Raw genomic sequence first — 55,179 nt, 5'->3', positions numbered from 1 at the left:
CCCGCGACCTGCAGCATCACGTCGTACTGCTTGCTGTTCATGTTGAAGCGCGTGACCTGGCGCCCGCCGAGCAGCGTCTCCATGGTGCGCCCGATCACATCGACGCCGACGCCGAGATCGGCGGCGCGCTGGCGGTCGATAGAGACCTTGATCTGCGGCTTGTCGAGGATGAGGTTGCTTTCGATATTGGTCAGCGCCGGATTGCCTTGCACCTCGGCGATCAGGCGGTCGACGTTCGCCTTGATCTCGGCATAGCTGTCCGACGAGCGCAGCACGAACTCGACCGGCTTGCTGTTGGCGCCACCCTGCCCGAGCGAGGGCGGATTGGTCGCGAACAGGCGGATGCCGGGAATCTGCGACAGCCCCTTGTTGATCTCGGCGACCAGATTCTGCTGCTTGCGCTGGCGCTCTTCCCAGGGCTTCAGGCGCGCAAAGGCGATCGCCCGCGTCACGTCGGGGAAGCCGACGATGACGAGATAGCTGTCGACCTCCTGGATCTTGCTGAAATAGTCCTCGACCCGCCGGGCATAATCGGCGGTGAAGGCCATGGTGGCGCCTTCGGGCGCGACGCCGATCGCAGTGATGGTGCCGCGATCCTCGACCGGCGCCAGCTCGGAGCGGAGGTTGGTGAAGAAGAAATAGCTGCCGCCGGCGACGCCGAGCGCCAGCAGCACGATCAGCGGCCGGATCCTCAGCGCAAAGCGCAGCGAGCGGCGATAGCCGCTCGACAGCGCCTCGAAGAAGCGTTCCAGGGCGTTGTAGAGGAAGTTGTGCTTGTTCTCGTGGCGGAGCAACTTGGCGCACATCATCGGGGTCAGCGTCAGCGCGACGAAGCCGGAGACGAGCACGGCGCCGGCGAGCGTCAGCGCGAACTCGACGAAAAGCTTGCCGGTGCGCCCGGTCGAGAACGCCATCGGCGCGTAGACCGCGACCAGCGTCAGCGTCATTGCGACGACGGCGAAGGCGATCTCGTTGATGCCCTTGATCGCGGCCTTGGTCGGCTCAACCCCCTCCTCGATATGACGGTGGACGTTCTCGAGCACGACGATGGCGTCGTCGACGACGAGGCCGATGGCGAGCACCATCGACAGCAGGGTCAGCGTGTTGACCGTGAAGCCCATCGCATACATCAGCGCGAAGGCGCCGATCAGCGACACCGGAATGGTGACGAGCGGGATCAGCGTCGCCCTGAGCGAGCGCAGGAACAGGAAGATGATCAGCACGACGAGGACGACCGCCTCGCCGATCGTCGAATAGACCGCCTTGATCGAGCGGTCGATGAAGATCGAGGTGTCGTAGGAGGTCGCGATCGACATGCCGTCGGGCAGGTCCTCGCGAATGCCCGGCAGCGCCGCGACGACGCCGGCGGAGACGTCGAGCGGATTGGCCGTCGCCTGCTTGACGATGCCGATCGTCACCGAAGGCTGGCCGCCGAACCAGGCCGCGTTGCGCTCCTCGCGCGCGCCGAGCTCGACCTTGGCGAGATCACGCAGCTTGACCGGGAAGCCGCTGGCGTCCTTGACCGTGATCTCGCGGAACTGCTCCGGCGTGATCAGGCTGGTCTGCGAGAGCACGGTGAATTCGCGGTCGTTGCTCTCGATCCGGCCGGACGGGATCTCGACGTTCTGGGCACGCAGCGCCGCCTCGATCTCCTGCACGGTGATGGCATAGGCGGCCATGCGGGCGCGATCGAGCCAGATGCGCATGGCGAACTGGCGCTGGCCGAGGATGCGGACTTCGGCGACGCCGGTGATGTTCTGGACCCGGTCGGAGATGAAGCGGTCGGCAAAGTCGGTCAGTTCCAGCGGCGAATGCCGCTTGCTGGTCAGCGACAGATACATCACCGGCTGGGCGTCGGCCTCGACCTTGGCGATGATCGGCTCGTCGATCTCGTCGGGCATGCGGCCCCGCACGCGGCTGACGCGGTCGCGAACGTCGGAGGCCGCGACGTCGGGATCGACGTCCGGGCGGAAGCGCACCGAGATCTGGCTGCGCTCCTGGCGGCTGGTCGAGTTGATGATCTCGATGCCTTCGATGCCGGCGATCGAGTTCTCCAGGATCTGCGTGACCTGCGTCTCGATGATCTCGGCGCTGGCGCCGCGATAGGTCGTCTGCACCGAGACGATCGGCTCGTCGATGTTCGGATACTCGCGCACCGTCAGGCGCGTATAGGAGACGAAGCCGATCAGGACGACGAGCAGGCTGAGGACGGTCGAGAGGACCGGCCGGCGGACGAAGAGCTCGAACAGGCTCATTGCTGCGCGACGCCTGGCGGCACGGCACCCGGCAGCGCGCTGGTCTGGACCGAAGCCTTCTCCTTGATCGCAACGGTCGAGCCATCGCGCAGGCGCATCTGGCCGGCGGTGACGATCTGCTGGCCGGCTTTCAGCCCCTTCACCACCTCGACCTTGCCGAGCAGGCGCTTGCCGAGCTCGACCGGCATGCGCCGCGCCTTGCCGCCCTCGACGACGAAGACCGCCTTGCCGACGCCATCAGGCACCACGGCGGTCTCCGGCACGAGCAGGGCATTGTCGCGCTTGTCGACCACCACTGTGACGCGGGCGAACAGGCCGGGCTTCAGCACGAGGTCGGCATTGGGGATGCTGGCGCGCAGCTTCACGGCGCGGCCATTGACGTCGACCACGGGGTCGATCGCGAAGACCTGGCCGGTGAACGGCCGGTCAGGCACCGCATCCACCTTGAGCTGGATCGGCTGGCCCACCTTGACCTGGGTCAGGAAGATCTCGGGCACGCGGAAATCGACCTTGATCGGGTCGATGTTGGTCAGCGTGATCAACTGCTTGCCGACCGAGACGAAATCGCCGATGCCGACCGAGCGCAGACCGACGACACCGGTGAACGGCGCCTTGATCGTCGCCAGAGCGAGCTTGGCCTGGACGAGCTGGATCTTCGCTTCCTGAGAGGCGAGCTGCGCCGTCGCCTGCTCCAGCGCGACCTGCGTGCCGGAGCCGCGCTGCACCAGCGAGCGATTGCGGTCATAGGTGTCGCGGGCGAGCGAGAGATCGGCCTGGGCCTGCTTCAGCTCGGCGTCGAGCATGGCGGTGTCGAGCATCACCAGCTTCTGGTCCTTGGCGACCTTCTCGCCCTCCTTGAAGCCGAGCGCGACCACGCGGCCAGCCATTTCGGGAGCGATCACCACGGATTCGTCGGCGGCGAGCGTGCCGAGCGCCTCGACCTCCTCATTGACCGAAGAGAGCTCGATCGCGCCGACCTCGACCGGCACGGCCGCAGCCTGCCCGGGGGCCGTCGCTTGCGCCTGCACCTGCTGGCCGCTGCCCTTGAAGTGGTTGCGGTAGCCGTAATATCCGCCGCCCGCCAGCCCGGCGATCAGGATAAGGAGGAGAAAACGCTTCATCAGGCTGGACGCTCCGGGAGTACGGACATATTCTAGACTGGACGGTCTAGTTTGATAAGCACCCTTTAAGGGCGGAAGCGTGACGGAATGATCAATGCACGGACGCGGTAGCGCCACCGCTGCAGAAGCAAGACCGATGCCGGCCGAAAAATCACGGCCGGATAAACATGACGCGATCACTAGGGCCGCGTCGGAGACGTTCCTGGCCGAGGGCTTCGATCGCGCCAGCCTCGATCAGATCGCCCAGCGCGCCGGCGTCTCCAAGCAGACCATCTACAGCCATTTCGCCGACAAGCAGGCGCTGTTCCTGGCGATCTGCACTGAACTCACTGAAAAATTGACGATTCCGCTGCGCAGACCGGCCAGCGAGACCGGCGATCTGCGCTCCACCTTGCTGCGTCTCGGCGAGGATGCGCTGGCGATGATGCTGCATCCGGCCTCGCTCGATTTGCATCGCCTGATCGTCGGAGCCGCCGCCCGCTTTCCCGAACTGGGACAGGCTGCGTACGAGGCTGGGGCAGGCCGCATGATCACGGACCTCTCCGCCTTGCTCGCGCAGTGTTCACGATCGGGTGATGGCCTGCCTCGGCCCTTGGCCGACGAGGAGGCCGACAGGCTCGCCGAGCAGTTCATCGGCATGCTGCGCGGCTTCCATCAGGTCCGCGGCCTGTTCGGCATCGCGCACGCGGCCGACGCCGAGCGCAAGGCTTATGTCGCCGCCTGCGTCGACTTGCTGCTGCGCGCGGGCTGACAGTCCACCTTCTCCCGCGAGTGCGGGCGATATGGTTGACGGTCGATGACCGGCCTTCCACCTCGGCCGTCCCGGAATGCACCTCCTGTCACGGCGCTGTCATCTGCCGCCGATACCGCATCATCCCGCAATCGCGGGAGAGTGTCGATGCTGCGTATCGAGGGTCTGACCAAGCGTTTCGGCGGCAAGGCCGCCGTCGACAACGTCACCCTGTCGATTCCGCGCGGCGAGATGGTCGGCATCATCGGCCGCTCGGGCGCCGGCAAGTCGACGCTGCTGCGCATGCTGAACCGCCTCGCCGACGCCAGCGAGGGCCGCATCCTCAGCGAGGACCGCGACGTCACCGCCCTGCGCGGTGCGGCGCTCCGCGCCTGGCGGCGCGACACGGCGATGATCTTCCAGCAGTTCAACCTGGTCGGTCGCCTCGACGTGCTGACCAATGTCCTGCTCGGCCGCCTGAACCATCGCTCGGCCGCGCTGACACTGGTCAAGAGCTTCTCGCAGGACGACAAGGTCCGTGCCATCGCCGCGCTCGAACGGCTCGACATGGGCCATCTGCTCGCGCAGCGGGCCGAGACCCTGTCCGGCGGCCAGCAGCAGCGCGTCGCCATCGCCCGCGCGCTGGTGCAGGAGCCCAAGATCATCCTGGCCGACGAGCCGATCGCCTCGCTCGACCCGCGCAACACCCAGGTCGTCATGGACGCGCTGTTCCGCATCAATCGCGAGGACGGCATCACCGTGGTCTGCAACCTCCACCACCTCGACATCGCCGCGAAGTACTGTGACCGGCTGATCGGCATGGCCGCCGGCAAGGTCGTGTTCGACGGCCCGCCGCACGCGCTCACCAGCGAGCTCGCCGCCGAGCTCTACGGCATCGAGGCCAAGGATGCCGGTGCCGAGGCACTCGATGCGCTCGACGCCATCGCCAGCCAGGAAGCCAAGCGCGCCAAGCAGAACGCCGCCTGAGACAGCCGGCGGCGTGCCTGCGGGCCTGCCCTTACGCCTGACTTTTCACCACCGCGTTTTCCAAAGGAGCACCATCATGCTGACCCGTCGTCATACCTTCACACTCGCCGCGGCCGGCCTTGCCGCGACGCTCGCCGGCCCGGCCTTCGCGCAGGACTGGAAGGCGAAGTATCCCGAGCTCGTCTTCGCCATCATCCCCTCCGAGAACGCCTCGGGCGTGGTCGAGCGCTACACCCCCTTCGTGAACTATCTCGCCAAGGAGCTCGGCACCAAAGTCACGCTGCGCATCGCCAACGACTACGCCGCGATCATCGAAGGCCAGCGCGCCGGCAACATCCATATCGGCATGTACGGCCCGGCCTCCTTCGCCCGCGCGCTGATGACCGGCGCCAAGGTCGACGCCTTCGCGATCGAGACCAATATCGACGGCACCAAGGGCTACTACTCGGTCTTCTACGTGAAGAAGGACTCGCCCTATCAGAAGATCGAGGATCTCAAGGGCAAGAATCTCGGCCTCGTCGACCCGAACTCGACCTCGGGCAACAACGTGCCGCGCTTCGCGCTCGACGGCATGAAGATCGAGCCGGAGAGCTTCTTCGGCAAGGTCGTCTACACCGGCAGCCACGAGAACGCGATCATCGCCCTGCAACAGGGCACCGTCGACATCGCCGCGAACTGGTGGAACGACGAGCAGGAATCGAACCTGCTGCGCATGGACCGCAAGAAGATGGTCAAGGCGGACGACTTCCGGATCATCTACAAGTCCGAGCAGATCGTGAACTCGCCGATGGCCTATCTCTCCGAGCTGCCGACCGAGCTCAAGGCCAAGATCCGCGACGCGGTGCTGAACCTCGCCACCAAGGACAAGGCCGCCTTCGACAAGATCTATGAAGGCAAGCAGGGCCCGCTCGTCGCCGTCGACAACAAGGCCTACGACCCGATCATCGAGCTGAACAAGTTCGTCGACGCGCTCCGCAAGAAGAAGTCTTCGTAAGCATGCGCTCCCTCCCCTCTCCCGGATGAGAGAGGGGCCGGGGGTGAGGGACCGCCCTCACCGCATTATTCCCAACACTGGGGCGGCCGCGCCGCGCTCTGGCGTTTACCGGCAGGCCCTCACCCCCTGCCCCTCTCCCATCCGGGAGAGGGGTTCCCCGCGCCTCTTTCGGCCAGGGCATATTTCATGACACTCGCGATCGATCGCAACGATCCCGCCATCGCCGCCCATGCCGAGCTCTATCGGCGCGAAATCGCAGGCAAACGGCGACAGACCCTGCTCGGCGCCGCGATCTTCATCGCCTGCGTCGTCCTCGCCGCTATCGGCTCCGAGGTCGACCTTGCGAAATTCGCCGCCAACGCCTGGCGCTTCCCGAAATACATCCTCGAGACCATGCCGACGCTGCGCCTGGCGACGTTCGGCGCCGATCTCAAGGAATGGTACTGGGGTCTGAACGGCTGGCTGAAGCTGCTCTGGCAGACCCTGCTGATCGCCTATATCGGCACCGTGCTCGGCGCCGTCGGCGGCTTCCTGCTCTGCTTCACCGCCGCCAGCAATCTCGGCCGCTCGCCATGGCTGCGCTGGGGCACGCGCCGCTTCCTTGAATTCTGCCGCACCGTCCCCGAGATCGTCTTCGCCCTGATCTTCGTCATCGCCTTCGGCCTCGGCCCGCTGCCCGGCGTGCTCGCCATCGCCATCCACACCATGGGCGCGATGGGCAAGCTCTTCTCCGAGGTGGTCGAGAACATCGACATGAAGCCGGTCGACGGCCTGACCGCGACCGGCGCAGGCTGGTGGCAGACCATCCGCTTCGCCGTGGTGCCGCAGGTGTTGTCGAACTTCGCCAGCTACGCGCTGCTGCGCTTCGAGATCAATGTCCGCGGCGCTTCGATCATGGGCTTCGTCGGCGCCGGCGGCATCGGGCAGGATCTGATCGAGGCGATCCGCAAATTCTACTTCACCGATGTCAGCGCCATCCTCTTGCTGATCATCGTCACGGTGATGCTCATCGACTACGGCACCGAGCGCCTGCGCCATGCGCTGCTCAGCCTGGAGCACGGCAAATGACGCTCGCTCTCTCGCCTAGCGACCGCGCCGCGCTGATCGCCCGCCACAAGGCCGCGATCGCCGGCTCGCTGAAGACCAAGCTGATGACCATCGTCGTCGTCGGCGGCCTCGTCGGACTCTTCCTCTACGGGCTGACGACGCTCGAGACCTCGCTCTGGAAGATCATCGCCGGCTTCGCCAATCTCGGCACCTTCATCGCGCTGATGCTGCCGCCCGATCCCGGCTCGTTCGCCCGCGCCGTCATCTTCGTCAAGGCGCTGTTCGAGACGATCGCCATCGCCTTCCTCGGCACCATCATGGCGGCGATCCTCGCCTTCCCGCTCGGCTTCCTCGCCGCCAAGAACGTCGTCGCCAACCGCATCGTGCATTTCCTGGCACGGCGCTCGATGGACACCGTGCGCGGCGTCGATGCGCTGATTTGGGCGCTGATCTGGGTCAATGTCGTTGGCCTCGGCCCCTTCGCCGGCATGCTGGCGATCATGACCAGCGATCTCGGCGCCTTCGGCAAACTGTTCTCCGAGGCGATCGAATCCGCCGACCGCAAGCCCGTCGAGGGCGTCGCCTCGGTCGGCGGCGGCAAGCTGCATGAGATCCGCTTCGGCCTGATCCCGCAGGTGCTGCCCGTGATCGCCAGCCAGGTGCTCTACTACATCGAGTCGAACACCCGCTCCTCGACCATCATCGGCATCGTCGGGGCCGGCGGCATCGGCCTCTATCTCGCCGAGACCATCCGCACGCTCGAATGGCAGCAGGTCTCGTTCCTGATCCTGCTGATCCTGGCGGCGGTGACCGCGATCGACTTCCTCTCGAGCAAGCTGCGGTTCGCCATCATCGGCAAGCGGGCGATCTGAAACCCTCATTCGTCATGGCCGGCGCAATATGCCCCGGCCATGACGCGAGATTGCCAGCATGATCCGAAACCTGTGCGAATTCGCATAATCTCAAGGCTACATCACACATCGTGATGCGCCATCGCACATTCTATCTCATCGGCATCCAGACTTCGGAGCAAGCCGATGACCCCGATCGACCTCTACACCTACCAGACCCCGAACGGCCACAAGGCCTCGATCATGCTCGAGGAAGCCGGGCTGCCCTATGCCGTCACCGTCATCGACATCGAGGCGGGCGAGCAGCACCGGCCGAGCTTCCTGGCGCTCAACCCGAACAACAAGATCCCCGTCATCGTCGACCACGATCATGACCGGACGATCTTCGAGTCCGGCGCGATTCTGCTTTATCTCGCCGAGCGTTCCGGCGTGCTCCGGCCCAACGGCCCACCGGCGCTGAGCAAGACGCTGCAATGGAGCTTCTTCCAGGCGGCTCATATCGGGCCGATGATCGGCCAGCTCTGGCATTTCAAGGTCTTCGCCAAGGAGACGCTGCCCTACGCGATCGAGCGCTATGAGCGCGAGACCGCCCGCATCCTACGTGTCCTCGACGGCGAGCTGGCGCTGCGGCCCTATCTGGTCGAAGCCAGCTACGGCATCGCCGACATCATGGTCTGGCCCTGGATCAACGCTCTGCCGAAACTCGGCCTGAGCCTCGACGACACCCCTCATCTGCAGCGCTGGCACGAGACGATCGCCGCCCGCCCCGCCGTGCAGCGCGGCCTTGCCGTGCCGGCGCTCGCGCACGCCGACGCCTGAGCGCGTCACTCCCGACAGGATATTCGTCATGGATACCCTCTTCATCCCGCTGTCCCTCGCCGCCGGCGGTCTGCTGGCGGTGCAGGCCGGCGCCAATGCGCAATTGTCGAAGGCGACGGGAAGCCCCTTCGCCGCGACGACGATCCAGGTCGTGCTCGCCGCCCTCCTCCTGCTGATCGTCGCGATCGCAACCGGCACGGCGGCCGCCTTCGGAGGCCTGCAGGCCGTGCCCTGGTGGCATGCGATCGGCGGCGTCGCGACGGCGCTCTACGTCGCCTCGACCATCCTGGTCTTCCCGCGGCTCGGCGCGGTCGTCGCGGTCGGCCTTTTCATCGCCGGCCAGATGCTGGCCTCGCTCGGGCTCGACAGCTTCGGCGTGCTCGGCGTACTCCGGCAAGCGCCGAAGCCCGCGACGCTGATCGGCACGGCGGCCGTGCTCGTCGGTGTGGTGGCGATCGTCTTCGGCCAGAAGGCCGCGACCAAGGAGCTTTCCGGCTCGAAGCTCGGCTGGATGCTGCTCGCCCTCGTCGCCGGGGCGGTGCTGCCGATGCAGGGCGCGGTCAACGGGCTGCTGCGGCAGGATCTCGGCGCGCCCTTCGTCGTCGGCACGATCAGCTTCGCGGTCGCGACCCTGTCGATGATCGTCGTTCTCCTGGTGACGCTGCTGACGGGCGGCGCGAAACCGCAGCTCGGCGGCCTCAAGGCCATGCCCTGGTGGGGCTGGATCGGCGCGGTCTGCGGCGCGACCTATGTCACCACCGTGTTCGTCGCGATCCCTGCCATCGGCACCGCCGCGACCGTCGGCCTGACCGTCGCCGGCCAGCAGATCGTCTCGCTCTTCGTCGATCGTTACGGCTGGTTCCGCCTGCCTCGGCGCGAGATCTCGGCCCTGCGCTTGTCCGGCGTCGTCGTCCTGTTGCTCGGCGTCGCCGCGATCAAGGTCTTCTGACTCCTTGAGCTTCAGGACGGCGCCGATCCGACGCCGTCACCCCATTTCCACGGAGACATCCCATGTCCTGGCTGCTACTCACCGGAGCGGGCCTGCTCGAGATCGTCTGGGCGATCGCGCTGAAGCAGGCCGGCGGCTTCACCCGTTTCTGGCCGAGCCTGATCGGCATCGTCTCGGCGATCGTCAGCTTCGTCATGCTGTCGCTGGCGCTGAAGGAATTGCCGGTCGGGACCGCCTATGCGGTCTGGGTCGGCATCGGCGCGCTCGGTGTCGCCATCGCGGGCATCGTCGCCCTCGGCGAGAGCGCCTCGCCCGCGCGCCTTGGCCTGCTCGCGCTGATCCTGATCGGTGTGATCGGCCTCAAGCTGGTCGAGGCCTGATCCTCAGGCGGACGACGCGGCCTCGCCCTCCAACAAGGCGCGGCGCTTGCGGAAGGCGCCATAGGCAAAATCGGTGAAGGCGCGGACCCGCGCCGCGGCGCGCAGATCCTCATGGGTCAGGATCCACAAGGCCGTCTCCATCTCCGGCAGGGGACGGTGCACGCAAGCGAGGGCCGGGAGGCTGTCACCGAGATAGCAGGGCAGCGCGACCAGCCCGAGGCCCGCCACCGCCGCCTGCTGCATCGCCAGCAGCGAATCGGCCCGCAACGCGATATCGCTCTTCGGCAATTTCGCCTGCATCCAGCGCGCCACCGAGGTTCCCGCGAGCGTGTCGTCCGGCCCGATCCAGCGATGCTCGGCGAGGTCGGCATGATCGTAGCGCGCGAGATAGGCGGGCGCGGCGTAGATCGCGAAGGCGATCTTGCCGACCCGGCGCCCGACCAAGGTCACCGGCGGATTGTCGGCGGTGCGCAAGGCGACATCGGCATCGCGCTTGGTCAGGTTGAACATCAGGTTGGAGACCGCGACCTCCAGGGCGATGCCGGGATGGGCCTCGCCGAACTCGGCGAGGATCTCGGGCAGGATCGAGCCCATCAGCGTGTCTGTCGCGGTGATCCGCAGCGTGCCGGAGAGTCGCAGGTCCTGTCCGGCGATGCGGCGTTCGAGCTCGGTGACGGTGCCGGCGATACTGCGCGCCGCCGCGACCAGCTCCTCCCCGCCGGCCGTCACCACATAGCCGGTCGGCAAGCGCTCGAACAGGCGAAGGCCCAGTTGCTGCTCGAAGGCGGCGATGCGGCGGAGCACCGTCGAATGGTTGACGCGCAGTTCGCGCGCCGCGCCGGCGAGCGAGCCGGCTTCGGCCACGGCGAGGACATAGCGCAGATCATCCCATTCGAGCGCGGCCATGAGCCCCTCGCTAGAGGCTAGGCGTCAAGCGACACCGAGCGCCAGCAGGTCGTGGACGTGGACGAGGCCGACCGGCCTGTCGTCGGCATCGGCGACGATCAGCGCCGTGACGCGCAGACGGTTGACCATCTCCAAAGCTTCTGCCGTCAGCGCGTCCGGCGCAATCCTGCGCGGATCCCGGGTCATCACGTCGCGCGCCAGTCGCCCGCCCCAGCCAGAGCCGAGCTTGCGGCGGAGATCGCCATCGGTGACGACGCCGGTGAGCTTGCCGTCGGCATCGATCACGATGGCGCAGCCGAAGCCCTTGGCGGTGATCATCGAGACGACATCGGCCATCGCAGCGGTCTCGCCGACGACGGGCAGGCACTCGCCGGAATGCATGATGGTCGCGACGGTCTTGAGCTGCGCACCCAGCTTGCCGCCGGGGTGGTAGACGTAGAAGTCCTGCCGCGAAAAGCCGCGCGCCTCCAGCAAGGCGACCGCGAGCGCATCGCCGAGCGCCATCTGCATCGTCGTCGAGGTCGTCGGCGCGAGCCCGTTCGGGCAGGCCTCCTCGGCCTTGGGAAGGACGAGCGGGACATCGGCCTCGCGGCCGAGTGCGCTGTCGCGATTGGCGGTGATCGCGATCAGCCCGACGCGGAAACGGCGGGTGTAGCCGACGATCGCCGAGAGCTCGACCGCCTCGCCCGACCAGGACAGGGCGATGACGACGTCCTCGGGCTGGACCATGCCGAGATCGCCATGACTGGCCTCGGCCGGGTGGACGAAATGGGAGGGGGTCCCGGTCGAGGCGAGCGTCGCCGCGATCTTGCGGCCGACATGGCCGGACTTGCCCATGCCGGTGACGATGACGCGACCAGTGGCGGCGCGGATCATCTCGACGGCGGCGGCGAAAGGCTCGGCAAGGCCATTGCCGATCGCCTGGTGCAAGGCATCGAGCCCGGCGCGTTCGGTGGCGATGGTGCGGAGGGCGGAGGCGCTGATGGTCGCGGTCATGGAGCGCGCCTCTAGCACGGCGCAGGTCCGCCTGGCCACCGGCGCCGGCGCATTGACGGGGCATTAACCCTCTTCGTTCTAACTCCATTAACCATGCGCGCCGACCCGGCGCGGATAAGCCTTTGCCTCGCCGGAGCATCGTCGCGCCCGTGTCCCGTTTCGCCCAGATCTGCTGGCTGGCAGGCGTCGCAGGCTGCTGCGGCGTCGCCGGGCTGACGGCCTGGCCGGAGCAGGCCTCCGCGCAGACGCAGCCGGCGGATATGCCGGCACGCGCCCGGACGCCGGCCTTGCGGACCGGTACGCCGGACTATGTCGCGCAAAGGCCGAACCCGGCTCCGGGGACTGCGTCCGCGCTGCCGGATGGTGTCGACGATGCCGCCCCTGCCCCGCGCGGCCGCTCCAGCGCGATCTCAAACGGCCAGCCGACGCGCGCCAGCCAGCCGGTCCGGTCCTCGCGCCTTCGCGGCGTCACCCAGCGTGAGTTCCGCGCGCCACCGCAGACGGTATCCAACCTGCCGCCGGCGCCCCCGCCGGTACCCGAACCGCGCAAGCGCAAGCGGCAGGAGGAAGACCCCTACGCGCCGCTCGGCCTGCGGCTCGGCAATGTCATCCTGCGCCCGGCGATCACCGGCTCGGTCGGATACGACAGCAATCCCGAGCGCATTTCCGGGCCGAGCAAGGGCTCGCTGTTCACCCGCACCGAGGGCGAGCTCGGCGTCCAATCCGACTGGAACGTTCACGAGCTCACCGGCATGCTGCGCGGCGGCTACAGCCGCTATTATCGCAACGACAGCGCCTCGCGCCCGGACGCGGAAGGCAACATGTCCTTGCGCCTCGACGCGACGCGCGACACCCGCATCCTGCTCGAATCGCGCCTGCGGCTCGACACCCAGCGCCCGGGCTCACCCGACCTGACCTCCGCCGTGCAGGGCCGGCCGATCACCTGGAACTATGGCGCCGCGGCCGGCGTCACCCATGATTTCAACCGCTTGCAGGTGACCTTGCGTGGCGCAATCGACCGGCAGGACTACGAGGACGCCGAACTCGGCAATGGCCGCATCCTCAGCCAGGCCGACCGCAACCAGACGCAATACGGCCTGCGCCTGCGCGCCGCCTATGAGGTGACGCCAGGCTTCAAGCCCTTCGTCCAGGGCGAAATCGACACCCGCCAGTTCGACGAAAAGGTCGATTCCAGCGGCTATATGCGCTCCTCCGACGGCTATACGCTTCGCCTCGGCTCGACCTTCGAGATCAGCCGCATGCTCACCGGCGAGGTCTCCGGCGGCTATCAGGATCGCAAATACGAGGATGGCCGCCTGCGGAACCTGCGCGGCTTCGTCGGCGATGCCGCGATCCTGTGGACGCCGACGCCGCTGACCACGGTGACGCTGCGCGGCTCGGCCGAGCTCGGCGACACCACCATCCCCGGCTCGAGCGGCACGACGGCGCGCCGCGTCGGCCTCGAAGTGGCGCATGCGCTACGCCGCAACCTGACCGTCACCGGCTTCACCACCTTCGCCCGCACCGAATATGACGGCCAGGACCTGCGCGAGAACCTCTCCACCATCGGCGCCAGGATCGAATACAAGCTGACCCGGACCTTCGCGATCCGCGCCAGCTTCACCCATGAGCGGCTGAACTCGACCAACCAGGGCTCGGACTACACCGCGAACGTCGCGCAGGTCGGCTTGCGCGTGCAGTTCTGACGGCGACGGGCTCTCAGCTCTCGTATTTGTCCAGGAACGCCTCGACGCTCAGCGCCCGAAAGTCGTCGAGCGCCGTGCGCAGGGCGGCGTGCTCCCAATCCCACCAGGCCAGTGCCTTCAGCCGCTCGGCGATCTCCTCCGGGAAACGCCGGCGGATGATGCGGGCCGGGTTGCCGGCGACGATGGTGTAGTCGGGCACGTCCTTGGTCACGACCGCGCCGCCCGCGACGACCGCGCCAGTGCCGATGCTGCGCCCGGCGAGCACGATGGCGCCGTGGCCGATCCAGACATCATGGCCGATCGTGACGAGCATCGAGCGGCGCCAGTCGAAGAAGGCGGCCTCGTCCTGCGCATCCTCGAAATAGGCGCTGGCCCGATAGGTGAAATGCGCCTGGCTCGCCCGCTGCATCGGATGGTTGCCGGGGTTGATCCGGGTATGCGCCGCGATCGAGCAGAACTTGCCGATCGTCGTGTAGATGATGTTGGAGTCGTTCACGACATAGGAATAGTCGCCAAGCGTCGATTCCGCGAAGGCGGTGCGGGCGCCGATCTCGGTGTAGCGGCCGAGCACGGCGTCGCGGACGGTCGCGGTCGGGTCGATCACGGGTTCGAGCCCGAGCTTCTTGCCTGCCATGACGGGCCTTCCGTTGGGGATGAATCAGCCGAGCGGGATGCTGTCGAGCAGCACGAAGCGGCTGCTGCGGCTCTGCTGCTTGAAGATGGCGACGCGGTCGATCCGGACCGGGCCGGTCGGCAAGGCCTGCACATAAGCCTGCGCCAGTGCCGCCTTGACCGGAGCCACCTCTGCGTCCGGCAACGAGCCGGTCAGCGTCATGTGGAAGCGAAAGGCGTCACCGACATAAGGGTAGCCATAGGCCTCGAGATAGGCCCGGTGCGCCGGCGTCAGCGGGCTCTGCAGCCGGCGCGCCAGATCAGCCTGCGAGAGCGGGGCGCGGAACGGCTCGAAGGCCTGGACGATGTCGAAGGCAAAGCGCTGCAAATCCTCGCTCGGCTCGGACGGCGTCAGCGCGATGAAGCGGCCGAGCGCGTTGACCGAAAGCCCGGCGAGCCGGACCGGCGGGCGCCCGGCGACATAATTGCGGGCGAAGGCGCGCAAGGCGCCCTCATTGCGGCCATTGGCAAGCTCGAACGGAGCCTTCAACGTGGCGTGGAAGCCGTAGCGGCGCGGCTCGGCGGTGATCTCGGACCAGTCGAGACCTTCGCAACCGGGCGGAACCGCGAAGTCGATGTCCGCCCCGGTGACGGCGTCATAGCCCAGCGTCGCGCTGCCGAAGCGCCAGAGGGCGCTGTCGGCTGCGGGAGCGTAGTAGAGCGCGTAGCGCGGCGCAGGTTGGGTCATGCTGCGCTCAGAAGGCCCGGCGTCCCTGCGACCAGACGGTGGCGATTACCGGCGTCGGGCCCAGCGCCTTGAAGCGCACGAGATCGGCGCGCAGGCCGGGCTTGAGATGGCCGCGATCCTTCAGGCCGAGAATGTCGGCGACCTTCCAGGTGACCTTGGCCATCGCCGCCGGCAGGGTGATGCCGTGCTTGTCGTGGAGCTTGAGCACGGCCTGCAGCAGGCTCGCCGGAACATAATCGGAGGAGAGCCCGTCGAGCAGGTCCTTCTCGGCCAGTTCCGCCACCGAGACGCCGCCGGAATGCGAGCCGCCGCGCACGACATTGGGCGCGCCGGCGATGGTGGCTAGGCCGCGCTGCTTGGCGGCCTGCGCCGCCTCGACCGTGGTCGGGAATTCCGAGATCACCGCGCCCGAGGCGATGCCGGCCTCGACATGCTCGATCGTGGTGTCGTCATGGGTCGCGATCGGGATGCCGCGGGCCTGGAACATCTCGACGACGGCGCTCCAGTTGCGGCCGACATTGGCCGTCCCCTCGCGCTGGCGGACGCTGACATCCTCCTCGAACTCCGCTTCGGTCTTGCCGTTGCCGAGCGCGTAGGTGCGCAAGTGGGCGAGATCGCGCCATTGGCGCTGGCCGGGGGTGTGATCCATCAGCGAGACCAACTGGACCAGGGCATCGTCCTGATAGGGCTCGATATCCCTGAGCAGGTCCGGGCTGGTCAGTTCGCAGCGCATATGGATGCGGTGGTCGATGCGGAAGACGCCCTCGGCGCTGCCGAGCCTGAGCGCATCCATCACGTCGGCGAAGATGTCCTTGCGATAGTCCTTGGCCGAGAAGGGCGTGCCGGCGCAGATCGCGTCATAGACGGTGGTGACGCCGGCCGCCGCCATCTGCGCGTCATGGACCAGCGCCGCCGCGAGCCCGTTCGGCCAGAAGACCTTCGGGCGCGGCATGAAGTGCTTTTCCATGTTGTCGGTGTGCATCTCGACGAGGCCGGGCGCGACATAGTCGCCCTGGGCGTCGATCGCCTCCGGCAGGGAGGAACGGCCCTGGTCGACCGAATGGATGCCGCTCTCGTCGAAGGCGATGGTCCCCGTGACGACCTCGTCCTCGAGGATCAGGCGGGCATTGGTCAGGATGGTGGACATCAGGCGGCCTTCCGGAAATCGGTGATGTCGAGATAGCGGGTCGCGACAGCCTCTCGCACGGCTTCGTCATGGAAGATACCGACGATGGCGGAGCCCTGTTCGCGGGCCTCCGCGATCAGCCTGACCACGACATTGCGGTTGTTGGCGTCGAGCGAGGCGGTCGGCTCGTCGATCAGCATGATCGGCGAGGGATCGACGAAGGAGCGGGCGATGTTGACGCGCTGCTGCTCGCCGCCGGAGAAGGTTGCGGGAGCAAGGTCCCAGAGGCGCTGCGGCAGGTTGAGGCGGGCGAGCATGGCTTTCGCGCGTTCGCTGGCCTCCTCGGGCGTGGCGCCGCGAGCGAGCAGCGGGTCGCGGACGATGTCGAGCGCCGCGACGCGCGGGATGACCCGCAGGAACTGCGAGACGAAACCGAGCGTGCGGCGGCGGATGTCGAGCACGGTGCGCGGCACGGCCGAGACGATGTCGATCTGCCGGCCGCCATGGGTGATGGCGATGGTGCCGGAGGTCGGCCGGTAATTGCCGTAAAGGATGCGCAGCAGGCTGGATTTACCGGCGCCCGAAGCGCCTGCCAGCACAAGCGCCTCGCCGGCAGCGACCGAGAAGTTGACGTTGTCGAACACCGGCAGGCGCACGCCGCCCTGGTTGTGCAGGGTGAATTCCTTGGCGACGTTCTCGACGTGAATCATCGTGGTCATGATCGAGATGCCTTGCGGGTTCGGGGTGACGCGGTTGTGACGAAGGCTACACCGTCACGCTCGCCCTTGTGGCGAGCATCCATGTCTCGAACGCCGCTCTCGAAGAACGGAGACGCGGATGGTCGGGACAAGCCCGACCATGACGGGAGAGGTAGTGGCGAGAAGCTCATACCGTCAGCACCGCCGAGGTCAGAAGCTGTGTGTAGGCATGCTGGGGGTCGTCGAGGACCTGGTCGGTCAGGCCCTGCTCGACGACGCGGCCATCCTTCATCACCATCAAGCGATCGGTGAGCAGGCGGGCGACCGCGAGGTCGTGGGTGACGATGATCGCGGCGAGGCCGAGATCGCGCACCAGCACGCGCAGCAGGTCGAGCAGGCGGGCCTGGACGGAGACGTCGAGGCCGCCGGTCGGCTCGTCCATGAAGACCAGCTTCGGCTCGGAGACCAGCACGCGGGCGATCTGCAGGCGCTGCTGCATGCCGCCGGAGAACTGGCGCGGCCGGTCGTCGATGCGGCCCGCGGCGATCTCGACGCGCTGCAGCCAGTCGAGCGCGGTCTCGCGGATCCTGCCGTAATGCCGCGCGCCATTGTCCATCAGGCGTTCGCCGACATTGCCGCCGGCCGAGACGTCCATGCGCAGACCGTCGCGCGGGTTCTGGTGGACGATGCCCCAGGCAGTGCGCATCAGCCGGCGCCGCTCCTGCTCGGCGACCGAATAGATGTCGAGCGGTTCGACCCCGCCCCGGAACAGCACCTGCCCCTCGTCGGGCTTGTCGATGCCGGCAAGGCAGCGCAGCAGGGTCGACTTGCCCGAGCCGGATTCGCCGACGATCCCCAGCACCTCGCCCGGCCAGAGGTCGAAGGAGACCTCGGCACAGCCGATGCGCTCGCCATAGAAGCGAGCGACCCCGTCGACCGAGAGCAGCGGCACGGGATCGAGCCCGAGGTCTGGCGGCGCGACGTGGAGTGTCATTGGCTCTCTCCCAATGTTCCATTCGCCCCGTCACCCCGGGCGGAGCGGAGCGCAGACCCGCGATCCATTCCGGAGCGCTCATCGGATAGGGTCCGGACTGGGTCCCGGGTCTCCCGGAGCCTGTCTTCGGGCGAACCGAAGGTCGGACCCGATGGGTCGCCCGGGACGACGTGGGAGTTTGAAACCAAGCCACTCTCTGTGGCGTCACCCAGCATCGTTCCGCGATGGCCGTCGGCCCGCCGCGTCTCGCAATGGTGGCTGTCGGAGCAGACGAACATGCGCCCGCCCTGGTCGTCGATCACGACCTCGTCGAGATAGGAATCGGCCGCGCCGCAGAGCGCGCAGGGCTGCTCCCAGCTCTGGATGCGGAAGGGATGGTCGTCGAAATCGAGGCTGCGCACGCTGGTATGCGGCGGCACCGCATAGATGCGCTTCTCGCGCCCGGCGCCGAAGAGTTGCAGCGCCGGCGACATCTGCATCTTCGGATTGTCGAATTTCGGGATCGGCGACGGCGCCATCACGTAGCGGCCATTGACCATGACCGGGTAGTCGTAGGTGGTCGTCACCTCGCCGTAGCGGGCGATGTTCTCGTAGAGCTTGACCTGCATCAGCCCGTATTCGGCCCAGGCGTGCATCTTGCGCGTCTCGGTCTCGTGCGGCTCGAGCTTCCTGAGCGGCTCGGGCTGCGGCACCTGGTAGACCATGATCTGGCCGGCCTTCAGCGGCGCCTCCGGGATGCGGTGGCGGGTCTGGATGATCGTCGCCTCGTGCGTCGCCTCTGTGGTGCGCGCATCGGCGGTGCGCTCGAAGAAGCGGCGGATCGAGACGGCGTTGGTGGTATCGTCGGCGCCCTGGTCGATGACCTTGAGCGTATCGTCGGGCCCGATGATCGCAGCGGTGACCTGGATGCCGCCGGTGCCCCAGCCGCGGGCAAGCGGCATCTCGCGCGAGCCGAACGGCACCTGGTAGCCGGGAATCGCGACCGCCTTGAGCAGCGCGCGGCGGATCATCCGCTTGGTCTGCTCGTCGAGATAGGCGTAGTTGTAGGCCGGCCTGGTCTCGTCCGTGATGTTCTGGTGCACGGTCATTCCGCGGCCTCCCGCAGGGCTTTGCTCTGTTGCTCGGCAAGGCGCTGCTCGCGTTCCTTGCGGATGCGGCGGATCAGTTCGAGCTCGCCCTGGAAATCGACATAGTGCGGCAGCTTCAGGTGCTCGACGAAGCCGGCCGCCTCGACATTGTCGGAGTGGTAGAGGACGAACTCGTCCTGCTGGGCCGGATAGGTCGCCGCTTCGCCAAATTCGCGGCATTTGAGCGCCCTATCGACCAGCGACATCGACATCGCCTTGCGCTCGCTATGGCCGAAGGAGAGCCCGTAGCCGCGGGTGAACTGCGGCGGGACCTCCTTGGAGCCGGCGAACTGGTTGACCATCTGGCATTCGGTCAAGGTGATGTCGCCGAGATCGACGGCGAAGCCCAGCTCCTCCGGCACGAACTCGACGGCGACCTCGCCGACCCGGACCTCACCGACGAAGGGATGGCTGTTGCCGTAGCCGCGCTGCACGGAATAGCCGAGGCCGAGCAGGAAGCCCTCGTCGCCGCGGGCCATCGCCTGCAGGCGGACATCGCGGTCGGCCGGGAAGGTGACGGGCTCGCGGGTGAGATCGAAGGGCCGCGGATCGCCGGCGGGCGGGGCTTCCTCCTCCATCAGCCCCTCGGCGCCAAGGATATCCGGCACGCGCGGCATCGAGGCGTCGAGCGGCTGCGCGGCCGGACGGGCCTGCATCTCACTCGGCGCAGTCTCGTCCATCAGAGCGAAATCGAAGAGCCGGTGGGTGTAGTCATAGGTCGGGCCGAGCACCTGGCCGCCCGGCAGATCCTTGTAGGTCGCCGAGACGCGGCGACGGATCGCCATCCCGGCGGTATCGAGCGGCTCGGAGGAACCGAAGCGCGGCAGCGTGGTGCGATAGGCGCGCATCAGGAAGGCGGCCTCGATCGCATCGCCCTGCGCCTGCTTCAGCGCCAGCGCGGCTAGGTCGGGATCGTAGAGCGAGCCCTCGTTCATGACGCGACCGCAGGCGAGGCCCATCTGCTCGCGGATCTGCGCGACACTGAGTTCCGGCACGCTCTCGTCGCCGCGGCGTGCTTCGGCAACGAGATCATGGGTGGCGAGGATGGCGGCTTCGCCGCCCTTGACCGCGACATACATCAGCAAAGCTCCCGGCGGGGCATTCAGCGGGTCCCCACGATTTGCGTCGAGCGCGGCAGGCCGAGCACCTGCGCGCCATGGACCAGCAGAAGGTCGACACCGAGCGGGTAGAGCGCAGCGTTGTCTTCGACCTCGGCCCAGAAGCCGGGACGCAGCCCAGTCGGGGCGATGCTGCGCTGGCCGACAATGCCCGGGCCTTCGAGCCTGACAGCCTCGCCGCCTTCGAAGCCGACACACTGGACCAGCACCGTGGTCGAGCGATCGGGGAACTGATCGTCGCCGGCGTTGAAGGCAGAGAGCTTCGGCTCGACCGCAGCGCCGTCGACCACGGCGAAGGCGGCGCGGGCGGGATCCTCGACAAGGGCGGCGCCGCAATGGAAGCGCAGCCAGGCGCCGGCAGGGCCGTTGCGCAGCGCTGCCGGCAGCCAGATCGGCGTCTCGTAGTCGGCAAGCGTCAGCAGTGCGACGGCAGTCGCAGCTTTGAGCCCGGCGGGCGGCACGATCGCATCGCCAAGATCGCAGGCGAGGCCCGGCTCCGAGAGCGCTGCCAGCAGGGCACGGAAGGCACCTTGCGACTGGAAGACCGGGTCGGCGAACCCGGCGCCGATGAGGGTGTCGTTGGGAGCCATCAGCCGCCCCTGACCAGCGTGAAGAAATCGACCTTGGTGGCAGCGGCCTTGCGCGAGGCGAGCTCGCGGGCAGCCTGCTGCTTCTGGGCGAGGGCAAAGACGCCGCGCCGCAGCGGGCCGGTCTCGGCCTCACCCTGGAGGAGCGCGTCGGTGACAGCGGCGAGGCGCGCCTTACGGCCGTCTCGCCCCAGTGCGTAGGAAAAGCCCATCGCGCCGCTGTCGAGGCGGACGACGCAGCGCGTCACCGTGGCCTCGCCGAGGTTGAAGCGGCGGCCGGCGCCGCCGGCGCGGCCCTCGACCATGACGGTGCCGGTCTGCGGCGCCTTGAGCAGCTCGTGCGTCGGCAGCGGGCCCGCCTGCTGCAGCAAGGCGTCGATCTCGCCTTGCGTCGCACGGGCCAGCACTGCCATCCAATGCTGGCGTGTCGCGATGTCCGTCATACCGTGTCGGCCTCTCGCCAAGGTCTAATGTCTAGACTAAGATAAGCGTGTCGTTGGAAAAGGTCTATACATTTTGGATGAAATTTTGATGACGCCGAGCTTGCTGGACAATCAGGGCGGCGATGGCGGCACAGCCTGGCGGCGGATCGCCGATGCGCTGGCGGCCTCGATCGAGCAAGGCGAATACGAGCCCGGCGATACGCTGCCGGCGGCGATCGTGCTCGCCGAGCAATACGGTGTGCACCGGCACACGGTACGACAGGCCTTTCGGCATCTGGCGGAACAGGGGCTGGTCACGGTATCGCGCGGACGCGGCACGCAGGTCAGTTCCCGGCGCGTGCCCTATCCGCTCGGCCGGCGCGTCAGTATGCGCGCCAATCTCGGACGGATCGGCATGATCGGCTCCAGCCGCATGCTCTCGGCGGAGGTGGTGGCGGGTGATCCGGAGATTTGCGAGGCACTGGCACTCGAGCCGGGAACGCCGCTATGGCGGTGCGAAGGGCTCAGCCTCGCCGACGGCACGCCGATGGGGACCGGGACGCATTGGCTCGCGGTCGCGCGGTTTCCGGGCTTCGACACGGTCTATCGCGATGCGGAAGCGTCGATCACGGCGGCGTTCAAGGCCTATGGCATCCTTGACTATGTGCGCCGCTCGACCCGGTTGACGGCAAGGCTCGCCACGGAGCGCGAGGCGGCGTTGCTGCGGATCGAGCCCGGTGCGGCGGTGCTGGTCTCGCTGGCCGTCGACGCGCTGCCCGACCTGACGCCGATCCACATCGTCAACAGCGTCTTCGCCGGCGAGCGGATGGAGATGGTGGTCGAGCCCTTCGGGGACTAACGCTCGCGCTCCGCTCAGCCGCGTTCGTAGAGCAGCCGGGCGCGGATCGTGCCGTCGAGCGCCCGGATCTCCTCGATGATCTCGCGCGCGACCTCGCCGACCGGATCGGCCTCCATCACGACATAGCCGATCTCGCCGTCGGTCTGGAAATTCTGGGCCGCGATGTTGATGTTGCGGCTGGCGAAGACGTCGTTGAGGCGGCGCAGCATGCCCGGCGCATTGCGCTGGACCTGGATGAAGCGGGTGCCGGCCGGGCGCGCCGGCAGTTGCACCTGCGGGAAATTGACCGCGCCGACAGTCGAGCCGACATCGGAATAGTCGACCAGCTTGCGTGCCACCTCGGCGCCGATGCGCTCCTGCGCCTCTTCCGTCGAGCCGCCGACATGCGGGGTCAGGATGACGTTGGACAAGCCTTGCAGCGGAGTGACGAAGCGCTCGCTGTTGGAGGCCGGCTCCTTCGGGAAGACATCGACCGCCGCGCCTGCGAGCGCGCCGCTGCGCAGCGCTTCGGCGAGAGCATCGAGATCGACCACCGTGCCGCGCGAGTTGTTGATGAGATAGGCGCCCTGCTTCATCGCCGCGATCTCGGCCTTGCCGATCATGTTGTGCGTGGCGGGCGTTTCCGGGACATGCAGCGAGACGACGTCGCTGTTTGCGAGCAGGGCTTTCAGGCTTTCGACCGGCTCGGTATTGCCATGGCGCAGGCGGTCGGTGTGATCGTAATAGATCACGCGCATGCCCATCGCCTCGGCGATGTTGGAGAGTTGGCTGCCGATATTGCCGTAGCCGACGATGCCGAGAACCTTGCCGCGGACCTCGAAGGAGCCGTTGGCCGACTTGTCCCAGCCGCCCTCATGTGCCGAGCGGGAGCGGTCGGGTATCCGGCGCAGCAGCATGACGATCTCGCCGATGGTCAGTTCGGCGACGCTGCGGGTGTTGGAGAAGGGCGCGTTGAAGACCGGGACGCCGCGCAGGCGGGCGGCGTCGAGATCGACCTGGTTGGTGCCGACCGAGAAGCAGCCGACGGCGAAGAGGCGTTTGGCGGCGGCGAAGACCGGCTCGGTCAGCTGGGTGCGCGAGCGGATGCCGAGGATGTGCGTCTTCTCGATCGCTTCGATCAGCTGGGCCTCATCGAGCGCCTTCGGCAGGCGGGTGAGGTTGGTGTAGCCGGCCTGCTGCAAGGCAGCGACGGCGGAATCGTTGATTCCCTCGAGCAGGAGGACGCGGAGGCGGTCCTTCGGAAAGGAAAGCCGGTCGGTGGGAAGGTTCATGGTGCGCTCGACGGTCCAGCGATGCGCCCGCTCGCCTGGTCGGGCGGAAGGCGCCGGAGCGCCCGCTATAGACCTGTTGTCGCAGCGCACAACCGCAAAGTTGTCGCGCCCGGCCGAGCTAAATTGCCGAAAGGTGCTGCTGCGGCAGCAGGAAAGGCTGGCCGGCCGGCGGCAGACGGCTGAAGGAAAGCGAGACGCGGAAGACGCCACGCAGCAGGTTGTCGTCGAGGATGGTCGCAGGCTCGCCCTGTGCGACGATCGCGCCCTCATGCATCACCACCAGCCGGTCGGCATAGGTCACGGCGAGGTTGAGATCATGCAGCACGACCAGCACGGCCGCACCTTGCGCCGCGATGCTGCGGGCGGCGTCGAGCAGCGAGAGCTGATGGCAGAGGTCGAGGCTGGCGATCGGCTCGTCGAGGAAGAGGATCTGGCGCTGCGCGACGCTGCGGCCCGCTTCGAGCTGGCAGAGCGCCCTGGCGAACTGGACGCGCTGCTGCTCGCCGCCTGAGAGGGTCTGATACTGGCGACCGGCGAGACCGATCACGCCGGCGATCTCCAGCGCCTGGGCGATGATCTCAGCCTTGCGGCCACGCGATTGGGCCCGGCCGACACCTTCCAGCCCCAGCCGCGCAACCTCATAGACGCTGAACGGAAAGGCGAGACGCTGGTTCTGCACCATCACGGCGCGTCGGCAGGCGAGTTCCCAGGCCGGGATCTGCGGCAGCGCCGCACCGTCCATGCGGACCGTGCCCTGCGAGGGAGCGAGCTCGCCGGTCAGCAGCTTGAGCAGCGTCGACTTGCCGGCACCGTTGGGGCCGACGACGATCGTCGTCGCCCCCTCCTCCAGCGCGAGCGAGGCGCCGCGCACCAGGGAGCTGCCGCGGACCGAGAAGCTGAGATTCTCCGCTGCGAGGATCGCCATGCTCAGAGCTCCGCGATCCGGCCGCGGCGCAGCAGCAGCCAGAGGAAGAAGGGCGCGCCGATGAAGGCGGTGACGATGCCGATCGGCAATTCCGCCGGCACGACGACGAGGCGGGCGATGATGTCGGCGCCGACCAGAAGGGCAGCGCCGCCGATCGCCGAAAGCGGCAGCAGCAGGCGGTGATCGGGACCGATCGAGAGCCGGATCAGATGCGGCACGACGATGCCGACGAAGCCGATCACGCCGGCTGCGGCAACGCTGGCGCCGACCGCGAGGGCGACCAGCAGGATCGCGAGCGCCTTGATGCGCTGGACGGGGATGCCGAGATGATAGGCCTCGGCCTCACCCAGCATCAGAGCGTTGAGGCCGCGCGCCAGCAAGGGCACGGCGAAGAGCAGCGGCAGCACGATCGGCGCTACCACCGAGAGCTTGGTCCAGCTCGCCCCGCCGAGGCTGCCCAGCGACCAGAAGGTCAGGTCGCGCAATTGCCGGTCGTCGGAGACGAAGGCGAGCAGGCCGGTGAGCGAGCCGGCGAGCGCGCCGAGCGCAACACCGGCGAGCAGCATGGTCGCGACCGAGGTGCGGCCCTGGCGCGTCGCGATCAGATAGAGCGCCAGCGTCGAGACGAGGCCGCCGAAAAAGGCTCCGAGAGGCAGCACCGCGAAGGGCAGCTTCATCGCGAAGGCCGCGAGGAGGCGGTCTCCGAGCACGATGGTCGCAGCGGCGGCGAGACCCGCGCCGGCGGAGACGCCGACCAAACCGGGATCGGCGAGCGGATTGCGGAACAGGCCCTGCATCAGCGCGCCGGAGATCGCGAGCGCCGCCCCGACCAGCGCGCCGAGCAGCAGGCGCGGCATGCGGATATTGAGCACGACGAGCGCCTCTCGGCTCCCCAGCAGCTCGGCCGGACCGAAGCCGAGCTTCGCCAGCAGGATGTCGGCGACGCGGCCGGGCGCGATCGCGAAGGCCCCTGCCCCGAGCGAGAGCAGCATCAACAGCAGGCAGAGCCCGACGAGCGCGGCGACGGCGATGACGCCCTTGCGGCGGTGGCCGGCCGTGAGCACGGCCAGCGCCGCAGCACTCGCACTCGGCGGCTGCTTCACGGCAAGCGTCATTTGGCGGCGGAAAGCTGGGCGACCTTGGCTTCGGGATAGAGTTCGGCCATCAGGTCGCGCGCCGCGTTCGGGGTTCGAGGCCCGAAGCCGAGCAGATAGAGCCCGTCCATCCGGATCAGCGCCTTCTGCTTCGCCGCCGGTGTCTCCGAGAAGGCCGGCATGGCGAAGAGCTCGTCGGGGCCGGCATTGTGGGCGCTGGAATGGCGCATCATCAGCACGACATCGGGCGCTGCGGTGATGATCGCCTCGTCGGTCATCGGCTTGAAGCCTTCGACGGCGCTGGCGGCATTGACGCCACCGGCGAGCGCGATGATCGCATCGGCCGTGGTGGCCCTGCCACCGACCAGGGTGCGCCCGTTCTGCAGCGAGAGCACGAACAGGACGCGCTTCTGCCCGGGCAGGCCAGAGCGCAGCTTGTCGAGCTCTTGGAAGCGCCCTTTCACTGCGGCGGCGAGTTGCTGCGCCGGCTCGGCGACACCGGCGGCCTTGCCGATCGCCGCGATCTTGCCAACGACTGCCTCCGGAGAAAGCGCCTCGGGGATCATCGTGATCGGCGTGCCGGATTCCTTGAGCAGAGCGAGCGCGTCTGGCGGACCGGCGCCTTCAACCGCGATCACCTGCGAGGGTTTCAGCGACAGCACGCCCTCGGCCGAGAGCGCCCGGACATAGCCGACGCTCTTCTTGTCCTTCAGCGCGTCCGGCGGCCACTGGCTGGTGGTGTCGACGCCGACGACCTTGTCCTGCTGGCCGAGCGCATAGAGCACCTCGGTGACGACGCCGCCGGCAGCGACGATACGCTCGGCGGCCTGCGCCCGGGCGGGAGCGACGACGGCCAGCGGCTCCAGCGACCCGGAGAGGCCGCCCAGCGCCAGCAGGGACACGACCGCAGCAGCCGCGATCTCCCGGCCGAGGCGCTTGGCCCTGAAGCCTGCGAGCGGAGCGGATGAAGGCGCTTGCAGCGTGCCCATGATCGATCTCGTGCGTGCGACGACGCGCAGCAGAAGCGCTCGCAACGCTCAGCTACACTGAAGTCATTACAAAGTAATGGCTCTTTTATAATCATTCAAAACAACGATTATTGGAGCCGTTATTGACGGTGATATGCAGCTTTACTAAGGAGGGTCAAGAGCGGCGCAAGCTGCCGGACCATCACGCTTTTGCCAATCGCCGAGGATTTCCCGATGTTCATCGCCATGAACCGCTTCAAGGTCGTCAAGGGTGAGGAGGAGGCCTTCGAGACGGTCTGGTCCTCGCGCAAGACCCGCCTCGACGAGATGAAGGGCTTCATCGCCTTCCATCTGCTCAAGGGGCCGGAGAAGGAGGATCACACCCTCTACTCCTCGCATACGACCTGGGCCTCGAAGGACGATTTCACCGCCTGGACCAAGTCGGACCAGTTCCGCGAGTCGCACCGCAATGCCGGCCAGCCGCGGCCGACGCCGCTCTATCTCGGCCATCCCGAATTCGAAGGCTTCGAGACGATCCTGACCGAGCACAATCCGCATCTGCCGCGCCAGGCGGCCGAGTGAGAGGCTGATCACGATGTCGTTTGCCGAGACATTGGCACCGCCTGCTCCCGCCGAAGCCATGGCGAAGGTCCGGGCGGCGCTCGCCGCCAAGCCGGACGGCGTGATCGAGGCGGTCGCGCGCGAGCATGGCGTCTCCACCCTCGCCGTGCTCGAGGTCACCCCGGAAGAGCAGCGCCGCTTCATCGCGGCGGAGCGCTTCGAGGCGCTCTGGCAGGAGCTTGCGACCTGGGGCACGGTGCTGTTCATCGTGCACACGCCCGACATCGTGCTGGAATGCGAGGGCTCGCTGCCGGTCGGCTCGTTCGGCCACGGCTATTACAACATCCATGGCGACAGCCCGATCGGCGGGCACATCAAGGCCGGCAACTGCAGGGCGATCTATCTCGTCGACCGGCAGTTCCACGGCCGCCGCTCCTGCTCGGTGCAGTTCTTCAACGGCGCCGGCGAGGCGATGTTCAAGATCTTCGTCCGCCGCGATGCGGCGCGCGAGCTCCTGCCCGATCAGGTCGCGCGCTTCGAGGCGCTGAAGGGCGACTTCGCCTGAGACCGACCGACTCCGGCTGCCGGGCAATTCATTCGAGCCTCCGCCATCCCCGGCGGGGGCTTTCTCGTCACGCAGCATGCGCATGGCGCCGCAGGCTGATCGCTGACAAATGACGTCAGTCGCCACGCTTCCGCCACAAGCACCGCCATATCGGGTGGGCGGGCCTGAAATATCGCGAAAGATCGAGAATTTACCAAGCGTTAACCATAGAAGCGCAGCTTTCTGGCTGCGGAGACAAGTGACGTGATCGACACCGTTGATCGCGCACGGCCTCCGACAGGTGAGCGCCACGGCCGGCCGGCCGGCGCAGACGGCCTGCCCGAGACTCCGGCTGAGGACGCTGCGATGGCGGCACAGCTCGCCCTGACACGGGTCAGCCTCGCCAAGGACCTGATCGGGCCGGCGTCCGCAGCCGGCCCCAGAGCAGGGCTGTCATCGCTCGCCAAGCACGCGGGCTTCCGCAACGGGGTGATGCTGGCGCTCCGCTTCGTGCAGGCGCGCCTCCTGTCGGTCTGGGGGCTGCTGCTGGCCGCCGCCCTGTGTCCACCCAAGGTCTTCGCCGACTTCGCGATCTTCGCAGCCCTGGCGAACCTGGCTTCGATCGCCGTCCTGCTGCGGTTCGAGGCGGTGTTCTTCCAGAACAACGACCGGCTGCGGCTCGGCCGGGCCTTCCGCCTGGCGGTCGCCACCGGCACCGTCTTTCTCGCCGGGGCCGTGATCGCGGTCCTGTTCGCGGCGGCGCAGGGCTGGATCCTGCGCGGCTTCGGCGCGCTGTTCCTGATCTCGCTGGCGAGCCGGGCGGCGATCCGGCTGCTGCTGGCCGAAGCCACGGCGGAAGGCGACTTCGCCACGATCGGCAACACCAATATCGCCCAGGCGCTGCTCCAGCCCGGGATGATGATCCTGCTGATCTGGCCGCTCGGGCCGGTATCTCTGGCCCTGTTCGCCGCAGACGCATTCGGCCACGCCGTCGCGGCCTGCTATCTCGCCTGGCGCCGACGCGACTCGCTGCTGCGCCTGATGCACCCCGCGCGCTGGTCGCTGACCGAGCTCATCATGGCAGGCTGGCAATGGCGCAACTCGCCGACCTTCCTCCTGCCCTCGGCACTGCTCTCCTTCGGCTTCTCGGCGGCGCCGCTGCTGGCGCTGCCGATGTCGAGCAACCCGGTGCTGGCTGCCCATGTCGCCCTGGCGACGCGCCTGCTCGACGTGCCGGCGCAGATGTTCGGCGCGGTGACGACGCCGCTGGTGATGAACAATCTGCGCAGGCATCGCGGCCACGATCAGCAGAAGCGAGCCCGCCTCGTCACCCTGGGGATGGTGGCCATCGTGGCGACGCTCTTCACCGCGATCGCCTTCGTTGCCGTCAGCACCGACGAATTACTCCTGAGCGGCACCAAATGGGAAGGCATCGGCGAGGTGATGGCGATCATGGCGCTGTTCTATGGCAGCGGCGCCCTGGCCGGCCCCTTGCAGGAAATGGGCGCCTTCTCGTCGCGCCCGCATAGCCAGATGACGGCCAATGCGGTGGCGCTGGCCGCCGCGGCGATCGTGATCTGGGGGTTCGGCAGCCTGTCTCCCGCCCTGCTCGCGGTGATCGGATTGATCTCGCTGGGGCGCCTGCTGCTGCATCTACGCCTGACATGGACCGCGATCGGCGACCAGCGATTGGCCAACCCAAGCTAGAGCAATTCCGCAATTCTTCGAATCGCAGAATTGCTCTAAGTCTTTCTCCTATCGCACTTTCTTCACGCGAACCGGTGCCCACTTCGCTCGAAAATGCTCGAGGCTATTCCCGCCGGATCAGCCGGTCGGCGAGCAGCGAGGAGAAGAAGCCCGGCTTGAATTCGCGCTCAAGCCGCTCGGGATCGTATTCCTTCGCCACCCAGTCGAGGAACGGCGTGCCCTTGCTGGCGCCCTCGCGCGCATAGGTCTCGAAGAAGGCGTCGAGAATCCCGGTCTTGGCGAAACGGAAATGGCCGTAGCGCAGCGAAAGCTCGGCCATCGCCTCTGCGAGCGGCCGCCTCTCGTGGATCAGCAGATAGAGGGCAGAGAAGAAACCGGCCCGGTCGGCGCCCGATTTACAATGGACCAGAGCAGGCGTCTGCAACCCCGCAAAGAACGCGGGGGCAGCCAGAAGGGTGTCACGGTCCGGCGCGCCACGCGACCGCAGGACGAATTCGACCAGAGCGATGCCGTGGCGCTCGCAGGCCTCCTTCTGCAGCGGCCAGGCGCCGTGCTCGCGGCCGCCGCGCAGGTTGACGATCGTCTTCACGCCCTGGCGGGCGAACCAGGCGATGTCGGTCGGGGCCGGCTGGGCGGCGCGCCAGAGCTGCGGGGTGATGCGGTGCGCATTGAGATAGACGAGCCGGAAGATGCCGTGGTCGGACAGCAGCATATTGGTCCAGGCGCGAGCGCGATCGAGCCGGCCGCGCAAAGGGCGATCCCAGCGCGCGATCCGAGCCATGCGCCTCGCATAGCGGTCTTCCGGCCGCCGCCAGCGGTTCAGCATGGGATCGCACCTGTCATGTCCGCCCGATAGCAGCGGGAGCCTTGCTGCGCAAATCGGTAACTCCGACTAAAAGCCGGGCTTGGCCTTTGCGCCGCAACCGCGCATAACGCCGCCGAAGTTTTATCATCGATAGGTCAGGTACATGCGGCTCGACGCCATCGCCATCGGCAAGAACCCCCCGGACGAGGTCAACGTCGTCATCGAAGTCGCGATCGGCGGCGAACCGATCAAATACGAGATGGACAAGGAAGCCGGCACGCTCTTCGTCGACCGCTTCCTCTATACGCCGATGCGCTATCCCGGGAATTACGGCTTCATCCCCCATACGCTGTCGGAAGACGGCGATCCCTGCGACGTGCTCGTCGCCAATACCCGCCCGCTGGTGCCGGGGTCCTACATCGCGGTCCGCCCGATCGGCGTGATGATGATGGAAGACGAGGGCGGCGGCGACGAGAAGATCATCGCCGTGCCGGTCCCCAAGCTGACCAAGCGCTACGAGAACGTCACGAACTACACCGATCTGCCGCAGATCACGCTCGACCAGATCCAGCACTTCTTCGAGCACTACAAGGACCTGGAACCCGGCAAGTGGGTGAAGCTCACCGGCTGGGGCGACGCCGCCAAGGCCAAGCAGCTGATCGTCGAGGCGATCGAGCGGGCCAAGAAGGCCAAGTCGGGCTGATCCCCTGTCATTGAGAAAAGCGCCATGGCCGGGCTGACCCCGGCCATGGCGTCGGCGTTTTCTATTTCTTCAGCAGCCGCTCGATCTCGGCCCGCAATTGTGGGCCCAGATCGCCGCGCTCCAGCGCATAGGCGACATTGGCGCTGAGGAAGCCGATCTTCGAGCCGGTGTCGTAGATGTCGCCGTCGAAGCGCACGGCGAAGAATTTTTCCTGCTGCGCCAGCGCGATCATCGAATCCGTAAGCTGGATCTCGTTGCCGGCGCCCTTCTCCTGCTTGGCGAGCAGGTCGAAGATCGTCGGCTGCAGGATGTACCGGCCGGTGATGTGCAGGTTCGATGGCGCCGTGCCCTTCGGCGGCTTCTCGACCATCTTGCTGATCTGCGAGACCTTGGCCTTGGCGTCGGCAACGCCGACGATGCCGTATTGATGGGTCTGGTCGTCCGGCACCGGCGCCACCGCGATGTGGTTGCCGCCATGCTCCTCATAGGCCGCGATCATCTCGGCGAGGCAGCCCTTGCCCGCCCCATGATGCAGCATGTCCGGCAGCAGCAGTGCGAACGGCTCGTCGCCGACGATCTCGCGGGCGCACCATACGGCATGTCCGAGGCCGAGCGGCGCCTGCTGGCGGGTGAAGCTCGCTGCGCCGGCGGCCGGCAGATCGTGCTTGAGCGCCTCCAGCTCCTTGGTCTTGCCGCGCCTGGCCAGCGTGTCGTCGAGCTCGTAGGCCATGTCGAAATGGTCCTCGATCACGGCCTTGTTGCGCCCGGTCACGAAGACGAAATGCTCGATCCCGGCAGCGCGCGCCTCGTCGACCACGTGCTGGACGACCGGCCGGTCGACGATGGTCAGCATCTCCTTCGGGATCGCCTTGGTGGCAGGCAGGAAGCGGGTGCCGAGACCAGCGACGGGAAAGACCGCCTTGCGGATTTTCTTGATCATGCGCGTCCATCTCGCGCGCCCCCGGCGCGCGCCTGCTGAAAATCGGAGGGCTTCGGGGAGAGCCGGCGTCGCCCATTCATGCCGGCCGCTGAAGGCTGGCCCGCGATTCTGGCAAAAGCCGGGCCAGCCCCATCTTCGAATACCATTCTGACCTTGCCGATGCGTCAATGCCTTTGGCGCACTTTGCCGCCCTGGTCATCATTCTTGCATGGCTTCACTCGCGCGGCGCCCGAGATTAGCCATGTGCGCCGGAGAGGCTGGATCGAACTGTCGTGATTCCGGATTATGCCGATCACGTGACGAGGAGACGAAGATGGCGATTCTGGTTTCGGGCGGCGCAGGCTATATCGGCAGCCACATGGTCCTCGAGCTGCTCGACCGCGGCGAGAAGGTCGTCGTGCTCGACGATCTCTCGACCGGCTTCTGGTGGGCAGTGCCACAGGAAGCGACGCTCGTGCGTGGCGACATGGGCGACCAGGCCCTGGTCGAGCGCACCATTGCCGAGCACGGCATCACAGAGATTGCCCATTTCGCTGCCAAGATCGTCGTGCCGGATTCCGTGTCGGATCCGCTCGGCTATTACCACAACAACACCGTCAAGACGCGCGCCCTCTTGGAAAGCGCCGTGCGTGGCGGCGTCAAGCATGTGATCTTCTCCTCGACCGCTGCCGTCTATGGTGAGCCGCCGGTCTCGCCGGTGCCGGAGGAGATCGCCCTCAATCCGATCAATCCCTATGGCCGCTCCAAGCTGATGAGCGAGTGGATGCTCGGCGACGTCGCCCGCGCCCATGGCCTGACCTATGTCGCCCTGCGCTATTTCAACGTCGCCGGCGCCGATCCCAGGGGCCGCTCCGGGCAGTCCAGCGCCACTGCCACCCATCTGATCAAGGTCGCGAGCCAGGCGGCGCTCGGCCAGCGCGCCGGGCTCGATATCTTCGGCACCGACTACGCGACACCCGACGGCACCTGCGTGCGCGACTACATCCACGTCACCGACCTTGCCCGCGCCCATCTCGCCGCGCTCGACCATTTGCGCGCCGGTGGCGGCAATCTGACGCTGAACTGCGGCTATGGCCGCGGCTATTCGGTCAAGGAAGTGGTCGAGGTGGTGAAACACGTCTCCGGCGTCGATTTCCCCGTCCGGCTCTCGCCGCGCCGCCCCGGCGACCCGGCCGCTCTGGTCGCCAAGGCCGATCGCATCCGCGCCGAGCTCGGCTGGCAGCCGGAGCATGACGACCTCACGCAGATCGTGACACAAGCGCTCGCCTGGGAGGAAAGCCTGCGCAAGCGCAATGCGAGCTGAGCGACGGGATTTGGCGCGGCGTTAACCCATGGTTAACCTCGATCGGGCGCTGTGGTGGAAAGACACCGCGGCCGAGCCAGAGGAGCCATCATGCGCCCCGTCACCGTTCTCGCCTTCGCCGTTGCGCTCGGCCTCGGGCCGGCGCTCGCGCAGACGACGGGTTCGATCAATCCGGCACGGGCGCAGACCCCCAGGCCCGAGGCGCGGCCGGCTGCGCCCGGCTTCGACGGCTTCCTCAGGACGCTCTGGCCGATGGCGCAGGCGCGCGGCATCTCGCGCCAGACCTTCGACCTGGCTTTCCAGGGCGTGACGCCCGATCCCTCCATTGTCGCGCTGACCCGCAAGCAATCAGAATTCACCGCGCCGATCTGGAGCTATCTCAACAGCGCGGTCGGCGGCGGCCGGATCTCGCGCGGCCGCGAGATGCTGGAGGCCCATGCCAGCGTGCTAGCCCAGGCCGAATCCCGCTATGGCGTGCCCAAGGAGATCATCCTCGGCATCTGGGGGATGGAAACCAATTACGGCTCGTTCAAGGGCGACAAGGACGTGATCCGCTCGCTCGCGACGCTGGCGAACATCCGCTATCGCGGCGACTTCTTTCGCGACGAGCTCCTGACCGCGCTGGAGCTGATCGAGAAGGGCCATGTCGAGCGCAGCGAGCTGCGCGGCTCCTGGGCCGGCGCGATGGGTCACACCCAGTTCATGCCGTCGAGCTACATGAAATACGCGGTCGATCATACCGGCGACGGCCATGCCGATATCTGGACCTCGAGCAGCGACGCCATCGCCTCGACCGCCAACTATCTCAAGGGCTATGGCTGGACACCCGGCCTGCCCTGGGGCATCGAGGTCGTGGTGCCCGATGGCTTCGACCATAATCTCTACCGCGCCAGCTTCTCGTCCTTCCGCTCGGCCGGGGTGCGCCGCGCCGATGGCGGCTCGCTCCCGTCCTCAGGCGAGGCCAGGCTGTTCTACCCGGCCGGCCATACCGGCCCGGCCCTGCTGCTGACCGCGAATTTCGACGTCATCAAGAAGTACAATTCCTCCGACGCCTATGCGCTCGCCGTCGGCCATCTCGGCGACCGGATCGTCGGCCGGCCTGCCTTGCAGGGCGACTGGCCGGTGAAGGCGCCGCGCCTCGACAAGGCAGGGATCACCGATGTCCAGCTCCGGCTGAAGGGCTTGGGCCTCTACAATCACGACGCCGACGGACGCATCGGCACCGGCACGCGCGAGGCGGTCAGGCAGTACCAGCTGCGCGTCGGCCTGCTCGCCGACGGCTACCCGACCCCGGCCCTGCTGACGCGGATGAAGGCGCGCCGCTGACGAAGCGGACGATCGCGACTATACTGCCATCCGGCGCCGGCGTTCGACCGGCGCCGATCGAGAGCATGATGCGCCTGCGTTCGCTCTTCATGGTTCTGGCGGCTGCCCTCATCCTGCTCGTGACCGGCGGGCCGGTTTCGATCGCCCAGAACCCGGTGCCGCCCGGCCGGATACCGCAGGCACAGCCGCAGGGCCGCAGCCTCTTCAACATGTTCTGGCAGATTCCCGAGCGGCCCGCCGTACAGCAACGGCAGCCACGCGAACGCGTCTCGCCGGCCCAGCGCCGGGCACCGACCCGCGTTGTCGTCCGCGACGACCCGGTTATCCCCAAGGTGGACGTCAATCACCATGTCCTGGTGATCGGCGACACGCTCGCCGGGCAGATCGCCGAAGGGCTGGAAGACAGCCTGCAGGACCGAGCCGATGTCGCCGTGGTGAACAAGGCCAAAGCCGACAGCGGCCTTGTCCGGACCGACTTCTACGACTGGCCGAAGGCAACCGGCGAACTCCTGGCGGGGGACGCCAAGGTCATGGTCGGCGTCGTCGTGCTCGGGCCGAACGACCGCCAGGTGATCCGCGAGGGCGAGATCACCCATGAGCCGCTGAGCGAGCGTTGGCTCCAGCTCTACAAGGCGCGGATCGAGGCCGTCGCGGCAGCCTTCAGCGCCAAACGCGTACCGCTGATCTGGGTCGGCGCGCCGCCGATGCAGAATGCACGCCTCTCGGCCGACCTGACCACGCTGAACGACCTCTTCCGCAAGGGCGCCGAGGCGGCCGGCGGCGAGTTCGTCGACCTCTGGGGCGCCTATGTCGACGCCGAGAACCGCTACGCCGCCATGGGACCGGACGTGAACGGCCAGGTCGCCCGGCTGCGGCTCGGCGACGGCGTCCATTTCACCAAGGCCGGCGCCCGCAAGGCCGCTCATTTCGTCGACGTCGTCATCCGCCGTATCCTGGAGAAGACGCCGACGCAGAACGTCATCGCCCTGCCTGTTCCTCCCGAGGCAGAGGGCACGCCCGCACCGACACAGCCCATCGATGTCGAGCGCCTGATCGACCGCATGGTCAGCGGCGTCCCAACCGATCTTCCGCTCGTCCCGGTGGCCCCGCTCCGGCCGCTCGCGGGCCCGATCCTGCCCTTGACCGGGGCCGTCTCCCCAGGTGGCGACGCCGCGCTGATCGCCTCGATCCAGGAGGCGCGCGGCCGCGGCGATGTCGCAGCCGGGCTCGAGCGCGTGTTTGGCCAAGGCATCGCGCCGGAGCCGCGCCCCGGCCGCGCCGACGATTTCCGTTGGCCGCGACCGAACTGAGGTGGCTCAGGCCAGCTGAAAGCGCTCGAAGCGCTGCATCTCCTCGTCGACCTGCCGCTTCAGTTCGGGTGACGGCTCCGGCTCCAGCCAGGTCCATTGCTGCACCAGGAGCTTGCGCGCCGCCCGGTCGGTCTTGAGATCCGCGACGGCGACGATCCGGTCCCCCGCCAGCACCGGCAGGCCGAAATAGCCGAAGGCGCGCTTCTCCTTCGGCAGATAGGCCTCGAAGACATGGTCATAGCCGAAAAACAGCTTCAGCCGCTTGCGCTGGATGACCAGCGGGTCGAAGGGCGAGAGGATGTGGATCAGGCTGCCGTCCGTCGGCTCCGATCTCTCCAGCACCGCCGGCATAGCCCAGTGCGGTGTCTTCTCTGCGCCTTCGATCGCGACCGGCACCAGTTCCTTGCGCCTGACGCGTCCTGCGATCAGCTCGGCGATAGCCTTCTTGCTGGGCGCATCGAGATGGCAGATCGAATCGAGGCTGACGATGCCCTGCGCACGCAGGGCGCGGTCGAGCTTGTAGGCCGCAATCTGGCGCTCGGATGCCGGCGCCGGCTGCTTCTCCCAGCCGAAGTGCCTATCGATCAATTCATAGGTCTTGAGCATGCCGGAGCGGGCGGAGATCACGAGTTCGCCATCGTAGAAGGCACGTTCGAGCAGCCCTTTCGACGGCTTCTTGCTGGCCCAGAGATGCGCCTTCTCGACCAGAACGTCAGTGTCGATATCGCGGATGGTGAGGGCGCCATCCTTGCGAATGCGGCGCAGCAGCTTGCGCGCCTCCTCGCGGCTACCGACCGAGGCCCAGCGCTTGGGCTCGGCGCGGTGCGCCTTCATCGCCGGCAGGAAATAGCGGAAGTCCGCGATCGGCACATAGGACAGCGCATGCGTCCAGTACTCGAACACCGACTTGTCCTGCGACTGCGCCTGCGCGAGGTCGTCGCGGCGATAATCGGGGATCCGGCTGTAGAGGATATGGTGATGGCAGCGCTCGACCACGTTGATCGTGTCGATCTGGACATAGCCGAGATGGGCGACCGCAGCCGCCGTCGCCGCGGGACCGGAGCCGAAGGGCTCGCGCGTGTCGAGCTTCTGGGCCTCGAGCCAGATCCGGCGCGCGTCCGCCTTGTCGAGCGTCAGGATCTTTCGCGGTCGCGTCGCCATCGGCGTAAGCTAGCCATGCGATTGCCGAAGGTTAAGGCGCGGTGCCGCCATCTGCTGACATATCATGGCGGTGGTCTTCGCCAGCTCAACCTGCCGTCGACAACGCCTGCGCCAGCGCCTCCGGCGTCAGCTCCGCCAGCCCCATCTGGACCTTGAACGCCCTCGTCTTCTCGCCTGGCTTCATCACCAGGATCACCGTCTCGGTGCCCGGGCAGGCGGGATCGGCGCAGAGGATCTCGTTGACCGCGATCACGACGTTCTCAGGCAGGCCGAGCAGTTCGCGCACCTGTCGCTTGATCTGCGCCGCGGCATCCGCGCCGGCGGCCTCGCGCTTGTCCCTGCCAAAGAGGCCGAAGCGCATCGTCGCTCAGCCGCCGGGCAGGGTCAGGACGCCGGCAGCGCCATCCTCGGCGCCGAAGGCGAGGCGCTTGCCGAGCTTGTCCCAGGCGAAGGCGGTGATGCCGCTGCCGCGTTGCGCCGGCCGAACCAGCAGCTCGGAAGCATCGGTCAGACGGATCATCAGAATGCAGCCGTCATCGTAGCCGACGGCCAGCACCAGCGCCTTGGGATGGAAGGCGACGCGGGTGACCTTGGCATGTCGCGCGCCGCATTCGCGCGGCGCCTTGCCCGTCGGCCCCTCGCCCTGGAAAGGCCAGACGATCGCGGCATCCGCGCCGCTGGAGGCGAGCCAGAGCCCGTCATGCGACCAGGACAGCGAACGCGGTTTGGCCGGGTAGCCGGTCATCCGCATATGGCTCGGCTTCTCGCCTAGCCGCCAGCCATGCAGCGCATTCTCCTGCATGGCCGTGACGATGAAGCGCCCGTCGGGCGACCAGGTCACGTCGAGATGCGAGCCTTTCCATTCCAGGAAATCGGGCTTGGCCTCGGTGTTCGGATACCAGAGCAGCACGCCGTTCATCTGGGCAATGGCGAGGCGATAGCCCTTCGGCGCCAGGCTGAGGCCCTGCGGCGTCGAGGCGACCTCGATCGACCTGAGCCTGCCCTTGTCGTCGCGGGCGTGGACATTGCGGCCGCTGTTCCAGGCGATACTGCCGGACGATGATACGGTGACGGCATCGATCCAGCGCCGCTTTTGATCGCGGGCGAGTTCTTCCGGCGCGCCATCGGCCGAGGTCGCGACGACGCGGCCGTCGTCGCCGCCGCTGATCAGGCGGGCGCCGTCCGAGGCGACGCAGAGCAGGCCGCCGCCATGCGCCTCGACGCTCTGCGTCTCGCCCTCGCGCCAGCGCAGCACTCGGCCATCGGCGAGGGCAAGTGCCAGCGTCTGCTTCAGCCAGACGGCGCCGACGACATGCTCGCCGGCTTCGACGGGAACGACATGCTCGCGCAGCGAGACCGGTTTGGTGACGGTGTCCATGGTGGTCGATCTAGCAAAGAACCGGAGCGGAGGCGACGCCGTCATTGCGAGGAGCGAACGCGACGAAGCAATCCAGGAGCGCCAGAGCTCTACGCCTTCCTGGATTGCTTCGCTACGCTCGCAATGACGGAGGTATTCAAGCCGCGCAGGCCATGAACCCCTTGCGCAGCGCTGCCTCGTCGAGATCGCGGCCGATGAAGACGAGGCGCGATTCACGCTTCTCGCCGGATTTCCAGTCGCGCTGCAAATCGCCGTCGAGGATCATGTGCACGCCCTGGAAGACGAAACGCCGCGGCTCGTCCTTGAAGGCCAAAATACCCTTGGAGCGCAGGATGTTCGGCCCCTGCACCTGGCTGATGTCGTTGATCCACGGCATGAACTTCTCGGGATCGACATCGCCGGGGATGGTGAAGGACATCGAGCGGACGTCCTCCGAGTGATGGTGATGGTGGCCGGCTTCGAGGAAATCCGGCTCGATGTCGAGGATGCGGTCGAGATCAAACGCGTTGCGGTCGAGCAGCTCGGCGATCGGCAGGTCGCAGCGCGTCGTCTTGTGCAGCTTGGCATAGGGGTTGATCGCGCGGATCGCCGCCTCGACCTCGGCAAGCCCTTCGGCGCTGACGAGATCGGTCTTGTTCAGGATGATCACGTCGGCGAAGGCGATCTGGTTTTTCGCCTCCGGCGCATCCTTCAGCCGGTCCTGCAGCCACTTCGCATCGGTGACGGTCACGACCGCGTCGAGCTTGGTGGCGTCGCCGACATCCTGGTCGACGAAGAAGGTCTGGGCGACCGGGGCAGGATCGGCAAGGCCGGTGGTCTCGACGATGATCGCATCGAACTTGCCCTTGCGCTTCATCAGGCCGTCGAGGATGCGGATCAGATCGCCGCGCACCGTGCAGCAGATGCAGCCATTGTTCATCTCGAACACTTCCTCGTCGGCGCCGACGACGAGGTCGCCATCAATGCCGGTCTCGCCGAACTCGTTGACGATCACGGCGAATTTCTTGCCGTGGTCCTCGGTGAGGATGCGGTTGAGGAGCGTGGTCTTGCCGGCGCCCAGATAGCCGGTGAGCACCGTGACGGGAATCTTCTCGGACATGGGAAACGACCTGGTTGGTGGCGCTGCGATGATCGCGGTCCGGTCAGGCCGGGCCGGCGACGAGCGCCTTCTCGATCTGGCTTATATTGTGTTTCATCATCGCGATGTAAGTCCCGGCCGGACCATCGGCGGCCGAAAGCGCGTCCGAATAGAGCCGGCCGCCGATCTTCGCGCCGCTCTCCCTGGCGATCTGCTCGGCCAGGCGCGGATTGGTGATGTTCTCGAGGAAGACCGCCGGCACCTTCTCCGCCTTGATCTGGCGGATGATGCGGGCGACGTCCTTGGCCGAGGCCTCGGCCTCGGTCGAGACGCCCTGCGGCGCGATGAACGCGATGCCGTAGGCTTTGACGAAATAGCCGAAGGCGTCATGCGAGGTGATAGCCTTGCGCCGGTCTGCCGGAATGCGCGCGACCGCGGCCTTGATCTCGGCTTCGAGCGCATCGAGCTTGGTCTGATAGGCCGCGGCATTGGCCTCGTAGGTCGCCTTGCCGGCCGGATCGGCGGCGATGAGTGCATCGCGGACATTGCCGACATAGAGCCTGGCGTTGGCGACGCTCTGCCAGGCATGCGGATCCTCGCCGCCATGACCGTGGCCGTGATCGTCGGCCATCTTCAGCGGCGTGATCCCGGTGGTCGCCGTCGCGACGGTCGCCTTGGTGCCCGACGATTTCACCAGCCGAGTCAGCCAGCCCTCGAATTTCAGCCCGTTGACGACAACGAGCTTGGCGCCAGCCACCGTCTTCGCGTCGGCCGGGGTCGGCGAATAGACATGGGCGTCACCGTCGGGCCCGACCAATGTGGTCACCGCGACGCGCTCGCCGCCGATCTCGCGCACGAAATCGCCGAGGATCGAGAAGCTCGCGACGACGGGCAGCTTCTCCTGGGCGAAGGCCGGCAATGGCAGGGCAACGCCGGCAACAAGGCCGAGGAGGACGGAGCGGCGGTTCAGCATGATGGCACTCGCGCTATATGAAACAGTATAACATAACTAGCGCTGGAGATGGGCCCTCGGCAAGAGCCGCCGCGCAAGGCCGCCCTGCGATCCGAGCAGGAGCGAACCGAGATAGAGCGCGCCGGCCGAGAGGATGATCGCCGGCCCGGCTGGGAGATTGCTGCCGGCGGCATAGGAGGCGACGAGCCCGATATATCCGGACGCCATGCCGAAGCCGGAGGCGAGCAGGATCAGCCGGGTGATGTCGGCGGTCCAGAAGCGCGCCGCAGCGGCCGGCAGCATCATCAGCCCGACGGCGAGCAGCGTGCCGAGCGCATGGAAGCCGGCGACGAGGTTGACCACGACGAGGCCGAGGAAGGTCAGGTGCACGAAGCCGCCGGACCGGCTGACCGAGCGCAGGAAGCCGGGATCGACGCATTCGAGCACGAGCGGGCGATAGGCCAGCGCCAGCACGCCGAGCGTCAGGCTGGCGACGCCGGAGAGCAGCACCAGCACGTCGTCGTCGAGCGCCAGCACATTGCCGAACAGCACATGGAAGAGATCGACGGCCGAACCGCGCAGCGAAACCAGGGTGACGCCGAGCGCCAGCGAGATCAGGTAGAAGGCGGCGAGCGAGGCGTCTTCCTTGAGCACGGTCAGGCGCGCCACCGCGCCGGCTGCGAGCGCCACGGTGAAACCGGCGACGAGGCCGCCCAAGGTCATCGCCGGCAGCGAGAAACCGGCGACAAGATAGCCGAGCGCGGCCCCGGGCAGGATCGCATGCGCCATGGCATCGCCGGTCAGGCTCATCCGCCGCAGCATCAGGAAGACGCCGACCGGCGCGCCTGAGACCGACAGCGCGATCACGCCGACCAGCGCCCGGCGCATGAAATCGAATTCGGCGAAGGGGCCGATCAGGAGGTCGTAGAGCATTGCGTTCAATTCAGAAGCGCGGTCGTTCCGGGCTTAGCGGAGAGAAGACCCGGGATGACCCGGCACAGGATGTTTCAATCGAAAAGAAGGGCGCAAAGCTCACGCCGCGCAGGGCGCGGCATGGCTGTCGAAGGCCTCGACCATGCGCCGCGCCTTGAGCAGGTTGTTCGCCGTCAGCACCTCGCCGGTGTCGCCCCAGGCGATCGCCTCGCGCGCCAGCAGCAGCGTCTGCGGGAAGGCGCGCTTCACCGTCTCGATATCATGCAGCACGGCGACGACGGTCCGTTTCTCGCCATGCCAGCGCTGGACCAGCGCCAGCAGGTCGGCGCTGGTACGGGCATCGATCGCCGTGAACGGCTCGTCGAGCAGGATGATGTCGGCGTCCTGCAGCAGCAGCCGGGCGAACAGCGCCCGCTGCATCTGGCCACCCGAGAGCGTGCCGATGCTGCGGCTTTCGAAGCCGGTAAGGCCGACCGCGGCGATCGCCGCCTCGACCTTGCCGCGTTGGCCGAGGCCGATCTTGCCGAAGATGCCGGCCGCGTCCCACAGGCCCATGGCGACGAGATCGTAGACATGGATCGGGAAGGAGCGGTCGAGCTCGGCCGATTGCGGGAGATAGGCGAGGCGCTTGCCCTTAGCGAGCGTCACCGTGCCGTCGAGCGGCGAGAGCGCGCCGGCGATGGCCTTGAGCAAGGTCGACTTGCCGGCGCCGTTCGGCCCGACGATCGCGGTCAGGCTGCCCGGTGCGACCTCGCCGGACAAATGATGCACCGCCGGGTGGCGGTCATAGCCGAGCGTCAGGTCGCTGAAGCGGATGGCGGGCACAGGGATACTCTTGTTCACACGATAACGGCGAGGGTCGCCGCCCAGAGCAGCAGGATCACGCCGGTTGCCAGACCGAGCCTTTGCCCGGCCGACAGCCGCAGCAGCGACCAGCCGGGAACCTCGGCGACAGGCTGGCGATGGTGGGCGTGATCATGAGCCATAGTGAATGATATAATATTACGCTCGCTCACGAGCAAGCACGATCACCCTTGCATCAAGCGCAACGCCACTGCGTTATCGGCATCGTCAACGACATCCGAACAGGAGCAGGCCGGTGAGCGCCGAGCGGGTGACCTTCAAAGCGATACGCAATGGCGTCGCGACCGAGATCGCAGCCGATGCGATCGAGATTTGCCTGCCGGACGGGTTGAGCTTCAAGATCATGGCCTTTGCCGGCCGCAAGGGCTCGGCGACCCTGCACATGCCAGCCGACGATCCGCAGGCACCCAGCTTCGATGTCTTCTGCGTCGAGCCCGGCGCGGCGAATACGCTGTTCGTCTCGGTCGATCGCGCGCAGAAGCGCCAGATCGAAGGCTAGTTTGAACCGTCATTGCGAGCGCAGCGAAGCAATCCAGTTTCGTCGCGCTCTGCGGCCTCTGGATTGCTTCGTCGCTGCACTCCTCGCAATGACGGCTCGGCTCAGGCTGGCCAGTACTGGTAGAGCCAGGTCTCGGTCAGCACCTTGTCGCCGCCGCGCAGGAAGCAGCGCATCTCCACAGGGTCGGTGCCGTCGACGGTGAGGTCGAACTGCGCCCGCCAGTGGCCGGGGATATCGTTCGGCACGGCTTCGGCGAAGATGTAGGAGAACGTGCCGCGCGAGGCCGAGAGCACGACCTCGGGCTTGATCCCGAACGGGATGTCCTCGAGCGCCGGCCCCTTGAACTCCAGCATGAACTTGCGCACGCCCTTGGGCCTCGCCGTGCCCGGCTGGCCGCCATTGCCGAGCCTCGTCGCGACGACGCGGCCGAGCGTCGGCGGGAAGGGCTCGTCGGCGAGCCAATGCAGGCGATAGCGGAAATTATAGGAATTGCCGGCCTTGGCCGGAGCTTCCGGCACCCACATGGCGACGATGTTGTCGTGGATCTCGTCGTCGGTCGGGATCTCGATCAGCTGGACCGCGCCTTTGCCCCATTGGCCGAGCGTCTCGATCCACAGGCTCGGCCGGCGCTCGTAGTAGACGCCGTCCATATAGTGGTCGAAGGCGCGGTCGCGCTGCATCAGGCCAAAGCCGCGCGGGTTGTCGTCGACGAAAGACGAAGCGACGGTACGCTGCGGATTGTTGAGCGGGCGCCAGGCGCGCTCGCCGCTGCCGGTCCAGAGCGCGAGCCCGTCGGAATCGTGCACCTCCGGCCGCCAGTCGACCATGGTCGCCTTGCCGGTCTCGGAATACCAGTACATCGAGGTCAGTGGTGCGATGCCGAGCCGCGCGACATCCTTGCGCAGGTGCAACTCCTGCTCGATCTCCATGTCGACGCCCTTGCCGCGATGCATGCGGAAGCGGAAGGCGCCCGAGACGCTCGGTCCCGAGAGCAGGGCGTAGACCACGACATGCTCGGCCGCCTCGCCGGGTGTCTCGAGCCAGACATGGGTGAAATCGGGGAACTCCTCCGGCCGGTCGCCGACCGCCGGATCGACCGCAAGGCCGCGGGCCGAGAGCCCGTACTGGTAGAGCTCGCCGATGGCGCGGAAATAGGAGGCGCCGAGGAAGGCGACCCAGTCGTTCTTCTGCCAGTCGAGCTTCTCGCCCTTGCGGCCGGGATGGCCGGAGCGGCTCTCCTGGAAGCGAAAGCCGGCGAAGCCCGCGCCTGGCGGCAACTGCTTCGCCGGGGAGTCGGCCGGCATCTCGAAATAGCTCTCGTCGTAGACGATCTCGCGCGCCTTGCCGTCGTCGAGGGCATGCATGCGCACGGGCTTCTGGAAGTAGCGGCCGAGATGGAAGAAGGTCACCGGCCAGGGCGACGGGCCATTGGCCCAGAGCGCCAGCTCCGGCTTGAACTTGATCTTGCCGTGGGCGTCGTAGTCGATCTTCTCGAGCACGTCAGGCTTGGGGTTCGGCGGCGCCTCATACGGCTTGGCGGCGAGATCGCGGGCCCGCGCCTTCAACCCTTCGAAGGAGAACGCCTCGGCGGCGCCGAGCTTCAGGCCCTGCTGCGCCAGCGCCGTGCCGGAGAAACCGACTGCGGCGAGAGCGGCCGTACCGGCGGCACCCGCGAGCAATGTGCGGCGGTCGATCAGAGGTATGGTCGGCTGTCGCGGTTGCATCGGGCGGGGCGCTCCATCGGGGAAGATCGACAGTTGGTGTTTCCGGCTAGCCTGTCCAGCCGGCGAGGGCAATCTCCGCAGCTTCCTGGCGCGAGCAGGGCGAAAATCGCGCGGAAAGGCGACGCGCCGGCCTCTTATCCCATTGGCGCGGGTTCCCTTTTTGCCCGCAAGCGTCCTACAACAGCGTCAGCCGGCCTTGAGAGCCGGGATGCGGTCTTTCGTCTCTCGGGAGGATTCATGTCTATTTCGCTTCATCGCCGGGCCCTGGCCGGCATTGCCGCGCTCACCCTCGCCGCCACGCCTATGGCGGCGCGTGCGCAGGATTTCATCAACGTGCTGACCGGCGGCACCTCGGGCGTCTACTACCCGCTCGGCGTCGCGCTCTCGAAGATCTACGGCGAGAAGATCCAGAACGTCCGCCCGACCGTTCAGGCGACCAAGGCCTCGGTCGAGAACCTGCAATTGCTGCAGCAGGGCAAGGGCGAGATCGCCTTCACCCTCGGCGATTCGCTCGACGCGGCCTGGAAGGGCGATGAGGAAGCCGGCTTCAAGAGCCCGCTCAAGAAGCTGCGCGGCATCACCGCGATCTACCCGAACTATGTCCAGATCGTCGCCTCGAAGGACAGCGGCATCAAGACCCTGGCCGACCTCAAGGGCAAGCGGCTTTCGGTCGGCGCGCCGAAATCCGGCACCGAGCTCAACGCCCGCGCCATCCTCGCGGCCGCCGGCATGTCCTACAAGGATCTCGGCAAGATCGAGTACCTGCCCTTCGCCGAATCGGTCGAGCTGATGAAGAACCGCCAGCTCGACGCCACCCTGCAATCGGCCGGCCTCGGCGTCGCCTCGCTGCGCGACCTCGCCACCTCGGTCGAGATCACCGTGGTCGAGGTCCCCGCCGCCGTGGTCGACAAGGCCGGCCCGCCCTTCGTCAAGGTCTCGATCCCGGCCAACACCTATACCGGCCAGACCGCCGCAGTGCCCGCCGCCGCCGTCGTCAACTACCTCGTCACCCACGAGGGCGTGAAGGAGGAGACGGTCTACCAGATGACCAAGGCCGTCTTCGACAGCCTGCCCGACCTCGCCGCCGCCCATGCCGCCGCGCGCTCGATCAAGCTCGAGAGCGCGCTCGAAGGCATGCCGCTGCCGCTGCATCCGGGCGCCGCGCGCTACTTCAAGGAAAAGGGCCTGAAGGTCGGCTCCTGAGCCTATTGGCAGATTCGCCATCAGCGGGGCCGGACGACCGGCCCCGCTTGCGTTAGCCGATCAAAGAACGACCGCGCATAAGCGCGACGGGGACGGGGAAGAGGCATGAGCAACGAAACCAGCAGGCCCCTGGCCGTGCCGGACACTGCCGGCACCGCACCGGCCGTGCCGCATGACCCGGAACACGGCCTGCCGGCGACCTTCGGCACAGGCTGGAAGGGCCGCCTGCTGTTCTGGATCGCCGTCGCCTTCTCCGCCTTCCAGATCGTCACCGCCTTCGGCATCCCGCTCGATTTCCGGATCGTGCCGTCGCTATCCTGGCTGACCCCGATCCTGCTGATCCGCATCGCCTTTGCGCTCTGGTTGGTCTGGATCCTGCTCGGCGCCGCGCGGGGCAGGGCGAATATCGAGGCGATCCTCGCCTTTCTCACCCTGTTCGGCGCCTTCGAGCTGGTCTCGCTCTATACCGGCACCTTGCCGAACCAGGTGCTGCGCACCCTCCATGTCGGCTTCCTCTGCCTGACCGCCTGCGGGTTGCTCGCCAATGCCGACGAGACCTCGCCGCCGGCACGCATCTTCTGGTGGGCGGTCGGCATCGTCGGCTTTACGCTCGGCCTCTATCACTGGTGGAACTACAACGAGCTGGTGAACCGGGCGGGCGAGCTGACCCATGCCGACATGGTCGTCGGCATCAGCGCCCTGATCGTGCTGTTCCTCTTGGTCTGGCGCGCCATGGGCATCGCCCTGCCGCTGGTAGCCGGCACCTTCCTCGCCTACTGCCTGTTCGGCAATTACCTGCCCGCCCCTTACGACCATCGTGGCTACAGCCTGGAGCAGGTCATCGAGCAGATGGCCTTCGGCACGGAAGGGCTCTACTCGACCCCGACCGCCGTCTCCGCCACCTTCATCTTCCTGTTCATCCTGTTCGGCGCCTTCATGGAACGCGCCGGCGTGATCGACTTCTTCAACGACCTGTCGATGGCGGTGTTCGGCGGCAAGCAGGGCGGGCCGGGCAAGGTCTGCGTCGCCTCCTCGGCCTTGATGGGCACGGTCTCCGGCTCGGGCGTCGCCAATGTCGTGGCGTCGGGCCAGTTCACCATTCCCCTGATGAAGCGCTCCGGCTTCAACGGCGCCTTCGCCGGCGGCGTCGAGGCGACCTCGTCCATGGGCGGCCAGATCATGCCGCCGGTGATGGGCGCCGTCGCCTTCATCATGGCCGAGACGATCGACGTGCCCTATTCCAAGATCGTTGAGGCGGCGATCATCCCGGCGCTGCTCTATTTCGCCGCCTGCTACTGGGCGGTGCATCTGGAGGCCGGCAAGCTCGGCCTGCGCGGCCTGCCGAAATCCGAACTGCCGAGCGCCCGAGAGGAACTGCGCCGGCACTGGTACCTGATCGCGCCGCTGCTTGTGCTGGTCGTGCTGCTCTTCGCCGGCTTCACCCCGCTCTTCGCCGGGGCGATCGGCCTTGCGCTCACCGTCGCGCTGATCCTGGCTCTGGCCGTCTCGGCCGGACTGACGACACCGGCCCTGCGTGTCGTCTTCTGGGTCGGCTTCGGCCTGATCTGCGCGGCCTCGATGAGCGTCAGCATCGCGACCGTGCTGCTCGTCGTGCTCGCTCTGGTGATCTGGAACGTGCTGCGCGGCGCCTCCGGCCGCGAAGTCCTGCGGAGCTGCATCGAAGCGCTCGCCGATGGCGCCCGCCAGGCGTTGCCGGTCGGCCTCGCCTGCGCCCTAGTCGGCATCGTCATCGGCACCATGACCCTGACCGGCCTCGGCACCATCTTCGGCTCCTGGCTGATCGGCATCGGCAAGAACTCGATGTTCCTCGCCCTGATCCTGACCATGGTGTTCAGCCTGATCCTCGGTATGGGCATCCCGACCATCCCGAACTACATCATCACCTCCTCGCTCGCCGCGCCGATCCTGCTGCAGCTCGATGTGCCGCTGATCGTCAGCCACATGTTCGTCTTCTATTTCGGCATCATGGCCGACCTGACCCCGCCGGTGGCGCTCGCCGCCTTCGCTGCAGCGCCGATGGCCAAGGTCTCCGGCATGAAGATCGGCGTGCAGGCCGTGAAGATCGCCCTGCCCGGCTTCGTCGTGCCCTATATGGCGGTCTATGATCCGACGCTGATGCTGCAGCCGGTCGCCGGCCTCTCCGGCGCGTCCTACTGGCTCGCCGTCGCCTACATCGCCATCAAGGCGACGCTCGCCATGGTGCTCTGGGGTGCGGCCTTCGTCGGCTATCTCTCGCGATCACTTGCGCTGTGGGAGAGGGCGCTCGCCGCCATCGCCGCCGCCTTCCTCGTCGCCGCGGTGCCGCTCACCGACGAGATCGGCTTTGCGCTCGCCGCCGCGATGATCGGCCAGCATCTCTGGCGGGCGAGAGCCGACGCGCACCCGGCGACATGAGCATCTGCCTCGCCGCCGGCGCGCTGGTGATTTCGCTCGGCGCGAGCGAGATCACGCTGTCCTGGCGGCATTCGGTGCAGAAATCGCTGTGGGAGGAAGTCTGGCAGGAAACGCCTGAGGGCCTCGTCATAACCGAGGCCCGCATCGAGGGCTCGGGCGCCGGCATGGACCCGCCCGATGGCGCAAAACTGGTCGAGGGCTTCTGGCGCTGGAAACCGGCCCTGCCCGCGCTGCCGGACGTGGTGATGCGCCGCTCCGGCGCGACCGCCGACTGGCGGATCTGCGTGCAGGAGCGCTGCCGATCGCTCGACGCGTTGCTGCCGGCGGACGCCGATCCGGTGGTACTGAAGCCTTGCGGCTAGATTCAGCTGCGGTGGGTCAGGCGCTCGATCTTCACAACCCGGCGCATGAAATTCACAAGGCCATAGGCGGCAAGCACCGAGAACAGGCCCATCAGAACATAGGCGACGACGTGGCCGAGCTCGAACAGGCCGGCGAGCGCCCAGCCTGACGCCAGCGCGACGCCGAAGATTTCGACCGCTATCAGGATGGCGAGCGAGACCACCATGATCACGTTGCGCCAGTTGGTGCGGCCAGCCGCCATGCTTTTACCCTCGGAACCCATGCACGGACCGCCGGCGCGCATTCCGGTCGCCCGGAACGGGCGAACGACCAGAATTCGCGCCAAATCAATAGATTGGAGCATGTTCTGATCGCAAAAGTGGTCCCCACTTTTGCGGAACGTGCTCTAGCCTAGCCGGCGTCGGCATGCAACAAAATCGCGCCTACCGGCATATGGTCCCGCCTGCCTGAATGAAAAGAACCTGATGCCCGATTCACCGGTTTTCAACTCGGCCGCCGTCGCCGCACCCCACCGCCTCGCATCCGAAGCCGGGCGCGCCATCCTAGCCGAGGGCGGCAATGCGATCGAGGCGATGGTCGCCATGGCCGCGACCATCGCAGTCGTCTACCCCCATATGAACGCGATCGGCGGCGACGGCTTCTGGCTGGTGCACGAGCCCGGCGGCAAGGTCCATGCGATCGAGGCCTGTGGTCCGGCGGGGAGCCTCGCCACGATCGAGCGCTATCGCGAGAAGGGGCATGACGTCCTGCCGGCGCGCGGCCCGGATGCGGCGATCACCGTTGCCGGCGCGATCGGCGGCTGGCAGGTGGCACTCGCTTTGTCCGCCAGCCTCGGCGGCAGGCTACCACTGAAGGATTTGCTCACCGACGCCATCCGCCATTGCGCGGAGGGTTACGACATCTCGGAGTCGGAGCTGCGCACCTGGCCGCAGGAAGTCGATGCCGTGAAGGCGGCGCCCGGCTTCAGCGACTTCTTTTGGCCGAACGGAGAACGGCCGAAGGCCGGCGAGCGCCGCAAGCCCACAGCGCTCGGCGCGACGCTGGAGCAGTTGGCCCATGCCGGGCTCGACGATTTCTATCGCGGCGACATCGGCCGCGAGCTCGCCGAGGACCTCGGCCGGATCGGCGCGCCGATCACCCGCGCCGATCTCGAAGCCTTCTGCGCCCGGGCGGTGCAGGCGCTGTCGCTGAAGCTGCCGGGCCTCACCGTCTACAATTTCCCGCCGCCGACGCAGGGGCTCACCGCCCTGATGATCCTCGGCATCTTCGAGAAGCTCGGCGTCACCCGGCCGGAGAGCTTCGACCATCATCACGGGCTGGTAGAGGCGGTGAAGCGGGCGCTCGCCATCCGCGACAAGGTGATCACCGACCCCGCCTTCATGACGGTCGACCCGGCGAGCCTATTGACCGAGACGGCCCTGGAACGCGAGGCCGCCAGCATCGACCGCAGGCGCGCCGCGAGCTGGCCGTTCCGCCCTGGCGAGGGCGACACGATCTGGATGGGCGCGATCGACGGCTCCGGCCTTGCGGTGTCCTATATCCAGTCGCTCTACTGGGAATACGGCTCGGGCTGCGTCCTGCCGAAGACCGGGGTCAACTGGCAGAACCGCGGCGTCTCGTTCTCGCTGGATGCGAAGGCGCTCAATCCACTGACGCCCGGCCGCAAGCCGTTCCATACGCTGAACCCGCCGCTCGCCCGGTTCGACGATGGCCGCATCGTCAGCTACGGCGCGATGGGCGGCGACGGCCAGCCGCAATTCCAGGCGCAGATCCTGTCGCGCTACCGCTTCGGCCAGGGCGTCGCCGACGCGGTCGATGCGCCGCGCTGGCTCTTTGGCCGCACCTGGGGCGCCGGCTCGATCTCGCTCAAGCTGGAGAACCGCTTCGATCCGATGCTGCTGGCAAGGCTGACCGCCGCCGGCCACCCGGTCGAGGAATACAGCGAGGCCTATTCCGACCAGTTCGGCCATGCCGGCATGCTGGTGAAGCACCAGAAGGGGCATGTCGAGGCGACGCATGACCCGCGCTCGGACGGCGACGCCCGCGGCATCTGATTAGGATCTTGGGGGAGATCTGAGACGACCATGATCGAGAACGACCCGTTCCGCTGCTTCGTGCCTTATCCCGAAGCACCCGTGAAACATGCTTCCTCCGGCCCGCTCGCCGGGCTGACACTCGCGGTCAAGGACCTGTTCGACGTCAAGGGCTATCCGACCGGTGCGGGCTCTCCGACCGTGCTGGCGCTGTCGGGGATCAAGACCAAGACGGCGCCGATCGTGAAGGCCTTCCTGGAGGCCGGTGCCCGCTTCGTCGGCAAGACCCATACTGACGAGCTCGCCTTCTCGCTCAACGGCAAGAACGCCCATTTCGGCTCGCCCGTGAATCCGGCCGCGCCTGACCGCATCACCGGCGGCTCCTCCTCCGGCTCGATGGCGGCAGTGGCCGGCCGGCTAGCCGATATCGGCCTCGGCTCCGACACCGGCGGCTCGGTGCGGGCGCCGGCGAGCTATGGCGGCCTGTTCGGCATCCGTCCGACGCATGGCCGGCTTTCGCTGAAGCGCGCCTGGCCGCTGGCCGAGAGCCTCGACACCGCCGGCTTCTTCGCCCGGGATAGCGAGGTCTTCGCCCGCGCCGCCAACGCCGTTCTCGGCAAGGACAAGCTGACGCTGCCGGAGGCGCCGCGCCTCCTGCTCGCCGACGACCTCTTCGCCCAGGCCGTGCCCGAGGCTGAGCGCATCCTGCGCAATGTCGTGCAGCGGATCGTGCCGATCCTCGGCCAGCCCGAGGCTTTGCGCGCCGTCAGCGACATGGACGCACTCTACTGGGCCTTCCGCTGGATCCAGGGACGTGAGGCCTGGGAAGCCGATGGCAAGATGATCGAGCGCCACGCCGTGCCGCTCGGGCCGGGGGTCGCCGAGCGCTTCGCCTTCGGCAAGGCGGTCAGCGATGCGGAGGTGGCCCGCGGCGACAGCGTGCGCAAGGCCTTCCGCGCGAAGCTCGCCAGGCTGCTCGGCAAGGATGGCGTGTTGTTGCTGCCGACCGTGCCCGATGTCGCGCCGCTGGTCAGCGCCGGCGAGCCCGAGCTCGAGGATTTCCGCAACCGTGCCCTGCGTCTGCTCTGCCTTGCGGGCTTGTCGGGCTTCCCGCAGATTTCGATCCCCGTCGCCCATCGCGACGACGCGCCGCTGGGCTTGTCGCTGATCGGGCCGAAGGGCTCGGACAAATCGCTCGTCGCCTTTGCCGTGAAGTTCGAGCGGGCGGCGCGGATCAGGCTGGCATGACGAGGAGGGCCCGATGAGCGGCCACGACCATCACCACCATCATGACCATGACCACGACAACCACTTCACCCCGATCGAAGCGCGGGTGAAGGCGCTGGAATCGCTGATGGTCGAGAAGGGCTATGTCGATCCCAGCGCGCTCGACGCCATCATCGACACCTACGAGACCAGGATCGGCCCGCGCAACGGCGCCCGCGTCGTCGCCAAGGCCTGGAGCGATCCGGCCTATGCCGCGCGCCTGAAGGCCGACGGCACCGCCGCCGTCGCCGAGCTCGGCTATGGCGGGCGCGGCGGCGAGCACATCGTCGCCTGCTTCAATACGCCCGAGGAGCACAACCTCATCGTCTGCACCCTGTGCTCCTGCTATCCCTGGCCGGTGCTGGGACTGCCGCCGGTCTGGTACAAATCGCCGCCCTATCGCGCCAAGGCGGTGATCGATCCGCGCGGCACGCTCGCCGATTTCGGCGTGACCCTGCCGGAAGTCCAGCGCATCCGCGTCTGGGACTCGACTGCCGAGACCCGCTTCATCGTCATCCCGATGCGGCCGGAAGGCACGGAAGGCTGGAGAGAGGACGAACTGGCATCGATCGTCAGCCGCGACTCGATGATCGGCGTCGGCCTGCCCTCTCCCGAGGATAAGCCATGAACAGCGCCCACGACCTTGGCGGCCAGATGGGCTTCGGCCCGGTCGTGCCCGAGAAGGACGAGCCGATCTTCCATGCCGACTGGGAGAAGAAGGTCCTGGCGATCAACGTCGCCGCCGGCGCGATGGGCGCCTGGACGATCGACGGCATCCGCCATGCGCGCGAAAGCCTGCCGCCGGCACAATACCTGTCGTCGAGCTATTACCAGATCTGGCTGGCGGCGCTCGACAAGGTGCTGGTCCAGCACGGCTTCCTGAGCAAGGAGGAACTGGCCTCAGGCGTCGCTGGGACCGCGCGCCGGGAGCCCAAGCGGGTGCTGAAGGGTGAGGAGGTCCCGACCGTCCTGCGCCGCGGTTTCCCCTATGAGCGCGAGGCGGCTGCGCCGGCACGCTTCAAGGTCGGAGACACCGTCCGCACCATCGTCATGCACCCGCAGCACCATACCCGCCTGCCGCGCTATGCCCGCGGCAAGCAGGGCGTCATCGAGCGCGTCACCGGCTGCCATGTCTTCCCTGACACCGGCGCCCATGGCGCGCCCGAGACGGCGCAATGGCTCTACACCGTGGTCTTCACCGGCCCGGAGCTCTGGGGGCGCGACGCCGATCCGACCTCGACCGTCAGCATCGAGGCCTGGGAGAGTTATCTTGAGCCGGCCTGATACCGCTCTCGCAGAGGCACTCGTCGCCGGCACGCCGATCCCGCGCGACGCCGAGGGCCCCGTCTTCGCCGAGCCCTGGCAGGCGCAGGCTTTCGCTCTCGTTGTCGCCCTGCAGAACCGTGGCGTCTTCAGCGCCGATGAATGGGCGCAGGCGCTGGGCGCCGAAATCCGCGAGGCGCTGGCCAATGGCGGCTGCCGCGACGGCTCGGACTATTACGAGCGCTGGTGCGAGGCGCTGGAACATCTCCTGATCGAGAAGGGCCTCGCCTCGCAGACGAGCGTCGATGCCCGCGCCGCCGCCTGGGAGCGCGCCGCCGAGGCGACGCCGCACGGCAAGCCGATCCTGCTGGAGAACGACCCGCTGCGCTGAACGCAGCTTTGCATCCTCGTCACGAAGCGCGATTATCCCGGCAACACCCGAGAACGGGGCTGCCGCAGGAGGATCGCGATGAGGACTGCAATAATGGCGCTCGCCGCCACGGTGCTGGCGACGACGGCGCTGGCCGCCGACCCCGCGCTCAACACGCTGCTTCCGAAGCTGACGCGCGCGACGCAATGGACGCAAAAGGCGGCGATCGAGCTGCAGTTCCCGACCCACCACCCGCAGGGCATGGTCAAGATCGGCGACGCCTTCTTCATTTCCTCGGTCGAGATCAGGAAGCCGACGACGCGCTACGCCGAGCCGAAGGACGGCTATGACCGCGACACCGGCGAGGGCGCCGGCCATCTCTTCAAGGTCGATGCGCAGGGCAAGCTTCTCGGCAGCGTCACGCTCGGCGAGGGCACGATCTATCATCCCGGCGGCATCGATTTCGACGGCCGGGATCTCTGGGTCCCCGTCGCCGAATACCGGCCGAACAGCCAGTCGATCATCTACAAGGTCGACCCCGCGACGCTGAAGGCGACCGAGGTCTTCCGCTTCAAGGACCATGTCGGCGGCATCGTCCACAATACCGACGGCAAGTCGCTGCACGGCGTCAGCTGGGGCTCGCGCCGCTTCTACGCCTGGCCGCTCGGCGCCGACGGCAAGATCACCAACGCCGACGCTGCGCCGGAGAGCCTGCGCGTCGCCAATCCGGCGCTCTACATCGACTATCAGGACTGCCACTTTATCGGCATGGGCCGGATGCTCTGCTCCGGCCTCAACAATTACCGCGCCAGCAAGGACGGGCCGGTCTTCCGCCTCGGCGGCTTCGAGATCGTCGACCTCCGGGATAACCGCCCGGTCTTCCAGATGCCGGTCGAGCTCTGGTCGCCCTCCGGTCTGCCGATGACGCAGAACCCGTTCTGGGTCGAACCAGCGGGCGAGGGCGTGCGCGCCTATTTCGTGCCGGATGACGACAAGTCGACACTGTTCATCTACGAGGCCGCGGCGAAGTAGGGGCTCAGCTCCCCTGCCCGGCCGCCCATAGCCCGAAGAACAGCGCGGCGCCGAGCACCGCGACGAAGGCGGCCGCCAGCACTTCGAGCCCGGCGATGATCCGGGCTCCCTTCAACGAGCCGCCGGCGGCGAAGCGCAGGGCCGCGAACTTGAAGAACACCGCCAGCGCCGCCAGCGCCCCGGTGGTCAGCGCCGTGCCGAGCGCCATGGCGAAGGTCGCGGCGATGCCGGCCCAGAGCAGGCCCTGCGCATTGGCGAAGACCAGGATGATCAGTGCGCCGGCGCAGGGGCGCAGGCCCGCCGCCAGCACGACGCCGGCCATCTCCCGGAACGAGCGCAGGCGCAAGACCTCGTCGGCCCCTGGCATATGGACATGGTCGCAGGTTGCAGGGTCATGCGCCGCGCCGCCGCCGAGCGCGACCAGGCTGCCAGCCTTGCGCCAGAGCACGTAGAGCCCGACCATCGCGACCAGCGCGAAGCTACCCTGCTCGATCACCCAGGTGGTCGAAGCCATGGTCTTGGCCGTCGCGTTCAGCGCCAGCGTCAGCGCGCCGACCAGCCCGATCGCCACCAGCGCCTGCACCAGCGCCGCTGCGAAGGAGAGCGCCAGCCCACGCTTCAGGCTGCGGTTGTCGGCGACGATGTAGCCGGAGATCACCGCCTTGCCGTGGCCGGGCCCGGCCGCATGGAAGACGCCATAGGCGAAGGCGAGCCCGAGCAGCCCGGGCAGCGCCGCCGGCGATTGCGCGATCGCCTTAAGCGTCGCCGTCAGCTCGCGATAAAAGCTCGACTGCCAGGCGAGGATGACCGCGCCGAGGCCGGTCGTCGCCGGCAGCGCCTCGCGCGGCAAGGCCGTGCCGAACGGATTGCGCGGCGGCGGGGGCGGCGGCGGGAAATAGAGACTGGCCAGCCAGGCGATCAGCCCGAGCGCGCCGGCGACGAGCGCCAGCGCCAGCAGCGCAACGAGCAAACGGCGCGGCCAGAGCGGCAGGCCCGGCACGGCGGGGGCGCTCAGGGACATGCAACCAGCGCCCTGGTGGTGACCTGATAGGCGCTCATATCCGGCGTTGCGGTGATGTCCTCCTGCGCCAGGCGCTGCTGCGTAGCCGCATCGAGCTTGGGCGGGCGCATGATCCGGACGATGCAGCCCTTGGGC

57 protein-coding genes and 1 pseudogene (2 of these 58 cut by a window edge) are annotated in these 55,179 nt (G+C 67.4%); 27 read left to right on the top strand and 31 right to left on the bottom strand.

All coding sequences use genetic code 11. The annotated features are described in order from the left end of the window. A protein-coding gene (locus V7S63_RS19940; RefSeq protein WP_336531483.1) for an efflux RND transporter permease subunit crosses the window boundary here: on the bottom strand, positions 1-2,255 show its 5' portion. The gene continues 820 nt to the left of window position 1, outside the view; the window shows 2,255 of its 3,075 coding nt (coding positions 1-2,255); the start codon lies at positions 2,253-2,255; its stop codon lies off the left edge, out of view. Next, positions 2,252-3,376 (bottom strand): efflux RND transporter periplasmic adaptor subunit, encoded by a 1,125-nt coding sequence (locus V7S63_RS19935; protein ID WP_091832792.1) that lies wholly within the window; start codon positions 3,374-3,376, stop codon positions 2,252-2,254. The genes V7S63_RS19940 and V7S63_RS19935 overlap by 4 nt, the downstream gene beginning before the upstream one ends. A gap of 136 nt (positions 3,377-3,512) precedes the next feature. On the opposite strand from V7S63_RS19935, the gene V7S63_RS19930 reads away from it, so the two are divergent. The 8 genes from V7S63_RS19930 (at position 3,513) to V7S63_RS19895 (ending at position 10,133) form a co-directional block, all read left to right on the top strand. Beyond that, the gene (locus V7S63_RS19930; RefSeq protein WP_336531482.1) at positions 3,513-4,127 is read left to right on the top strand and encodes a TetR/AcrR family transcriptional regulator; all 615 of its coding nucleotides are present in this window, start codon (positions 3,513-3,515) and stop codon (positions 4,125-4,127) included. Positions 4,128-4,274: 147 nt separating this feature from the next. Beyond that, positions 4,275-5,093: a phosphonate ABC transporter ATP-binding protein gene (gene phnC / locus V7S63_RS19925; RefSeq protein WP_336531481.1), complete on the top strand. Its 819-nt coding sequence runs from the start codon at positions 4,275-4,277 to the stop codon at positions 5,091-5,093. A 76-nt stretch (positions 5,094-5,169) separates the two neighbouring features. Then, complete coding sequence (gene phnD / locus V7S63_RS19920) at positions 5,170-6,087, top strand: phosphonate ABC transporter substrate-binding protein (RefSeq protein ID WP_336531480.1); 918 nt, start codon at positions 5,170-5,172, stop codon at positions 6,085-6,087. 186 nt (positions 6,088-6,273) lie between these two features. Further along, positions 6,274-7,155: a phosphonate ABC transporter, permease protein PhnE gene (phnE, locus tag V7S63_RS19915; RefSeq protein ID WP_336531479.1), complete on the top strand. Its 882-nt coding sequence runs from the start codon at positions 6,274-6,276 to the stop codon at positions 7,153-7,155. Then, positions 7,152-8,006, top strand: coding sequence for a phosphonate ABC transporter, permease protein PhnE (gene phnE / locus V7S63_RS19910; RefSeq protein ID WP_336531478.1), 855 nt, complete (start codon positions 7,152-7,154; stop codon positions 8,004-8,006). The genes phnE (V7S63_RS19915) and phnE (V7S63_RS19910) overlap by 4 nt, the downstream gene beginning before the upstream one ends. Positions 8,007-8,171: 165 nt before the next feature. After that, positions 8,172-8,804, top strand: coding sequence for a glutathione S-transferase family protein (locus V7S63_RS19905; protein WP_336531477.1), 633 nt, complete (start codon positions 8,172-8,174; stop codon positions 8,802-8,804). Positions 8,805-8,832: 28 nt separating this feature from the next. Continuing rightward, the gene (locus tag V7S63_RS19900; protein ID WP_336531476.1) at positions 8,833-9,753 is read left to right on the top strand and encodes a DMT family transporter; all 921 of its coding nucleotides are present in this window, start codon (positions 8,833-8,835) and stop codon (positions 9,751-9,753) included. A 62-nt stretch (positions 9,754-9,815) separates the two neighbouring features. Further along, entirely contained in the window at positions 9,816-10,133 is a 318-nt protein-coding gene (locus V7S63_RS19895) for a DMT family transporter (RefSeq protein ID WP_336531475.1), read from the top strand. 3 nt (positions 10,134-10,136) lie between these two features. On the opposite strand, the gene V7S63_RS19890 is transcribed toward V7S63_RS19895, so the two are convergent. Continuing rightward, entirely contained in the window at positions 10,137-11,039 is a 903-nt protein-coding gene (locus V7S63_RS19890; RefSeq protein WP_336531474.1) for a LysR family transcriptional regulator, read from the bottom strand. A 24-nt stretch (positions 11,040-11,063) separates the two neighbouring features. After that, on the bottom strand, positions 11,064-12,035 hold the full coding sequence (locus tag V7S63_RS19885; protein WP_336531473.1) for a KpsF/GutQ family sugar-phosphate isomerase: 972 nt from the start codon (positions 12,033-12,035) through the stop codon (positions 11,064-11,066). A gap of 149 nt (positions 12,036-12,184) precedes the next feature. On the opposite strand from V7S63_RS19885, the gene V7S63_RS19880 reads away from it, so the two are divergent. Then, positions 12,185-13,741: an outer membrane beta-barrel protein gene (locus tag V7S63_RS19880; protein ID WP_336531472.1), complete on the top strand. Its 1,557-nt coding sequence runs from the start codon at positions 12,185-12,187 to the stop codon at positions 13,739-13,741. Positions 13,742-13,754: 13 nt separating this feature from the next. On the opposite strand, the gene V7S63_RS19875 is transcribed toward V7S63_RS19880, so the two are convergent. The 9 genes and pseudogenes from V7S63_RS19875 to phnG all read right to left on the bottom strand — a co-directional run bounded on the left by V7S63_RS19875 (position 13,755) and on the right by phnG (position 21,194). After that, positions 13,755-14,375: an LbetaH domain-containing protein gene (locus V7S63_RS19875; protein ID WP_336531471.1), complete on the bottom strand. Its 621-nt coding sequence runs from the start codon at positions 14,373-14,375 to the stop codon at positions 13,755-13,757. 24 nt (positions 14,376-14,399) lie between these two features. Next, on the bottom strand, positions 14,400-15,101 hold the full coding sequence (locus V7S63_RS19870) for a DUF1045 domain-containing protein (RefSeq protein WP_336531470.1): 702 nt from the start codon (positions 15,099-15,101) through the stop codon (positions 14,400-14,402). 7 nt (positions 15,102-15,108) lie between these two features. Then, complete coding sequence (locus V7S63_RS19865; RefSeq protein ID WP_336531469.1) at positions 15,109-16,248, bottom strand: alpha-D-ribose 1-methylphosphonate 5-triphosphate diphosphatase; 1,140 nt, start codon at positions 16,246-16,248, stop codon at positions 15,109-15,111. After that, the gene (gene phnL, locus V7S63_RS19860) at positions 16,248-16,946 is read right to left on the bottom strand and encodes a phosphonate C-P lyase system protein PhnL (RefSeq protein ID WP_336531468.1); all 699 of its coding nucleotides are present in this window, start codon (positions 16,944-16,946) and stop codon (positions 16,248-16,250) included. Before phnL ends, V7S63_RS19865 begins: the two co-directional genes overlap by 1 nt. A gap of 166 nt (positions 16,947-17,112) precedes the next feature. After that, complete coding sequence (phnK, locus tag V7S63_RS19855; protein WP_336531467.1) at positions 17,113-17,919, bottom strand: phosphonate C-P lyase system protein PhnK; 807 nt, start codon at positions 17,917-17,919, stop codon at positions 17,113-17,115. 218 nt (positions 17,920-18,137) lie between these two features. Continuing rightward, positions 18,138-19,007 (bottom strand): annotated as a pseudogene (locus V7S63_RS19850) (alpha-D-ribose 1-methylphosphonate 5-phosphate C-P-lyase PhnJ); the annotation flags it as partial. Then, positions 19,004-20,125, bottom strand: coding sequence for a carbon-phosphorus lyase complex subunit (locus V7S63_RS19845; protein ID WP_336531466.1), 1,122 nt, complete (start codon positions 20,123-20,125; stop codon positions 19,004-19,006). The gene V7S63_RS19845 and the pseudogene V7S63_RS19850, both read right to left, overlap by 4 nt. A 23-nt stretch (positions 20,126-20,148) precedes the next feature. Further along, positions 20,149-20,754, bottom strand: a complete 606-nt coding sequence (gene phnH / locus V7S63_RS19840) for a phosphonate C-P lyase system protein PhnH (protein WP_336531465.1) — start codon at positions 20,752-20,754, stop codon at positions 20,149-20,151. Next, positions 20,754-21,194: a phosphonate C-P lyase system protein PhnG gene (gene phnG / locus V7S63_RS19835; protein ID WP_336531464.1), complete on the bottom strand. Its 441-nt coding sequence runs from the start codon at positions 21,192-21,194 to the stop codon at positions 20,754-20,756. Before phnG ends, phnH begins: the two co-directional genes overlap by 1 nt. An 88-nt stretch (positions 21,195-21,282) precedes the next feature. Between phnG and phnF the strand changes: the two genes are divergently transcribed. Beyond that, positions 21,283-22,032 (top strand): phosphonate metabolism transcriptional regulator PhnF, encoded by a 750-nt coding sequence (gene phnF, locus V7S63_RS19830; RefSeq protein ID WP_336531463.1) that lies wholly within the window; start codon positions 21,283-21,285, stop codon positions 22,030-22,032. Between the two features lie 14 nt (positions 22,033-22,046). Here the strand turns inward: phnF and serA are convergent, their stop codons facing one another. The 4 genes from serA to V7S63_RS19810 form a co-directional block, all read right to left on the bottom strand. Next, positions 22,047-23,303, bottom strand: a complete 1,257-nt coding sequence (gene serA / locus V7S63_RS19825; protein WP_091832731.1) for a phosphoglycerate dehydrogenase — start codon at positions 23,301-23,303, stop codon at positions 22,047-22,049. A 118-nt stretch (positions 23,304-23,421) separates the two neighbouring features. Then, entirely contained in the window at positions 23,422-24,228 is an 807-nt protein-coding gene (locus V7S63_RS19820; RefSeq protein ID WP_336531462.1) for a heme ABC transporter ATP-binding protein, read from the bottom strand. A gap of 2 nt (positions 24,229-24,230) precedes the next feature. Beyond that, a complete protein-coding gene (locus V7S63_RS19815) occupies positions 24,231-25,343 on the bottom strand; it encodes a FecCD family ABC transporter permease (RefSeq protein ID WP_442896488.1) in 1,113 nt (370 codons plus the stop codon). Then, complete coding sequence (locus tag V7S63_RS19810) at positions 25,340-26,311, bottom strand: heme/hemin ABC transporter substrate-binding protein (protein ID WP_336531460.1); 972 nt, start codon at positions 26,309-26,311, stop codon at positions 25,340-25,342. The genes V7S63_RS19815 and V7S63_RS19810 overlap by 4 nt, the downstream gene beginning before the upstream one ends. A 213-nt stretch (positions 26,312-26,524) precedes the next feature. Between V7S63_RS19810 and hmuQ the strand changes: the two genes are divergently transcribed. From hmuQ to V7S63_RS19795, 3 genes are all read left to right on the top strand, one after another. Next, positions 26,525-26,872 (top strand): heme-degrading protein HmuQ, encoded by a 348-nt coding sequence (gene hmuQ / locus V7S63_RS19805; protein WP_091832719.1) that lies wholly within the window; start codon positions 26,525-26,527, stop codon positions 26,870-26,872. Between the two features lie 13 nt (positions 26,873-26,885). Further along, complete coding sequence (gene hutX / locus V7S63_RS19800) at positions 26,886-27,416, top strand: heme utilization cystosolic carrier protein HutX (protein WP_336531459.1); 531 nt, start codon at positions 26,886-26,888, stop codon at positions 27,414-27,416. A gap of 243 nt (positions 27,417-27,659) precedes the next feature. Continuing rightward, entirely contained in the window at positions 27,660-29,102 is a 1,443-nt protein-coding gene (locus tag V7S63_RS19795) for a polysaccharide biosynthesis protein (protein ID WP_336531458.1), read from the top strand. Positions 29,103-29,205: 103 nt separating this feature from the next. Here the strand turns inward: V7S63_RS19795 and V7S63_RS19790 are convergent, their stop codons facing one another. Continuing rightward, positions 29,206-29,928, bottom strand: coding sequence for a fused DSP-PTPase phosphatase/NAD kinase-like protein (locus V7S63_RS19790; protein WP_091832711.1), 723 nt, complete (start codon positions 29,926-29,928; stop codon positions 29,206-29,208). 142 nt (positions 29,929-30,070) lie between these two features. Here V7S63_RS19790 and ppa point away from each other — a divergent pair, with 142 nt between their 5' ends. Continuing rightward, positions 30,071-30,610 (top strand): inorganic diphosphatase, encoded by a 540-nt coding sequence (gene ppa, locus V7S63_RS19785; RefSeq protein WP_091832708.1) that lies wholly within the window; start codon positions 30,071-30,073, stop codon positions 30,608-30,610. A 61-nt stretch (positions 30,611-30,671) separates the two neighbouring features. Here the strand turns inward: ppa and galU are convergent, their stop codons facing one another. Further along, positions 30,672-31,550, bottom strand: coding sequence for a UTP--glucose-1-phosphate uridylyltransferase GalU (galU, locus tag V7S63_RS19780; protein WP_100959208.1), 879 nt, complete (start codon positions 31,548-31,550; stop codon positions 30,672-30,674). A 313-nt stretch (positions 31,551-31,863) separates the two neighbouring features. Between galU and galE the strand changes: the two genes are divergently transcribed. From galE to V7S63_RS19765, 3 genes are all read left to right on the top strand, one after another. Beyond that, entirely contained in the window at positions 31,864-32,853 is a 990-nt protein-coding gene (gene galE, locus V7S63_RS19775; protein WP_336531457.1) for a UDP-glucose 4-epimerase GalE, read from the top strand. A gap of 90 nt (positions 32,854-32,943) precedes the next feature. Next, on the top strand, positions 32,944-34,179 hold the full coding sequence (locus V7S63_RS19770; RefSeq protein WP_336531456.1) for a lytic murein transglycosylase: 1,236 nt from the start codon (positions 32,944-32,946) through the stop codon (positions 34,177-34,179). A 68-nt stretch (positions 34,180-34,247) separates the two neighbouring features. Continuing rightward, the gene (locus tag V7S63_RS19765) at positions 34,248-35,489 is read left to right on the top strand and encodes an SGNH/GDSL hydrolase family protein (RefSeq protein WP_336531455.1); all 1,242 of its coding nucleotides are present in this window, start codon (positions 34,248-34,250) and stop codon (positions 35,487-35,489) included. A gap of 6 nt (positions 35,490-35,495) precedes the next feature. Here V7S63_RS19765 and V7S63_RS19760 read toward each other — a convergent pair whose 3' ends face one another. The 8 genes from V7S63_RS19760 to V7S63_RS19725 form a co-directional block, all read right to left on the bottom strand. After that, positions 35,496-36,650, bottom strand: a complete 1,155-nt coding sequence (locus V7S63_RS19760) for a winged helix-turn-helix domain-containing protein (RefSeq protein WP_336531454.1) — start codon at positions 36,648-36,650, stop codon at positions 35,496-35,498. Between the two features lie 85 nt (positions 36,651-36,735). Then, positions 36,736-37,011, bottom strand: coding sequence for a hypothetical protein (locus V7S63_RS19755; RefSeq protein ID WP_336531453.1), 276 nt, complete (start codon positions 37,009-37,011; stop codon positions 36,736-36,738). Between the two features lie 6 nt (positions 37,012-37,017). Then, positions 37,018-38,028: a WD40 repeat domain-containing protein gene (locus V7S63_RS19750; RefSeq protein ID WP_336531452.1), complete on the bottom strand. Its 1,011-nt coding sequence runs from the start codon at positions 38,026-38,028 to the stop codon at positions 37,018-37,020. Positions 38,029-38,164: 136 nt separating this feature from the next. Continuing rightward, on the bottom strand, positions 38,165-39,127 hold the full coding sequence (locus V7S63_RS19745) for a CobW family GTP-binding protein (protein ID WP_091832683.1): 963 nt from the start codon (positions 39,125-39,127) through the stop codon (positions 38,165-38,167). Between the two features lie 43 nt (positions 39,128-39,170). After that, positions 39,171-40,079: a metal ABC transporter substrate-binding protein gene (locus tag V7S63_RS19740; RefSeq protein WP_100959216.1), complete on the bottom strand. Its 909-nt coding sequence runs from the start codon at positions 40,077-40,079 to the stop codon at positions 39,171-39,173. A 36-nt stretch (positions 40,080-40,115) separates the two neighbouring features. Then, entirely contained in the window at positions 40,116-40,991 is an 876-nt protein-coding gene (locus V7S63_RS19735) for a metal ABC transporter permease (RefSeq protein ID WP_091832677.1), read from the bottom strand. A gap of 99 nt (positions 40,992-41,090) precedes the next feature. Beyond that, entirely contained in the window at positions 41,091-41,816 is a 726-nt protein-coding gene (gene aztA, locus V7S63_RS19730; protein ID WP_336531451.1) for a zinc ABC transporter ATP-binding protein AztA, read from the bottom strand. A 14-nt stretch (positions 41,817-41,830) separates the two neighbouring features. Next, positions 41,831-41,977, bottom strand: coding sequence for a hypothetical protein (locus tag V7S63_RS19725; RefSeq protein WP_167561593.1), 147 nt, complete (start codon positions 41,975-41,977; stop codon positions 41,831-41,833). 113 nt (positions 41,978-42,090) lie between these two features. Between V7S63_RS19725 and V7S63_RS19720 the strand changes: the two genes are divergently transcribed. Then, the gene (locus tag V7S63_RS19720) at positions 42,091-42,354 is read left to right on the top strand and encodes a macro domain-containing protein (RefSeq protein WP_336531450.1); all 264 of its coding nucleotides are present in this window, start codon (positions 42,091-42,093) and stop codon (positions 42,352-42,354) included. A 101-nt stretch (positions 42,355-42,455) separates the two neighbouring features. Here the strand turns inward: V7S63_RS19720 and V7S63_RS19715 are convergent, their stop codons facing one another. Then, positions 42,456-44,078 (bottom strand): OpgD/OpgG family glucan biosynthesis protein, encoded by a 1,623-nt coding sequence (locus V7S63_RS19715; RefSeq protein ID WP_336531449.1) that lies wholly within the window; start codon positions 44,076-44,078, stop codon positions 42,456-42,458. Positions 44,079-44,315: 237 nt separating this feature from the next. Here V7S63_RS19715 and V7S63_RS19710 point away from each other — a divergent pair, with 237 nt between their 5' ends. The 3 genes from V7S63_RS19710 (at position 44,316) to V7S63_RS19700 (ending at position 48,058) form a co-directional block, all read left to right on the top strand. After that, entirely contained in the window at positions 44,316-45,281 is a 966-nt protein-coding gene (locus V7S63_RS19710; protein WP_091832668.1) for a TAXI family TRAP transporter solute-binding subunit, read from the top strand. Between the two features lie 105 nt (positions 45,282-45,386). After that, positions 45,387-47,696, top strand: a complete 2,310-nt coding sequence (locus V7S63_RS19705; RefSeq protein WP_091832665.1) for a TRAP transporter permease — start codon at positions 45,387-45,389, stop codon at positions 47,694-47,696. Continuing rightward, positions 47,693-48,058 carry a DUF1850 domain-containing protein gene (locus V7S63_RS19700; protein ID WP_336531448.1) on the top strand — a complete coding sequence of 122 codons (366 nt, stop codon included), beginning with the start codon at positions 47,693-47,695 and terminating at the stop codon, positions 48,056-48,058. Before V7S63_RS19705 ends, V7S63_RS19700 begins: the two co-directional genes overlap by 4 nt. A gap of 2 nt (positions 48,059-48,060) precedes the next feature. Here the strand turns inward: V7S63_RS19700 and V7S63_RS19695 are convergent, their stop codons facing one another. Next, the gene (locus tag V7S63_RS19695; protein WP_100959223.1) at positions 48,061-48,300 is read right to left on the bottom strand and encodes a hypothetical protein; all 240 of its coding nucleotides are present in this window, start codon (positions 48,298-48,300) and stop codon (positions 48,061-48,063) included. 223 nt (positions 48,301-48,523) lie between these two features. On the opposite strand from V7S63_RS19695, the gene V7S63_RS19690 reads away from it, so the two are divergent. The 6 genes from V7S63_RS19690 (at position 48,524) to V7S63_RS19665 (ending at position 54,023) form a co-directional block, all read left to right on the top strand. Then, positions 48,524-50,113, top strand: a complete 1,590-nt coding sequence (locus tag V7S63_RS19690) for a gamma-glutamyltransferase family protein (RefSeq protein WP_336531447.1) — start codon at positions 48,524-48,526, stop codon at positions 50,111-50,113. 30 nt (positions 50,114-50,143) lie between these two features. After that, complete coding sequence (locus V7S63_RS19685; RefSeq protein WP_336531446.1) at positions 50,144-51,340, top strand: amidase; 1,197 nt, start codon at positions 50,144-50,146, stop codon at positions 51,338-51,340. 13 nt (positions 51,341-51,353) lie between these two features. After that, positions 51,354-51,986: a nitrile hydratase subunit alpha gene (gene nthA, locus V7S63_RS19680; RefSeq protein ID WP_336531445.1), complete on the top strand. Its 633-nt coding sequence runs from the start codon at positions 51,354-51,356 to the stop codon at positions 51,984-51,986. Beyond that, positions 51,983-52,642, top strand: coding sequence for a nitrile hydratase subunit beta (nthB, locus tag V7S63_RS19675; protein WP_091832646.1), 660 nt, complete (start codon positions 51,983-51,985; stop codon positions 52,640-52,642). The genes nthA and nthB overlap by 4 nt, the downstream gene beginning before the upstream one ends. Then, positions 52,629-53,012, top strand: a complete 384-nt coding sequence (locus V7S63_RS19670; RefSeq protein WP_442896487.1) for a nitrile hydratase accessory protein — start codon at positions 52,629-52,631, stop codon at positions 53,010-53,012. Before nthB ends, V7S63_RS19670 begins: the two co-directional genes overlap by 14 nt. Positions 53,013-53,090: 78 nt before the next feature. Further along, positions 53,091-54,023: a DUF6454 family protein gene (locus tag V7S63_RS19665; RefSeq protein ID WP_336531444.1), complete on the top strand. Its 933-nt coding sequence runs from the start codon at positions 53,091-53,093 to the stop codon at positions 54,021-54,023. A 4-nt stretch (positions 54,024-54,027) separates the two neighbouring features. Here the strand turns inward: V7S63_RS19665 and V7S63_RS19660 are convergent, their stop codons facing one another. Both V7S63_RS19660 and V7S63_RS19655 read right to left on the bottom strand, forming a co-directional pair. Continuing rightward, complete coding sequence (locus V7S63_RS19660) at positions 54,028-55,044, bottom strand: nickel/cobalt transporter (RefSeq protein ID WP_336531443.1); 1,017 nt, start codon at positions 55,042-55,044, stop codon at positions 54,028-54,030. Next, positions 55,035-55,179: the end of a DUF1007 family protein gene (locus V7S63_RS19655; protein ID WP_336531442.1), read on the bottom strand. 506 nt of this gene lie beyond the right edge of the window; the window shows 145 of its 651 coding nt (coding positions 507-651); its start codon lies beyond the right edge, outside the window — the gene reads right to left on this strand; the stop codon is at positions 55,035-55,037. The genes V7S63_RS19660 and V7S63_RS19655 overlap by 10 nt, the downstream gene beginning before the upstream one ends.

This window comes from Allobosea sp. CCNWLY174, from assembly GCF_037120455.1.
GTDB classification, from domain to species: domain Bacteria; phylum Pseudomonadota; class Alphaproteobacteria; order Rhizobiales; family Beijerinckiaceae; genus Allobosea; species Allobosea lupini.
Note: the sequence above shows the minus strand (reverse complement) of the source record. Positions and strands in the feature narration are given on the sequence as shown.

Coding starts and splice junctions, on each gene's coding strand:
- V7S63_RS19770 (WP_336531456.1), top strand. CDS start 32,944: ATGCGCCCCGTCACCGTTCTCGCCTTCGCCGTTGCGCTCGGCCTCGGG.
- V7S63_RS19755 (WP_336531453.1), bottom strand. CDS start 37,011: ATGCGCTTCGGCCTCTTTGGCAGGGACAAGCGCGAGGCCGCCGGCGCG.
- phnC (WP_336531481.1), top strand. CDS start 4,275: ATGCTGCGTATCGAGGGTCTGACCAAGCGTTTCGGCGGCAAGGCCGCC.
- phnK (WP_336531467.1), bottom strand. CDS start 17,919: ATGACACTCCACGTCGCGCCGCCAGACCTCGGGCTCGATCCCGTGCCG.
- V7S63_RS19905 (WP_336531477.1), top strand. CDS start 8,172: ATGACCCCGATCGACCTCTACACCTACCAGACCCCGAACGGCCACAAG.
- V7S63_RS19820 (WP_336531462.1), bottom strand. CDS start 24,228: ATGGCGATCCTCGCAGCGGAGAATCTCAGCTTCTCGGTCCGCGGCAGC.
- phnD (WP_336531480.1), top strand. CDS start 5,170: ATGCTGACCCGTCGTCATACCTTCACACTCGCCGCGGCCGGCCTTGCC.
- V7S63_RS19870 (WP_336531470.1), bottom strand. CDS start 15,101: ATGACCCAACCTGCGCCGCGCTACGCGCTCTACTACGCTCCCGCAGCC.
- V7S63_RS19685 (WP_336531446.1), top strand. CDS start 50,144: ATGATCGAGAACGACCCGTTCCGCTGCTTCGTGCCTTATCCCGAAGCA.
- V7S63_RS19930 (WP_336531482.1), top strand. CDS start 3,513: ATGCCGGCCGAAAAATCACGGCCGGATAAACATGACGCGATCACTAGG.
- ppa (WP_091832708.1), top strand. CDS start 30,071: ATGCGGCTCGACGCCATCGCCATCGGCAAGAACCCCCCGGACGAGGTC.
- V7S63_RS19725 (WP_167561593.1), bottom strand. CDS start 41,977: ATGGCTCATGATCACGCCCACCATCGCCAGCCTGTCGCCGAGGTTCCC.
- phnE (WP_336531478.1), top strand. CDS start 7,152: ATGACGCTCGCTCTCTCGCCTAGCGACCGCGCCGCGCTGATCGCCCGC.
- phnG (WP_336531464.1), bottom strand. CDS start 21,194: ATGACGGACATCGCGACACGCCAGCATTGGATGGCAGTGCTGGCCCGT.
- V7S63_RS19890 (WP_336531474.1), bottom strand. CDS start 11,039: ATGGCCGCGCTCGAATGGGATGATCTGCGCTATGTCCTCGCCGTGGCC.
- serA (WP_091832731.1), bottom strand. CDS start 23,303: ATGAACCTTCCCACCGACCGGCTTTCCTTTCCGAAGGACCGCCTCCGC.
- V7S63_RS19700 (WP_336531448.1), top strand. CDS start 47,693: ATGAGCATCTGCCTCGCCGCCGGCGCGCTGGTGATTTCGCTCGGCGCG.
- galE (WP_336531457.1), top strand. CDS start 31,864: ATGGCGATTCTGGTTTCGGGCGGCGCAGGCTATATCGGCAGCCACATG.
- V7S63_RS19790 (WP_091832711.1), bottom strand. CDS start 29,928: ATGCTGAACCGCTGGCGGCGGCCGGAAGACCGCTATGCGAGGCGCATG.
- phnH (WP_336531465.1), bottom strand. CDS start 20,754: ATGGCTCCCAACGACACCCTCATCGGCGCCGGGTTCGCCGACCCGGTC.
- galU (WP_100959208.1), bottom strand. CDS start 31,550: ATGATCAAGAAAATCCGCAAGGCGGTCTTTCCCGTCGCTGGTCTCGGC.
- V7S63_RS19765 (WP_336531455.1), top strand. CDS start 34,248: ATGCGCCTGCGTTCGCTCTTCATGGTTCTGGCGGCTGCCCTCATCCTG.
- phnF (WP_336531463.1), top strand. CDS start 21,283: ATGACGCCGAGCTTGCTGGACAATCAGGGCGGCGATGGCGGCACAGCC.
- V7S63_RS19875 (WP_336531471.1), bottom strand. CDS start 14,375: ATGGCAGGCAAGAAGCTCGGGCTCGAACCCGTGATCGACCCGACCGCG.
- V7S63_RS19815 (WP_442896488.1), bottom strand. CDS start 25,343: ATGACGCTTGCCGTGAAGCAGCCGCCGAGTGCGAGTGCTGCGGCGCTG.
- V7S63_RS19705 (WP_091832665.1), top strand. CDS start 45,387: ATGAGCAACGAAACCAGCAGGCCCCTGGCCGTGCCGGACACTGCCGGC.
- V7S63_RS19740 (WP_100959216.1), bottom strand. CDS start 40,079: ATGCTGAACCGCCGCTCCGTCCTCCTCGGCCTTGTTGCCGGCGTTGCC.
- V7S63_RS19760 (WP_336531454.1), bottom strand. CDS start 36,650: ATGGCGACGCGACCGCGAAAGATCCTGACGCTCGACAAGGCGGACGCG.
- V7S63_RS19750 (WP_336531452.1), bottom strand. CDS start 38,028: ATGGACACCGTCACCAAACCGGTCTCGCTGCGCGAGCATGTCGTTCCC.
- V7S63_RS19865 (WP_336531469.1), bottom strand. CDS start 16,248: ATGTCCACCATCCTGACCAATGCCCGCCTGATCCTCGAGGACGAGGTC.
- V7S63_RS19710 (WP_091832668.1), top strand. CDS start 44,316: ATGTCTATTTCGCTTCATCGCCGGGCCCTGGCCGGCATTGCCGCGCTC.
- V7S63_RS19715 (WP_336531449.1), bottom strand. CDS start 44,078: ATGCAACCGCGACAGCCGACCATACCTCTGATCGACCGCCGCACATTG.
- V7S63_RS19660 (WP_336531443.1), bottom strand. CDS start 55,044: ATGTCCCTGAGCGCCCCCGCCGTGCCGGGCCTGCCGCTCTGGCCGCGC.
- nthA (WP_336531445.1), top strand. CDS start 51,354: ATGAGCGGCCACGACCATCACCACCATCATGACCATGACCACGACAAC.
- V7S63_RS19745 (WP_091832683.1), bottom strand. CDS start 39,127: ATGTCCGAGAAGATTCCCGTCACGGTGCTCACCGGCTATCTGGGCGCC.
- V7S63_RS19900 (WP_336531476.1), top strand. CDS start 8,833: ATGGATACCCTCTTCATCCCGCTGTCCCTCGCCGCCGGCGGTCTGCTG.
- phnE (WP_336531479.1), top strand. CDS start 6,274: ATGACACTCGCGATCGATCGCAACGATCCCGCCATCGCCGCCCATGCC.
- hutX (WP_336531459.1), top strand. CDS start 26,886: ATGTCGTTTGCCGAGACATTGGCACCGCCTGCTCCCGCCGAAGCCATG.
- V7S63_RS19935 (WP_091832792.1), bottom strand. CDS start 3,376: ATGAAGCGTTTTCTCCTCCTTATCCTGATCGCCGGGCTGGCGGGCGGC.
- V7S63_RS19885 (WP_336531473.1), bottom strand. CDS start 12,035: ATGACCGCGACCATCAGCGCCTCCGCCCTCCGCACCATCGCCACCGAA.
- phnL (WP_336531468.1), bottom strand. CDS start 16,946: ATGACCACGATGATTCACGTCGAGAACGTCGCCAAGGAATTCACCCTG.
- V7S63_RS19895 (WP_336531475.1), top strand. CDS start 9,816: ATGTCCTGGCTGCTACTCACCGGAGCGGGCCTGCTCGAGATCGTCTGG.
- V7S63_RS19810 (WP_336531460.1), bottom strand. CDS start 26,311: ATGGGCACGCTGCAAGCGCCTTCATCCGCTCCGCTCGCAGGCTTCAGG.
- V7S63_RS19665 (WP_336531444.1), top strand. CDS start 53,091: ATGAGGACTGCAATAATGGCGCTCGCCGCCACGGTGCTGGCGACGACG.
- V7S63_RS19690 (WP_336531447.1), top strand. CDS start 48,524: ATGCCCGATTCACCGGTTTTCAACTCGGCCGCCGTCGCCGCACCCCAC.
- V7S63_RS19735 (WP_091832677.1), bottom strand. CDS start 40,991: ATGCTCTACGACCTCCTGATCGGCCCCTTCGCCGAATTCGATTTCATG.
- V7S63_RS19695 (WP_100959223.1), bottom strand. CDS start 48,300: ATGGCGGCTGGCCGCACCAACTGGCGCAACGTGATCATGGTGGTCTCG.
- nthB (WP_091832646.1), top strand. CDS start 51,983: ATGAACAGCGCCCACGACCTTGGCGGCCAGATGGGCTTCGGCCCGGTC.
- V7S63_RS19845 (WP_336531466.1), bottom strand. CDS start 20,125: ATGTATGTCGCGGTCAAGGGCGGCGAAGCCGCCATCCTCGCCACCCAT.
- hmuQ (WP_091832719.1), top strand. CDS start 26,525: ATGTTCATCGCCATGAACCGCTTCAAGGTCGTCAAGGGTGAGGAGGAG.